The organism is Vibrio sp. C8, from assembly GCF_054051265.1.
Map to the genome: position 1 here is coordinate 173,015 of NZ_JBPAOE010000049.1, position 54,914 is coordinate 227,928.

The window sequence follows — 54,914 nt, forward strand, 5'->3', positions numbered from 1 at the left end:
AACTGTCCTTTCTCTTCAGGCTCCATTAAGTCAACGGCCTGAATCAGAGATTTAAACGAAATACCTAATTTCATTGTCCACCCAGAATTTTTCTGATTTGCTCCTCAGCATTCGTTACGACTCTGAATGATACTCGCCTTGAACGTTTTTCATCTTCTTTACCATCTTCCTTTAAAACCGTCTTTGAAGATGAGTAGCCAACGGCTGCGACATTACTTTTGACCCAACTGTAATGCTCATCGCGAACCTCATTTAAGCTCATCAAATAGCTTAATACTGCTCTTGTTCGTGCTTGAGATAGGCTCATATTGTTAAAGTAAGCTTCATAATCTGATGAATCATGATTCCACTTGCTGGATGTGTGGCCCTCTATTTTTATCTCCTGCAGGGAGGGTTTGAACTCGTTGAGCACACCAAGGTATCTTGGGAAAAAATCATTCAATATTGTTTTAAACTGTTCAGTTAAACTTGCTTTACCATTAGCAAAAAGAACATCAGGCGCAGTAAAGTTTAAACTTAAACTGCTTCTATCGATTTCAGCTCCCCATTTCTCCAAATCATCAGAAAACTCATCCAATAAAGCGATATATATAGCTTCCTGAGTCTTCTCATAAGTCACAGCAACTTCTTTAATTTTGTCTCGTTCGTTCATCGCGTCACGCATCAACGCTACTGATATAAACAGGAATACCATCATGAGACCGGCCATGAGATCAGAGACAGACATCCAATGTTCACCGCCATCCCCAGTACGATGGCGGCTTTTGCCAAAGAATTTTTCCATGACTAAACCGCCACGCGAGCAGAAACAACGTTATTCATTTCACGTACAAGTTTCTGGTAGTCTTTAGTGAACTGTTGAGTAACCGTTGCAAGGGCTTCACCCATTTCACTGACTACACGGTTAATTTCTTGCTGCATCTGATAGTCAAGCACTTCAACTTGCTTTTCGACTCCATTACCAGTTTTGCTTACAGCTTCAGTAATCTGATCTTCTAGGCTGTCAAACGTTCTTCGAACCGCTTGAGCTTGTACTTGAAACACTTCTTCTAAGGTTGTTTCCAGACGGTCGTGTAAGCGAGTAATCGCAGTGACAGTTTCGGTTTGGATATCTTTAGTGCTGTTTAACAATTCACTATTCGCAGCTTTGAGCACATTACCCGTTTCTTTCGCATCATCTTTAATGTCCGCAACCAAAACGCGCAACTGTGCATTAAGCTCAGATATAGAATCTTCGAGGTGCTGGCGAATGCTTTCTGTTGTCGATGTAAGGTGATTTGTAACATTACTTAAACCACCAGTAGCAGTACCGACTTGATCCTGAATTTCAGAAGACGCTTCGGCAAGTTTCCCACTCAAAGAATGCGAGCTTTCGATAAGTTGTTTTGAAACTCTTTCAGCGCCACCTTCGATGTTAACCCGCAGGTTTTCTACGCTTTGATTTGCTGTATCGCTGAAATATTCAATAACTTTCTTCGATTCAACTAACATGGAGTCATAATGACTAGAAGCTGCCTTCACGGAATCGCTTATAACACTAATCGTATTATCAACATGCTCCCGAATTTGAGGCATTGCTTCCACAGCTTTGTCTCTTAGATCCTTAAACGCTTCGAGTCGATGTTCGAGCTCTGTGACTTGACCATGCCCTAGCTCCATAACCTGATGGAGTTTTTCCATAGTGGCTGGTATTGACTCAGCTCTCTCGTTAATACTTGCGACTGATTTTTCAGTTGAAGAGATAGCATCGACACCAAGCTGATATTTCGTAGCCATATCTTCTAATTGATGACGGTAGTTTTCTTGCCAATCAACGAGCTTTTTAACTGAGTCATCTAAACGCTTAAAGTTTTCACCAAACTGCTCCGTCAATTTATCGTTAAACTCAACGATGACTTCTTTCAATGCATTAATAACTTGTTCGGTAGCAGATTTGGATAACAATTCGCCAAACTCATCCATTTTCTTCCACAGGTGACTTTGAAATTGAATATGATTTTCGCTTACTTGTTCTAAGCGTTTATCTATAGCCTTGTTACCATCATTGATATCAACACGCAGGTTTTTAATTTGGGAAGTTAAAGATGAGTCTTCATCTCCCTTAATCGCAGACAACAGCTCGTTGGATGCTTTTAGCTGCTCAGACATAACAGAAAATATCTGCTCTGGCCCCACGGCGATTTCAACTTCTTCATCTCGCTGTGGAATCATCCCTAGAATAGCTTTATAAATGATCGAACTAGCCATACCCACTAAGCTAGTTAAGAAGGCGGTCTTCAAACCGCCTAAAAGAGATTCAATGCTTCCATCAATGTCGGATGGGTTGAATTCCATTAAACCAACAACAATGCCAGCAAATGTACCTAAGATACCTAAAGAGGTAAGTATGTTTGTCGTACTAGCTGTTAACCGAGGAGCCTTACCTTGATATGCGAGTACGGCCGAAACAATAAGAAGTGCCAATATCGAATAAATGAATGCATTCGATATACTTTCAGCACTGAATGAAGCAATGGTAGATGCGAGGAAGTTTGTCATATGAGTTAATTACTTCTGGAAGCAAGTTCAAATAATGAAGCACTATACCCAAGCAACTGAGTGAGTAGTAATTAATAAGCATATGAAATACGGTTTACATTAAAAATGTGTGATCAAGTAAACCATTTGTGTGAATTTTCACTAGTGCTCTCTGCGCCTTTAGAACTACAGTTCATTGAGCATTAGTAAATATTCTTCCTCATGAGTCCCATCAAAATTACCCATACCAGGCTTTGTCAAGATACCCTTACCGTTAGCGATGTAACTTTTAATGACTTTCTTAGGCTGTTGATGCCACGAAATATTAAAAGCAGCTAGTTTTGGAAAGAAATACATGGATGAGTAACCAGGTACATTGTCATGAATCCACCATGCGAGAGCTTTCCAATTACCCGTTCTTTCGTAATACGGAACAAATGAATTAACAACGATACAAGCCGTAGCACCTACACAACCATCACTATCTCGATAATCCCATATATGGCCGGCGTAGTTAGCTTCATTACGTGAGCAGTTATACTGGTTCTTATTTTCTGCTCCTTTTGCATTCACAGCTGGTGACCGATATGCCGAACGGATGGAAATACGGCCGAAATGATTTTGAATTGGCTCTAATACTTGTTCACAAAGTTGAGTTCCTGCTTGAATGGCAATATCTGGGTAATCAGGAATATTTGGAATATCTTCTATTTGAGAAATTTCTGAATAAAGAAAATCACGCATAAAAAAGTTCTTTGATATGAATCGCCACTACTTCAGTAGACGACTTTTAGCCTCATTAAAATACTGACGTTCATACTCTAACGGTGATAGCCCATTATTGGAACTATGCTGTCGTTTCGGGTTGTAAAACATCTCTATATAATTAAACACATCCATCTTTGCGTCGTCCCTGGTCGCATAGATTTTTCGCTTAATTCGTTCACGTTTCAGCAGTTGAAAGAAACTCTCTGCTAATGCGTTATCATGGCAGTTGCCTCGTCGGCTCATGCTACCTTCCAAACCATGAGCGCTTAGAAACTCACTCCAATCATGGCTCGTGTATTGACTTCCTTGATCTGAATGAACCAGCACTTTGCCAGCAGGTTTACGACGCCATACCGCCATTAATAAAGCATCTAACGCAAGCTCTTTGGTAATACGACTGCCCATTGACCAACCAATAATTCGTCTTGAGAACAAGTCCATAACAGCGCCAAGATAGAGCCAGCCTTCATGCGTTTTGATATACGTAATATCCGTTACCCAAGCCGTGTTGGGCGCTAATGGATCGAATTGCCGTTCTAAACGATTTGGCGTAACAACGTGTTGCTCACCACTAGGAGCTCTCGGTTTGCGATAGCCAACTTGCGCTCGCAGTCCTGCTCGCTGCATCAGGCGATGCACACGATTAATACCGCATTGCTCTCCAAGATCACGCAGATCTCTATGGATTTTGCGGTATCCATAGACACCACCAGACTCAAGCCAACATTGTTTGAGTTGGCCTGTAAGTCGTTCATTGTCACGTTGTCGCTTCGACTTTGCGCAGCTCCTCCACGCGTAATACCCGCTCGGATGAACATCAAACAGCTGACACAGCTGTCGCACAGAGTGGCTGTGATGATGCTCTTGGATAAAGGCGTATCTTACTCGGGGTGGCTTGCGAAGTACGCCGCGGCTTTTTTTAACAGGTCACGTTCTTCAGTAACACGCTTAAGCTCTTTTTGTAATCGTCGAACTTCTGCGGACTCAGCAGATTGCTGAAGGTGTTCCTCAGAGTCAGGGCCATAGCGCTTAATCCAGGCGTAAAGACTGTGTGTGGTGGTACCTAAACGCTGAGCAACGTCAGCAACAGAATGGCCGGCAACAGTGACTTGTTTCACTGCTTCGATTTTGAATTGTTCGGGGTAACGTTTATGGCTCATGGACACCTCTTTTTTAGCTAGTTTATCTAACTAAAAGGCGTCTAGGAAATCAGTGGCGATTCAATAGGCTGTTTCATGAAACCACTAATAGAATTGATTTTGAGACACTAGAGAAGCTATGTGTTTATCTAGATTGTGAAGTCAGCGATTTGCTAGAGCTAAAGAAAGATGATCTTTAAGCCCTTTTAAGCTCATATAAGGCCAAACGTTCAAAAGTAACAATCATTGTCATGGTTGGTCTCAGAACGGCCTCAATTTGGTCTCAAACTGAAAAAGAAGAGAAAATTATTAAGTAATATTAGTTTAAATTAGATGGGTAATTTAGATATATTTCGTTATAAATCAGAAAGATACTTACGTTTACTTTAAGTAAAAACTTGGAGCGCGTAGCGAGAATCGAACTCGCAGCTTTAGCTTGGAAGGCTAAGGTATTACCATTATACGATACGCGCGCATCGAAAGGACGCTGTTACTATGCCACAGACTAAGAAAAAGAAAACCGTTTTTTTATAAAAGTCGGTTTATTTGCATAGTAAGTAAGCAATTGAAGTTTAAACGGTTAAATTTACAGCTGCCCGCGTTTTTTAAATTTCATTTAACGTAAAAAAGCCTCCCATCAGGAGGCTTTAACTAGAAATCCGTAAACTTTCTAAAGCTTAGATTTTTGAAGTCTGAACATAGTTAACCAGTTCATCATTAGAAACGGTTGTGATGTATTCATCATTCAAGTAAAACGCTACGCTGTCTTCACCTTTCTCACCACGTAAAACCTTGTGAGAGCCATCTAGATAAGAAATATCCATTTGCATGGTGTTCTCATCGATCTGTTGCATTGTTGCTGACTTAACATCGACATTGTTCGAAAGAGGAACTTCCGTCATTGAAGAGTCTAGATTGTCATTCACTTTCAACATAGCATCTGCTGGTGTATCAACCACGGCTGGTGATTTACCTGAAAGTGGGTTTGTACCTGTCCAGAATTCTACCGCGTTAAAAATAAACAAGTCAGCAAACGAAGCAATTGCGTACACTGGTGATAAAAGTAGGAACATACCTTCACGAGCGTAACGGTTGTCAACGACTTCTAAGTTGAATTTGCCAACCAAACCTGTTGTAGCCATTTGACCCATACAGCCAGTTAAAGAACTCACACCTAATGCTGTTACTACTGCTACTTTAATTGCTTTACTTTTCATCAAGATCACCACTGAGTTGGATAAAAGTTAAGTGTAGTCAATCATTTGCGTATTAGGAAATATCCTAAGCTAATATTGACAAAAACCTTACATAACCCAATGAATTTATTTTGAATTTTCAAATATGAGACAATGTCTCTTATCCTTTTAAACTGAAGAATAAATCGCCTGAATACTCGCTTGAACTTTAGACGCTACGAAATCATCATATGTGGTCTACAATTGTGGTGAGAAACGGTCTCGTGTTATTCACCGTCAATTAGGAGGTGCAAAATGAACATTCGTGAAAGCATTGATGCACTTGAGCAACAAATATACATTGCTTGCTCAGAAGGAGACTACGAAACGGTCAATATGCTTGAAGCGCAGTTGGAAAGATTGCGTGGTAAAGCCGAACACCCTTTCGATGAAGATCCCTACGCCTTAGAAGGTAGAGCTTTTCTAGATGACGACTGGAGTTAAAAAATGGGGGAGCTTATGCTTCCCCCATAACAATATGTAAAAAAGTCAATACGCTTAGAAAAACTTGATAGAACCCCTACCACCTATTTTTTCTTCTTTCTCAGGCTCGACTTCTATTGGTTTTGATTTCGGATTTGAATCAGACTTCTTATTCGCCTTGTTATTCGCTTTAGCTGGCGTAGCTTTTTTCTTTTCCTGTTTCTTATTCTTTGCTTTATCGGCTTGTGGCTTTATCGGTTTTGCTTTTACGTCTTCAACCACGTTTTCTGTTACAGGGGCATCACAAATCACCAAATAAAACTCTTGGTTAAATTCGATCAAATCACCGTCATACAATTTTCGGCGCTTGCGAACTTCAATTTCACCATTAACAGCGACATAACCTTCCGTAATCGCGTACTTCGCTTCACCACCACCACTGACAGCGTCAGCAATTTTTAGAACCTTATAAAGTTCAATAGGTTGATTATCAACTTCTACGCCAATAGCCTCTATCTCGATTTCTTCTTCATCTTGGAAATCGGGCTCAAATTCGTTCATTTCACATATCCAGTAAAATTTTTCTGCAGTTTAGCGTTTTACGCTTTGTTTATAAACCGAAACTCATTTATAAAACTAAACTAAAGGTAAGCGTATTAAAAAGGATGACGATGAATGCGCAAAGTTTGGGTAGCCGTGTTAAGTGGATTAACGTATGTGCCTTGTTGTTATGGTGAAACAATCACGGTTGAAATCCTGACAGATGAATCTTATCCACCATACACCTATGCAGAAGATGGTGAAGCTGTTGGTATTTACCCTGATATCGTTCACGCGATCGATGAAAAGCTGGTAGATTTCGATATATCTATTCGCCCTGTCCCTTGGAAGCGAGGACTGAAACTCATTGAATCAGGGCGCAGTTTCGCTCTAATGCCTCCATATTTTCACCCAGAAAGCCGTGGCTTCATTTCCCCCTATTCTCATCCCATGCTTGATGAGGATGTGGTAATTTTTTGCAGCAATGAAGTTATAAAACAAAACAGCCGAAAGATGTGGCCTGAAGACTTCTATGGTCTAACAATCGGCATAAACTCAGGGTTCAATATCGGCGGACCTGACTTTTGGCAAGCATCAGATGATGGGAAACTCTTTATCTCTGAAGCTAAAGGAAACCAGCTTAATCTCATCAAACTCCGCAGTCGCAGAATTGATTGCTATATAAATGACCGTATTTCTATTCTTTGGGAAACAAAACGCTTACTTGAAGAGGAAGCGTTGGCAAAACCTTTAAACTTTAGCCTTGCAATGCATCTTAATACTGAATCGGGATATATGGCTTATACCAACGTTCATGAAGAGAAATATCCATATAAAGAGAAATTTGTTAGAGAGTTTGATGCTGCACTAATCGAACTTCAAAACTCAGGAGAGATAGAGAAGATTGTTCAATATTACACCGGAGAATAATTCCACCTACAATATTCTCACTTTCCTACTTGGAAACTTCCCTTTTCCACACTTTCTGTAAGAAAAACCCTATAGTGATTCCAAGAGTTAGCACTTAACGAATTAACCGAGGGTACACAACATGACAACGAATACAAAAACTGCACTAATTATCGACAGTTTCCCAATGGTACAACAAGCAATGCAACAGATGCTTCTTACGAACAATGGCTTCGATAAAGTGCTGTTGGCCAGCGATGCTTTTACAGCAGCGTCAGCATTAAGACAGCATGATATTAGCTTAATTATTCTGGATATTCAGTTGGTTGGATTTGATGGGTTAGATTTTCTACGCCGCATGAGAGCAAAACAATTCGCAGGTAAAATATTGTTTGTCTCTAGTAATGAACACAGTATGTATTCCAACGCTGCTAAAAAAATGGGCGCTAATGGTTACGTTCTAAAAACGGAAAGTACTGAGATCATTCAAGACGCTATTTCTAGTGTTCTACGTGGCTACAATGTTTTCAAACACAACAGTGACAACGAGTTCTCTGCGTTATCAAAGCGTGAAACGATTGTATATAACTACCTTGTAAAAGGTTTCACCAACAAACGTATTTCTGAATTGCTATCAATCAGTACAAAAACGGTAAGTACATACAAAAGTCGTATTTTGAACAAATGTAATGTGGATTCAATCATAGAGCTTGTACAGCTGAAAGAAACTGCTTAAGGGATCGAAAACTGCTCGACTTTCTTTTTAACAATATCTGAAAGCAACATGTGCAAGGGATTGCTTCTGTTACTCGCCTTCATCACAGCCACCAGCGAATAATTATCTATCTTTTGGTATACCTCTGGAAGAACACGGAAGCAGAATCTATCATCCGTGACATCAAACAACTGACTCATCGAAAAACCGCCAATTTCATCAATTGTATCCAACATACAAATTAAGTTATCAACATAGGCATACACGTTAAGATCATGCCCAGCCAACGCTGTAATCTCTTGCAGTAGAATTTTGATGTCATGTCGACCACGTGCTGCCATTCCGACAAAAGGTAAGTCTAATACATCTCCATCGCTCAAGTCTGCCATTCGGGAAGGCAGAATAACACCATGTCTTAACGTTTTTATGCGTCCCTGATACATCGATTTGTTTAATGTAGGGTTAAAGTAATTAACACCTAAATCAACGTTGCCATTGGTAATGTCTTGTGTAGTGTGGTTGTCATATGTAAGTAAGGATAGGGATGCTCGTGGGAATATAGCTTTCAACTCCATCAACAACTGCGCACCAAACTGCATATGCATCACTGGAATGATAGCAATATTAATATCACCGTCATAATTGGCACAATCTATGGTGTTTTTTGCAAGTGCCGACTGAATGGTGTTAATTCCGTCGATGATACTTGGAACCACTTCTTCGGTAAAAGCGGTAGGTTCAAGACCTTGACTGTCTCGAACAAAAAGAGGATCGTCAAGCTGCTCACGCAGTTTGGACAAATGCTTACTCACGGCACTTTCCGTTACCCCAAGAGCGCGACCAACCAACTTTAAGTTTCTGTGTTTGTACAATAAAACAAATGTTTGCAGTAAGTTGTAATCTAAGTTATTTGGCATAGCGAATCCAATTCTCTACAACATATATACAAAACAGCGACTAAATGCCTGTTTTGCTAATTCAATTTTCTTTTAGCCTCCAATCTATCATTCTTATAGAGTATTAGCGAATCCAACGAAGAACGGGGTTAGGCTTGTTTATCTTTATACAAATTTTCGTCGGCACGACGAATAGCAGACTCTACAGGTTCATTCTCCATAATTTCAACAACACCTACTGAAACGCCAACGCTTAGTGCATAAGGAGAGAAGGTCGTTTCGCATACACACTCTTTTAGACGTTCTGCTAATCTTGTTGCGTTGTCTTGCTTGCAACCGGGAAGTACCGCAAGAAACTCATCGCCACCAGAACGAATTAAGTAGTCAGTATCTCGAAATACTTCTTTCATGGCTGCAGCAATTTGCTTAATGGCCTCATCACCAACATGGTGACCATAAGTATCGTTGATCGTTTTGAGTTTGTTCCCATCAATAGCAAGAATGCTTGCTCCCTTTTCTTTGACAACACTTTTGAAATCATCACTTTCAAGCGCGTTACGGTTTAACAGACCGGTCATCTGGTCTTGTACAATACTACTTTCCGCTTCGCTGAGTTTGATTTTATTCAGATCCAATTCTTTAAATCTGAACAGAATAAATCCACTCGCTATCCAAATGATGAAAAAGAAAATAACAGTGCTATAAACAATTGATAAAACAGGAACTTTATATACGTACACCGTTGAATTATCAGCCACAAAGTCGATGTTATAAGAGAACTTTCCATCCATCGAACTTTTACCGTAGATGAGCTCGTAGAAAGTCACACCGTTTATGACTTTTTTCTCAACATGTACATCTGAAGCGCCATCAAAACGCGACATAAAGATATCGATATTCACATCACCGACGATCATATCCTGGAAATAAATTGGGCTAGAAACGGTGATAAATACCTCACCGGATTCATTTTTATATGGGTCTGAAATCAAAATGCGATCAGAAAGCCTTCTTTGCGAAGCTTCAAGAGCACAGTTTCGACGACCCAAACATTGCTCAATCTCGATATTGGCATCTTTCTTATCAACGGTTGTCAACGAACTGGTGTACGAGCGGTAATACATCACATCCTGATCCGGCAGAATAGTCGGCATCTCTTTGATAAGTTGATGAAACTCGTTTTCTATGGCGATATCAACATTGGTCAACTCACTGATATCGTTGTAATGATAGAAACCGCTGTCTTGGTATTCTAGTAAGTCTTTATTTCCCTCTTCAATGGCGTCGTACTTACTCACTTCACTCTCAAGAATCTTACTGGTGAAAAAGAGTACTTGGTTGTACTGCGCCATTGTCTTAGAGAATTTTTCGAACTCTAATTCACGTTCATTGATATGCGAATCAACGTAAAAAACCATAGATATTACGTAAAGAATCAAGCTAACCATAAAACTGGTCAGTACGATTTCTTTGATATTTTTTCTCGTTTTCATCGTCATATTTTGTAGCTTTGAGTTAGATAATGTTCTTATTAATGCTCATCAGTTCAACAATCGATTTCACGTTATACTTCTCAAGAATTCGAGATTTGTACGTACTGATTGTTTTCGGACTAAGAGAAAGAATGCTCGCTATCTCTTTGTTACATTTACCATCCACGAGATAAGTAAAGACCACAAGTTCTTGTTTTGAAAGTTGAACATCATTTGAACCACTGTCTTTCATCAGCTTGTAGAAACTATAACCATTTAGAATGCATTCTACCGCATCGTTTAGAATATTAAGATCTTCAGACTTGCAAACATAGCCATCAGCACCAAGTTTGTAGGCTGTTTCAGAGTACAAGCGGCTATCATTTGCAGAAATAAACAAAGACTTACCAATAAAACCGTGAGACTTGATACGACGAAGCAGTTCAAAACCGTCCGACTTCACTAGGTTCACATCTAGGATAAGAAAATCGATTTGTTCTTTTTGAATCAGTTTTTGCGCTTTAATTGGATCTTGTTCAACGATGATGGTTTCGAATCGTCCGCCTTTATCCAAAAGTTGTTTGATTGCAGCACATACTAGTGGGTGATCGTCGACTACAAGACAAGTTAAAGAATTATTTGTTTGAATCATTACAGTCAGCCTCGTTAAGCCATTAATTTATATTCAATTGGTTGGGGTCTGCCAGTGAAATAACCTTGGCAAAGGTCTATCCCCATACTTTGTAAATGCGCCCAAGTCTCATTGTCTTCGACTCCCTCAGCGACAAGACGCATGTCCAGTTGCTTCGCCATTGAAACAACCAGAGAAAGAATCGCGTTTTTCCTTTTATCGCGATGACAAGACGTAATAAGTGCCCTGTCGATTTTCATTTCGGTGAAAGGTAAATCCGCTAACTTTATTAACGAAGAATAACCGGAACCAAAATCGTCAATAGCCAGCTCAACATCGTTAAGACGTAAGCGAGCGAAATTCTCAAACATGGTTGGATTGTGTTTATACACTTCCATTTCCGTCATTTCGATAATCAAGTTTTGAGGTGAAAAGTCATGACGTTCACAGCACTCCAGTACCTGAAAAGCAAAGTTTGAATCACCAAAATTGGCCAAAGCCGCATTCACTGAAATAGAACCCGACAACTTCCCACTGCTGTGGTCTTTTAATGCTTGTTCCAATACGTAGAAAAACAAGCGTACATGCCATTGCTCTTTATCGATAATCGGCAAAAACGTGTTTGGGCTTAGATAGCCATACTCTGGATGATCCCAGCGAATAAGGACTTCATTACCGCTTTGCGTATCATTAGTAAAACGACATTGAGGTTGATAGAAATTGACCAGCCTATTTGAGTCAAAAGCGTTATCCAGATCTGAACGCAAGAACTCGATCACGTTGTCACTCACCTTAGGGCAAGGCACCGTCTGAGCAACTGAATTCAGTACTGACGCTAAATCCGTATTTGAAATAGGTTTCGTTTGTGACGAAATCACATTTAAGCCAAGTTGGCGACACATCATTTCAGCCAAAGCAATAATGCTTTTGTCATGGCCGCTCAGTAGGCATAGTTGCCCTTGGTAGTTCTGCTTTTTAAGCGAGTTTAGAAACGTTAAGCCATCTTCTTCTGGCATAGACAAATCACAAAACACAAGGTCAAATTCTTGATTTTCACAAATTGCCAAACCTTGTTTGCTACTTTGTGCAACACGTACTTCATCACTACCAAAGGTCTGCAATTGAATTTTCAGCGTAATACACTGAATCGGATCATCGTCAACGATGAGCACGCGCTGAATGCTATACGACATATTTGTTTATCCACGCTTTTGTTTGTTCAATACTGGTAGTGATGTCACCTACCAAATGTTCGAATAATTGGTCGATGTTACCTTCAGAGTTCTGCATTCCATTTTCTAAATCCATTGCACGTTGCTGAACTGCGGTTTCACCTACTGTTCCAGCTCCACCCTTAATACGGTGAGCAATTTCCTTGATCAACTTTCGGTCGCCTTTGCTTTCAAGTAGCAAAGACAAGTCTTTTTCCATCGTTTCTACATACACTTGTGACAGAATTTGAGCATCTTCAGCGTCATATTTCGCCAACCAAATCTCAGCGACTGGTTCGTCAGAAAAAAGATATTGTGCAAGCAATTTATGTAGTCGACTAATGCCATAAGGCTTGTACAACATCGTGTCGAAGCCTGTGTTCATTGCTTTCTCATTAGCGACTCGTGAGTCTTCCGCAGTACAGCCAATCAAAGTGATATGACTAAGTTCTGGTTGCTTGCGTATACGGGTCACTAACTCATATCCGTCCATCACTGGCATGTGACAATCCGTTATTAGAAGGTCATACTCCATTGGCTTAGCTTGCAGTAACTCGAGTGCTATCAAACCGTTGTCGACGATATCCACATCGATACCAAGTTCAGCTAATTGTTGCTTAAACACCAACTGGTTTATTGGGTTATCTTCAGCCACTAGCACTTTACCGTTCAATGGAGCGCGCATATCTTCTTCATCAGATACTGTCATTTTTTCATTACCAACTACTGCATCGAACAATAAATCAGGGAAGAAAGGCGTAGAGTTCAAGTACACACAACACCCATTTCGGCTGCGGAAAACATCTAGGTCTTTCTTAATCACGATACTGTGTTGATGTTCGCAACAACTATCATCGAAATTTTCTTGGTCATAAATGTCGATATTTTTTAGTGAACACGAACTGTTCTTGTTGCTCGTCCATATATCGATCCAGCTCGACATCAAAGGATCAGTACCGTGATAAGTCGCACAAACAACTTTCTGAGACTGCCCATAGGTACGAACCAACTCGTGAGGAATAGTAAACGATACGGTTGTTCCCAAATTTGGCTCACTATCAATGCTAATTCTTCCACCCATCACTGTGACCAAATTGTGTACAATCGCCATACCTAAGCCGGTTCCACCAAATCGACGAGCAATCGTTGAATCCGCCTGATAAAACGGGTTGAATACACCTTTGATGACATTTTTACTCATGCCAACGCCGGTATCAGTTACTGAAAGAGACACACATTTCTCGTCCAATGTAATATCTACAGTGATTCTGCCGGAGTCAGTGAACTTTATTGCATTCGACAGTAAGTTGTTGATAATTTGGCTAAAACGCAAAACATCAATCTTAACTACTTTGACTGTAGTCGGAGTCCAGTTCACTTCAAACTGCAAGCCTTTCTTTTGAGCTGAGACACAGTGGACACGCAACAATTCGCCCGTTTCTCTCAACAAATGGCATTCACCTAAATCAAGCTCAAGCTGTTGTGCTTCAAGCTTTGAGAAATCCAAAATGTCATTCACCAATAGATGCAGATGGCGAGTTGAAGAAATGATGTTATTGATCATCATCAGCGTGTCTTCATCATCAGTGCGAATTTTCAGCATTTCTAGTAAGCCGGCCATACCCGCGATTGGGGTACGAAGTTCATGACTCATACTCGCTAAGAAACGTTCTCGTGCTTGCACTGCATGCTGAGCCGTTTCATTCGCCGCGCGTAATGCACGCTCTTGCTCTTTCTGAGCAGTCACATCATGCACAACAGTTAAAACTAACTCTTCAGCATCGGCAGGCCCGTTGATGCGAGTCCTGAAGTAATCAATAGTCTGTAAACCCGCATTGCAAGTTTGAACATCAACGTCACGTTGAATGGTTTCCCCCACTTTTAACACGCGTGACAGTTCTTCATTGTTTTCAATCACCTTGTGCTCTGGGCGATCTTTCTGAGCAAGGCTGCAACTTTTACACTTACCGCTTTCTACGCCACTACAGTTACTTAGCAGCAACTTATGCTTAGTATCGTGAATAAAAATCTGGTTAGGTAAGCTGTTAATAATGTTCTGTAGGAAACGTAAGTTATTTTGCGTTCTTTGCGCTTCTTTCTCATTCAGAGAGACTTGCAACTGAAAGTTTTTCTTCCACAGATAAAAGATAAACACGCTCATGACAATAATGCCGGCGAGAATCGACAAGCCTACGATGACTAAGTTTTTATCGAAGCCATAAACAATGTTGAATTGGGTATATCCGTTTTGCAGACGGTGGATTTCCTTTGGGCTAATCGTCGATGCGACGCCATCAATTAGGTCACTGATCTGACGGTCGTCTCCCCTTACGGTGATCGCTACATCAATCTCTTTGTAAGAGTGACGTTTAATAACAAGCTTATCGTCATCATCATTTGCGACCAGATAATCGAGTATGTCCTCACGAACATAGGCTTGACGTAACTTGCCATTTCTTAGGTCATCAACAAGTTGCTTAATGCTAATGTAGGTAATTGTATTTTCGCCAAATATTCGATTCTTAATGCTTTGATACGCCGGAGTGTTGGCAAACAAAACACCTTCATTCGCATTCTTCTTATATGCCAGCCCTTTATAACTGACCGCATAATATTTAATCGTTGCTAAGGGGTTAGATACCGCTGTCCAGTCAAGATCATGGGAATCCATTAACACCGCAGGAACAAAATCTATTGCTTTTTGTTTTAACAACCCTAATGGCGTTTCACCATCATGCAAAGGTACATACTGGAATCGCATTGATGTACGGATTTCAATTAGCTTGAGTAGTTCTGGAAGAAACCCAGCGATCTCGCCACTAGTATCGCGATAAAACAGAGGATAGGAGTCATCCCAAATTGTATAACGAATCGTTGGATTAACTTCGTTCGACACCGCATTTCGTGCAACATCTATTTGATGGTAGATATTGTCCGAATGGACACCCGATAGATTTGATTCTTGATTCAACACTAAATTGATATTTTGCATCAACAGTTGGCTATTCTTAGGCGCTGCAATACGAATGTTCTCAGTATCAAACCAGTCAGGAATTTCTATACGACCAATGGTTTGAGTAGATGAATTCACACACGCCAACAATGATACATAGCTATCTAGCACTGCATCCGCCTGACCAGAGTTAACCTGGTTGATGGCGTCAGAAAAACTCTCTGCTTCATAAATATTTGGCAGACCACGTGAATCCAACTTTTTGCAATAAATAGAACCTTTGACACATACCCATTTCATAGAACTAGGCGAAACATGCATTAGGCTTTTATTTCGGTACCAAATAGCAATCGAGCTCTGATATAAAGTTTCACTATAGATATAATTTGAATCGCTTGTATCAGAAAGTCCTACGGCTAAGTCCGCTTCTTTTTTATCAATAGCTTGATGTAATGAATACACTGTCGGATAAACAATATATTCAACATCGATATTGAGACTTTTTGACAAGCTATCAACCAAATCAGTCTCGATATCATAAGTAGGGTCATGATATGCATAATTATCAAGCGTACGAGAAAGCAATGCCACTTTAATTTTATTCGGCATTGTATTCGATCTGTCACTTGGTGCTGACAAAGCGTAAGTATTAAAAACCATACACATGGCAGAAATAAATAATAGGAATAAACGGTTCACAATTTACTCATACACATCAAAAATAGAATGTAAGAATAAAAAAAATGGGATAGAAGTCAAATAGAAAACAAATATAGTTATTTACTAAGTGCATGTATATTAATGGGTTTTAATAAATTTGTAGGCGCTATCCGACAATATTATCAGATGTAATCCAACAGATTGGGATGTGATTTATAGGTAGAAGGTATGAATATTCTTATGAATAATTACAATAAGGTCTAAAGAGAGTGTTATCTAGGACTTAGCCTCCCTTTAATTATTCCGAACACATATTACTCAGTTTCATTCGGCTAAAAGAAAAATAATAAGGAGGCTAATATTAGTTACTTATGAAATTTATTGAAATGCAGGGCGTTGGGATAATTCATCAAACCAACGCGCAATATTGGGGTACTGATTTAGAACGTCAATTTGTAGGGCTTTTTCCGCAAATCCTACAAATATAAAACCGGTAATATCAGCAATAGTGAGTGCTTCTGTAACAATGAATGGGTTACCTGTTAGCTGTTGTTCCAATTGAGGAAGGAAACTTTCAACGCGGCGTTTACTTTCAATACCCCACTCTTCGACACACGTTTCGCGATCTTTATAAATACCTGAGATATTTCGGAATGCTTGGAAGCCTGCATACAAGCCTTGGAACTCCACCACTCGGTTCCACATTTCAACTTGAGCTGTTTCTAAATGCGTTTCACCAAAGAGGTTTTTTCTGTTGGGAGTCGCTTCATGGAAGTAGCGACAAATGGCAACACTCTCACAGATGGTGACACCACATTCTAACTCCAGCATAGGAACTTTGCCATTTATGCTTTTTTGCTTGAAATCATCCACTAGGTTCTCTCCCTCACGCACATTGACTTGAACGCGTTCAATATCAACACCTAGCTCTTTGAGGAAAATGGAAACTCGGCGACAACTTGGAGTCGGGGCAAATTCGTATAGTTTCATTGTTGTTCCTTGTATTCTGGCTTTAACTAACCGATCGTTTAGGTTATACTTTATTCGTTTTCTAAACGATCAGTCAAGAATTAATTATTGCAGATGAGGCCAGCGATATGGCGAGAAAAAGTAACTTTGATAGAGATGAAAAGCTTGTTCAAGCGATGGAGCTATTCTGGCAAAAAGGCTATGCCAACACTGCGATCTCTGACCTGATTGATTCATTACAAATCAACCGGTTTAGCCTCTATAACTCTTTCGGTGATAAGAGAAACTTGTATTACGAAGCGTTGGAGAAGTACCTATCAAGTGTTTCTATTCCCACGCTGTCGTCATTGGAAAACCAAGATGCTTCACTTGAAGAGCTGGAACAATTTCTTAAGCAATTTGCACAAATGCAAAGGCTGAACAACCGTGGTTGTTTTATGCAAAACGCCCTTGTGGAACATGCAGGAACCGATGACACCGTATTACAGAAAGGCCATTTTCTGTTTGACCATTTGATAGAGATAATTTCAAGAGCGATTAGCAACGCACAACGCCAGAACAAGCTGCGCGCATCTCATGATCCACGCGGCTTGGCTCAACTTGTCCTAACACAGATGCAAGGCATGCGGGTGCTCGGAAAAGCCAAGCGCAATGACGATTTAGAGATGGCTTTGACCACTTTGCTTATGTTGATCAAAGCCTGACCAAGAATCAAAACGTAGACAGGTTCACCAGCTCCTGAGTATATGGATGTGAAGGCTTATTAAACAAAGCTTGGGTTTCACCCTGCTCTACGATTTTTCCTTGCTTCATTACAATGGTGTAATGACATAGAGACTTCACTACGTTGAGGTCGTGACTGATAAACAAATAGGTTAAGCCATACTTCTCTTGAAGGGATTTGAGCAAATCCAACACCTGTGCCTGTACCGTCCGATCTAGCGAAGAAGTCGGCTCATCAAGCAATATAAACTCAGGCTTTAACACTAGTGCCCTGGCGATAGCAATGCGTTGCCTTTGTCCGCCGGAAAACTCGTTTGGGTAACGATGGCGAGTTTCAGGGTCGAGATCGACCTCTTTCATTACTTCACAAATAAGCTGATCGATGGTTTCCTCATCATGTTCAAAATGCACTCGCAAACCTTCGCCAATGACTTGAGCGACAGACATACGAGGATTTAACGCCGAAAAGGGGTCTTGGAAAACCACCTGCATTCGACTGCGGTAAGGCAGCATGCTTTTTCTGTCTAGCCCTTGCAGCTCGTTTCCTTGGTAGCGAATAGAACCTTCGGATTCCACGAGCTTTAATATCGCCATCCCTGTGGTTGATTTCCCCGAGCCACTTTCGCCCACCAAGCCAATCGAATGCCCTTTTTTCAGGTCAAACTTCATATCAGTGACCGCTTTGACATGGGCAATGGTTTTTCTTAACAGACCGCCTCTAATCGGGAACCACACTTTTAACTGCTCAGTGGTCAGCAAACTTGGACTGTTTATGTCGGCGTTAACGGGAACACCGCGTGGATCGGATTCGATTAGCAACTTGGTATATGGATGTTTTGGTGCGGAGAAAAGCGTTTTACACGCTTCGATTTCCACCAGCTTGCCGTGCTGCATAACCGCAACACGATCAGCAATCCGTCTGACAATACTTAAGTCATGAGTAATGAACAGCATTGCCATTCCCAGCTCTTGTTGTAACGCTTTCAGCAAGTCGAGAATCTGCGCCTGTACAGAGACATCAAGTGCAGTGGTTGGCTCATCAGCAATTAATAACTCGGGCTCGTTAATCAACGCCATCGCTATCATTACTCTTTGCCGCTCACCTCCAGAAAGCTCGTGAGGGTAAGCATTGATCTTTTGTTCGGGATGACGAATACCGACTTTCGCTAACCAGCCAATTGCCTGCTCTTCGGCTTTTTTCTGCCTCACGCCACGGTGAATCGCCAGTGTTTCCACCAACTGCTTGCCAATCTTATGCAGAGGATTCAACGAGACCATAGGCTCTTGGAATATCATACCAATGCGCCCACCACGAATGCCTCTCAGTTGTCGTTCAGAACAGCTAAGCGTATCTAAGCCTGAAAACTGGATATTACCCTCAAGATAGTGAGCAGAACCCTTCGGTAATAACTTTAATATTGCATTGGCAGTGACCGATTTCCCGGAGCCACTCTCTCCCACCAGCGCCAGTGTTTCACCTTTGTTGATGGAGAAAGAAACTTGCTCCGTGACTTTCTCGATAGACTCACCACGACCAAAACCCACAGAGAGGTTTTCGATTTTAAGCAGGCTTTCGATTTTTAACGAATGTTCGCTCATCTATCCTCTCCTTTGCATATTTGGATCGAAGGCGTCACGCACAGCTTCGCCAATAAAAACAAGTAAAGTCAGCATCATCGAAAGCACGACAAACGCAGAAATACCGAGCCAAGGAGCTTGTAGGTTAGCTTTGCCCTGCGCAAGTAACTCACCGAGAGAAGGCGAACCCGCTGGAAGGCCAAAACCTAAGAAATCTAAAGAAGTTAATGTCGTTACTGAGCCAGAAAGAATAAACGGCATCATAGTCAGCGAAGCCACCATAGCGTTTGGCAACATATGACGCAGCATAATACGCGAGTCACTCACTCCCATCGCTTGCGCCGCGCGAACATAATCGAAATTTCTGCAACGCAAAAACTCCGCACGAACAACACCAACCAAACTCATCCAGCTAAACAGCACCATGATCCCCAGTAACCACCAGAAATTCGGTTCCACAAAGCTGGATAAAATGATGAGCAAAAACAGTGTTGGCAAACCAGACCACACTTCAATAAAGCGCTGCCCTAGCAAATCTAACCAGCCGCCGTAATATCCCTGCGTTGCACCAACAACCACACCAACGAACGAAGAGACAACCGTTAATACAAATCCAAACAAAACGGAAATGCGAAAACCATAAATGATGCGAGCAAGTACGTCTCTTCCTTTGTCATCCGTGCCTAACCAGTTCACAGCATCAGGAGCAGATGGCACCGAACCTTGAATATTGAAGTTAATCGTGTCGTAACTAAAGCGGATGACAGGCCAAATGATATAACCTTTCTCTTCAATCAACTCGATGACATACGGGTCGGTATAGTCTGCTTCAGTTTCAAACTCGCCGCCGAAACGTGTCTCAGCATAAGCATTAGACACAGGGAAGAACCACTGATTATCGTAAGAAATAAACAGTGGCTTGTCGCTCGCAATCACTTCCGCAAATAGGCTGACAATAAACAAAAGTGAAAACAACCACAGTGACCAGAAACCGCGGCGATTGGCTTTAAATCTCTGCCAACGCGCGACGGTAAGTGGATTTGCTGTTGCGTTTTTTCGTAGCGCCCCATTTTTTACTACCACAATCAGCGCGCCTCAAAATCAATGCGCGGATCAACCCATGTATAAGTTAAATCCGAAATAATACCGAGCAATAGCCCAAGCAAAGTCATGATATACAGTGAACTAAACACCACCGGATAATCCCTTTGAATGGTAGATTCGAAACCTAATAAGCCAATCCCTTCCAGCGAAAACATCACTTCAATCAACATAGAGCCCGTAAAGAAAATACTGATAAAAGCGCTTGGGAAACCAGCAATGATGATCAGCATGGCATTACGGAACACATGCTTATACAGAATACTGCCCTCATCCAGCCCTTTTGCACGAGCGGTTACGACATACTGTTTGTTGATCTCATCCAGAAACGAGTTCTTGGTTAACATGCTCAATGTTGCGAATCCACCAATCACCATAGCGCAGGTTGGCAATGCCAAATGCCAGAAATAGTCGATGACCTGTTGGTACCAAGTGAGACTGTCGAAGTTATCCGATACCAGTCCGCGCAAAGGGAACCAACTAAAGTAGTTACCACTGGCGAACAAGATGATCAGAATGATAGCAAACAGAAATCCGGGAATGGCGTAGCCGACAATCACTAGCGCGCTCGACCAAATATCAAAGCGAGAACCATGATGTATCGCCTTCATAATTCCTAACGGGATGGAAATCAGGTAGATGATTAAGGTACTCCATAATCCCAGAGATATGGAGACAGGCAGACGATCGACAATCAAATCAATCACGTTACCGCCACGGAACAGGCTTTCACCAAAGTTAAACGTGACGTAGTTCTTCAGCATATCGAAGTAACGCACATGTAAAGGTTTATCAAACCCAAACTGACGTTTTATCGCTTCTACCACCTCAGGGTCTAAGCCGCGAGAACCTTTGTATCCGCTGCCATTACTGTTATCTGCACTCGACAAATCAACTTCCTGACCACCACCAGAAAAGCGCTCCATGACACCGGATGTTTGTCCTTCTAGCTGAGCGATAGCTTGCTCTACAGGGCCACCCGGTGCAATTTGGATGATAAAAAAGTTGATAGTGATGATTGCCCATAATGTGGGGATAACCAGCAACAGGCGACGAAAAATATAGGCAGCCATATAACCTCTTATCGACGTTTTTGAGGCAATTTTTCGGCTTTCTCTTTCGAGATCCACCAAGTATCTAAACCTAAATCGTATTTTGGCATCACACTTGGTCGCTCAAACTTATCCCACATCGCCACACGATAAAGGCTCGAATGCCACTGAGGAATGATGTAGAAGTTCCACTGTAGAATTCGGTCAAGCGCACGTCCCAAACTTAACAGCTTTTTCGGTTGTTCCTGATTTTTTGAAATCTGAAACGTAAGGTCATCAATGACAGGGTCCATCACTCCAGCAGTATTGTAGGTTGAATCTATGTAGTTTGAGTTCCACACAATCATCAGGTTAGAACTTGGGAAAGGGTTAGCAAAATAAGATGACGAGACCATATCGAAATCGCGGTCACGCAGACGCTTGATATATTGCGTATTATCAACGGTGCGAATTTTCATCTCAATCCCCATAAGTTTGAGATTTTTTTGCAACGGTATCGCGATACGCTCAGTGGTCGGGTTGTAGATAAGCAGTTCAAAAGTCATTGGTTCGCCAGTTTTAGCGTTCACCATCACTTTATCTTTCAGCTCCCAGCCTGCGCTTTTTAACAAGGCAAATGCGGTTCTCATTTGGGTGCGGATACGGCCACTGCCGTCCGTCACTGGAGGTTGATACTCTTCAGTAAAGACTCTTGGGGGAATCGCTTGTTTAACTGGGTTGAGAATAGCCAACTCGTCTTCGCTGGGTAAACCTTTCGCTTCATAGTCGGTGTTTTGGAAATAGCTGCGAGTGCGAGAGTATTGGCTATAGAACATGTTCTTGTTCATCCACTCAAAATCCATCGCATAGTTCAGAGCTTCACGAACTCGCACATCTTGGAATACTGGTCTTTGCGTGTTGAACACAAAACCTTGCGTACTGGCGGGCGCATTGTGCTCAATTTCTTCTTTCTTAATAAAGCCATTATCGAAGTTAACGCCAGTGTAAGATGTCGCCCAGAATTTAGCTTGGCTTTCCTGACGTAAATCAAATTCACCTGCCTTGAACGCTTCCAGCATCACCGTATCATCTCGGTAATAGTCATATTGAACTTGCTTGAAGTTGTTGCGCCCAACATTGACGGGGAGATCCTTAGCCCAGTAGTTGTCATCCAGCTTATACGTCACGCTCTGACCCATTTTGTAGTCCGAGATTTTGTATGGGCCGCTACCTACTGGCGGCTCATTTAAAGGCTCTGCGAAGTTTTTGTCTTTCCAGAAATGTTCGGGTAACACTCGAGTTCCCTGAGCAAAGCTAAACAACTTTTCTCTATTGGGTTCCGACATTTCAATACGCACGGTCAGTGGTGCTATCGCCTTAACGGATTTGATCTCTTTGTAATAGACGCGGTACTGAGGTACGCCTTCAGTCATGAACTTGTTGAAGGTGAATTCAACATCGGCTGCGGTAATTGGCTCACCATCCTGAAAACGGGCTTTAGGATTAATGTCTAACTCAAGCCAGGTGTAGTCATCGGAATAGCGCACTTTTTCAGTGATAAGGGGATAATAGGAGTCAATTTCATCGGTTGGTGAATACATTAGGCTGTCATAAAGCTCACCGGTATATATAGCTGGCACACCACGTGAAGCATAACGGTTAAAATTATCGTAAGTACCGACCTGTCCATAAGTGATTTTTCCGTACTTGGGAGCATCAGGATTGACGTAATCAAAATGAGTAAAGTCTTGCGGATACTTTGCTTCACCAAAGCCAACCAATCGAGTGGTTTCGATAACGTCCGCCAAAGCAAAGTGGCTAATTGCAGTAAGCACAATCCCTAAAACAAGTGGTTTGGCATTTCCCATTCCGCGAATCCTTCTATTTATCAAAATGACACTGAGTTACCCGTCGCCATATTACATAGCTCATATCTGGATAATGCAGGATACTATTAATAATTCAGTCACTTGGATAAGTATAGAGAAGTTTCCAAAGAACGAAACCGCCAAAGCGTCAGCAAGTTGCAACAAATCTACATTTCAGCGGTTTCTTATGTTCATGTCTCACGCTTTAGAGATATCAGAGCATTTCTTGAGCAATCAAACGCAGCAAATAGGTTTCGCGCTCGATACTCATACCCTTTTTCGGGCTTTCTAGAATGGTTTTTTCGTTGTGAGCTATCGCTTGGTGAATATTAATCCAACGAGGCTCCATGCCATTGCGTATTTCGTAATCTTCAAATTTGGTATTGCCCAGTTCACGATCAATCTTGCAGGTGTAGCAATACGAGATCATATGCATCACATCAAAATCATTTTTGTACCAAGGTCGAAACTCCTCGTAGATACCGTAAGGCTTAATGGAATGGATATTCTTCGCCCCAGTTTCTTCCTCCAGCTCACGTACCAAACCTGCAAGCACATCTTCCCCGTCATCTAAGCCGCCCCCCGGAAGCGTGTAGTCATGATATCGCTCCGTATACAGCATTAAGATATCTTCGCCATCAATCACAATCGCTCTTGTTGCTTTACGTTGTAGCACTGTGTACTGGCTTAAACGTTCGACATCAGGATGAACGGCAGTTTGTAAATGTCTCATGGTTGTTCCCTTAAATTTCTCGGCGCGAATTCTAACATAAAAAAGCCCCGTTAAACGGGGCATAAGTCACCTGGAACAAGCCTTGATTTCAACCATCTGCGGTAATTCGCTTAATTAACTCTTGCTCAACTTTCGGTGCGAGATCAACATCGATCTGACAAGTTCCCGCGGCGTGGTGACCACCGCCTCCATATTCAAGCATTAGCTCGCCCACATTGGTTTTTGAGCTGCGATCAAAAATGGATTTACCTGTGGCAAACACGATGTTTTGCTTTTGGAAACCCCACATTTTATGAATTGAAATATTACACTGCGGGAAAAGGGCATAAATGATGAAACGGTTGCCAGCGTAAATCACCTCTTCTTCGGTTAGATCTAGCACCACCAAATTCTTATATACGGTGCCGCACTTCATAATTTGCTCTTTAAACTTGTTTTCATGCTCTCGATACAACTCTATCCGCTCTCTCACATCAGGCAGATCGAGAATTTGCTCAATGGTGTGGTTACCGCAGTAATCAATCAGATCCATCATCAGGTTATAGTTTGAAATTCTGAAATCGCGAAACCGCCCCAAGCCAGTTCTCGCATCCATCAAAAAGTTAAGCAGGTTCCAACCCGTAGAATCCAGAACTTCATCACGGGTAAACTGTGCAGAATCGCCTTTGTCCACCGCATCCATCATTTCCAACCACGCTTCAGGAAAAACATCCAACCCACCGTAGTAGTCCCATACCACTCGTGCCGCAGAAGGCGCATTTGGATCAATAATGTGATTAAGTCTGGGTTCTGTATTGCGAATGGTTTCAGAAAGGTGGTGGTCAAATATCAGAAAGGCGTTTTCAACATAAGGTAAGTTGGTGGTGATATCGTTTTCTGTTATCGCTATCTTGCCGTCTTGCATATCTTTGGGATGCACAAACTTAATGTCGTCAATTAAGTTAAGTTTTTTGAGCAACACTGCGCAAACCAATCCGTCAAAGTCACTTCGGGTGACAAGCCGATACTTGTGCTCCGCCATTAGTTAATCCCCTAAATTTTTATACTCATCATTCTTCCCCTCATGCTTTCACCACTATTGATGCTCAACTCAAGAAAGCACTATTCCTTAATTTTAGACAGCATGATTTTTTTAACAAACTTAAGACAATGGTTTTTAAAAAAATATTCTACAATTTCCATATGACGTTCTAATAAGCCCATGGAGAAACCCAATGATAAAACACAGTATTGTGATTTCAGCGTTAATAAGTAGCGCCCTGCTTGCTGGTTGCTCATCAAGTGAACCGGATGAATATGATGTGAAGGAATATGAAGCCACCACGAGCCCAGCTTCACTCTATTGTGTACAACAAGGCGGGAATCTTGAAATGGTTAGCGAAGATAAAAAGCGCGTAACCTATTGTGTGCTCTCTGAAGACGAGAAATATGAACAATGGGAATACTACGAAAACCGACAAGAAAAAGATAAGCAATAAGTACGCAGCTATTCATTCAGTTAGCGGTTAACAAAGGCAGCAGATGCTGCCTTTGTTTTATTGTCCAACAGAACAAATCAATTCATCATGTGTGTTGGCTAGCTCATATCAGGCGTAAACAAACCACGCTTCATGTAAAACTTCACCCAAAGCGCACCAATGATACTAATAAGTAACAAAATACCACCCGCAACGCTGTACACCGTTTGGGTCATTTCCTCAGATGGCGAGTTATGCAAAGCCACATAAGCCATAGCAACGATTCCGAGAATCTGTGGGATTGGGAAAAACGGAGTTTTATATGGACGCTTGTGATTTGGCAGTTTCTTACGCAATACAATCACATCAATATGGGCCACCATGTAAGCCAATAGCCAACTGGTAGTGGCAGCAATCACTAACACAATCAGTGAATCAATATCAACAAGCATGAAGGCTACCGCTGTACATGCTGCAATCATCACCACACCAGCCCACGGCACATCGTAACGGTTTTTCGCTTTAAGCTGCGGGAACGCTTGTCCTTGCATTGCCATACCGTGCAACATTCTCGGGATTGAAGCCAGAATAGTATTGATGGTGCTGCACGTAGCCGTCAGAGCCATGACAGTGGCAATCATCAAACCGCTTTGACCAAACACACCGTTTGCGTAATCCAGGTAAGGAATGGGTGACGTGACCAACGTTTCGGCGTCCAAATACAGTGTTGCACCGTACGCGAAAGCGAGGAAAATGGCGAATATCATCGTCAATGACCAGTGCATTGCTCGCGGTACATTCTTGGTTGGGTTTTCAACCTCATTAATCATTGGGCAAATAAACTCGACGCCAACCATCAGCCACATAGCCAATGCAATTAGACCAACGAAACTTCCATCCAATACGCCACCAAAGCTCCAGTCGACACTATCACCAACCAGTACTGGATGAGGTTCATTGATTCCCGTAATCGCAAACATACCAATCAAAATCAAAGCGCTTACCAACACAAATGCTAGTACATTTTGCACTTTGGCAAACACATCGGCTCCTATCAGGTTGGTCACACTAAGAATAAGTAATATGGCTAACGGTACGAATTTTTCAGGAAATAACCCCGGTAGCAGCTCAGCGAGCATTGCATCGACTAAGAACATTTCAACAGGTAATGCCAGAATCGCCACCACCACGTAGCCTGAAAAGACAGACACAATCGCAGGGAAATGCCCTATTGCTTTTTGTGTATAAGTTGCCAAAGTGCCTTCTTGAGGAAACATTAGAGACAGTTCAGCAAAGCTCATTGCGTTAAATTGCGCCAGTATGTATGCGCAAATCATCGCAGCGATGAAGGCCATTCCGCCAATACCGATACCTTGAGTGGCGGAAATCATAGCACCTTGTACAATAACCAACCCGATGCAAATTGCCATCATGGTTGGTAATCCCATTTTTTTGACTGCGGATTTTGCTACTGACCCTTCAGCAACCGCAATTTTGCTTAAGTATGATGTATCGCTCATATCCAAATTCCTTTTGTAAATAGAGTCTTATGACTTAAACCAAAGTATCAATCACAGTCTGTCAAACCGGTACGGTGACGGATCTATGATTGGGTTCATACCACTAACTAAATCTGCGGCTAACTGCCCTGCCGCAGGTCCTGTACCAAAACCATGCCCTGAAAAACCGGTCGCGATGGTTAATCCCGGAATATCCTTTATCCGATCAATAACAGGGTTTGAGTCTGGTGTTACATCGATTTGCCCAGCCCACGCCTCTTCAATTTGAGCACTGTCAAAAGCAGGCCATGCTTTACGTAAATTGGTCAATGCCTCCTGATTTAATCCACCGTTGTGTAAAGGATCAATGGTTCTAATTTTCTCAAAAGGAGAGTGCCTATCTTTAGCCCAACGCCTTGAGAGGGTTAAATCGCTTAAGAAGTATTTGCCAAGTGAAATACGTAAGTAACTGCGCTGGTGTTTTAACTGACTCAAATATCGGTGCCCAATCAACAAGTGGTCCAGACATAATGGCGCATCCAGAGCCCCCCGCTGAGTAATGATGAATCCACCGTCTTGATGTTTTCGGAACGAGAAATTTGATGCTCCGACGGCTATATCTGTTGGACCTTCCATTGGTTTGGTGCGTATCACCGAACAGATCAACGGCAGTGTTGGAAGCGAGATACCTTCATTGTCTAGGAAACGACGTGACCAAGATCCACCTGCAAGCAGGACTTGTTCGCATCGAATCTCACCTTGTTCAGTGACTACACCTGTCACTTTGCCTGCTGAACGTGAAAGCCCTCTCACCGCACAGTTTTGAATGAGTGTCGCCCCTTTGTTCGCAGCAGCTTGTGCCATTGCACTGGTTGCAATTGCCGGTTCTGCACGACCGTCTGACGGAGTGTAAATACCACCCAACCATTTTCCTTTACCGCCTTGAACCATAGAGTCAACTTGGGCAGGCGATAACATACGAGAATCCAGCTGCAACGACTTGACCGACTCCAACCAGCTTTCATGCATTGACAGTTGTTCTTCTGAATCGGATAAAAACATGATGCCAGCTTGTTTATAACCAACATCACGTCCGACTCTTTGTGACATCTGAGCCCAAAGTTTATCTGCCGCTAGTGCCAAAGGTACATCATCAAAATGTCGATTTGTCTTACGAATCCAACCAAGGTTTCTTGAAGACTGTTCTCCGGCTATATGTCCTTTTTCAAGCAGCACGACCGGAATATTTCTTTCTGCTAATGTCAGTGCGGCACTCACACCAACAATTCCACCACCGATGATCACCACACTGGTCGATTTTGGCACCACATCGGTAGTCTGAATTCGCTCAAGGGTTTTAGTCATAATCCTTTATTCCTAAAAGGATGAGGCAAAGCCCCATCCATGTTCCGTTACGCTATAACGATTTGTTTGGTTTCTAAACCTGAAGCGCCTCGAAAAGCTGTGAGTTCCAATTCAACTTTGTAAATAGTTGAACCAAGCGGTGGGCACGTAACCGTTGTTGCTGGGTTTATCCCTCTGAACTTAGCACCGATGAGTTCCATCACAATCGACACATCTTCAGGGTTCTGAATAAACACTCGCGACATCACTACGTCGTTGAGTGAGCTATCCAAAGCTTTGAGTGCCCTTTCGATGTTGTTGAACACTTGCTCAGTCTGTTCAATTACGCTGTCGCTAATCAACTGAGTTTCGGGATTACGCCCCGCTGTGTTGGAGACATAAATCCAGTTGTCGATGGCAACCGCTCTGGAATAGCTGCCCATCTCTTCAAACTTTGAACCGGTTTTAACTTTGACGATCTGCGTCATGTTGATTTCCTAAATGAAAGTGAAACACCAATATATTTTGACTAGCAAAGCTCTGGTTCATCCCAAAGATTCAGTTTCACGCCAATACCTTGTTCAATCGCGTTACGATAAACCACAGTGCCCCAAGCTACATCTTCAACCGGTAAACCACCTACCGACAAGATGATGATCTCATCATCGTTTTGACGACCAACGGCATCTCCAGCCACTATTTTGCCTAGATCTTCAAACTGCTCTTTATTCATCAAACCTTCTGCAATCATGTCCATAAAACGAACGCCAATGATTGGAATGTATTGGTGAGCCGGTTTTGGTACTTCCTCAAACCATGCGTCATAAAGGCCAGGGTTATCCGCTACTTTTCGTACATCTTCTTTTTCAAGATCGGAATCTAAACGGCAGTAGGCAGGCATTGAGAGGAATGCTCCCGGTTTTACCCACTCGCGTCTTACTTCTGGATAGCTGGACACATCACCAGTCTCACCGGAGTTGCAGTAAGTAACGATGTCAGCATCACGGACAACATCTTCAATGGTATCAACTACTTTTACTGAGGTAATTTGTGGGTAGTTAACGTGAACCCAGGTAATAAAATCATCAAGACTCTTCTTACCGCGCCCTTTAACTTTGAGCGTATCGATTAGCGGGCATGCAGCCATGAAAGCCGCTACCGATGTCTTACCCATTACACCCGGACCTAATAAACCAATCACTTTTGAATCTTTACGTGCAAGGTAACGAGCACCAACCCCCGGAACAGCGCCAGTGCGGTATGCGGAAAGCAGGTTAGCGGACATATGAGCCAACGGAGCGCCAGTGTCAGCGTCGTTAAGCGTGAACATCAAGATCGAACGTGGTAGACCTTTTTCTCGGTTGGCGATATTAGAGCCATACCATTTCACGCCACAGGTTTGGAAACTACCGCCTAAGTACGCTGGCATCGCCATCAAACGGCGGTCTGGAGAGTGTTTTGGCATGGTTGCAAATTCAGGCTCCTCCGGGAAAGTGATCATTGCACCATGAGAGTCGTTGTTTGCTCCCGCCATACGGTAATCTCCGCGATATAGCAGTGCGAACATCTCTTCCATCGTGTCCACACATTGAGGCATGTTGGTTACGCCTGCTTCGATCATGTCCTTTTCAGAGAGATAGATAAAATCAATTTTCGTGTTTGCTGACATACATTCACCTGTATCCATAGGGTTAATTGTTAGTCCTCTCTCGTAGCCTTCCCATCACACAAAAGTTCAAACCTTAGCGTGATTTTTGTGACTCTTCCTTGAGTGGATAACTCGATACTAGTGAACGACTTTTTGTGCGTATTGTATTTTTGCGACACAGATAAAAATCTTTTCCGCCATTTTTAAATTCTGATTTTTGGCACACTTGCTGCTAATCAAGAAAACACTAGGGAAACAAAATCGTTACGATTTTTTAATATTTAAAGCAGACGGAAAGGCAAGAAATCATGTTAAGTTCATCTCACTCCTATCAGGTGTCGAACATACACTCCAAACAACCTTGGTTTGTTCTCAGCGCCGAAAAATATGCCACGAACTTAACGACGGAGAATCCCATTATTTCTCATTTCTACAGCTTTGAAGTGGGTAAATCTCAAGCCCCAACGACAGCCATTCCAGACGGTTGTGTTGACCTACTTTTTGATTGTGACTCCGACAGCCCTATGGGTTTGGTCTGCGGTACAACTTTGGAAGCGACCGAAGTTGCTTTTAACCAAAACCATCGCTATTTCGGAATGCGTTTTGTACCGGGCTTCATCCCTAACTTTATTGAAATTTCAGCCCCAGAACTGACTAATAAACAGTGCAATATTGTTGATGTGGTAATGAATTCTCAGGATCTGGTTGAACAAATTGTTAGTGCTAGCTCTTTTCAAGAGCAGGTACAAATTGCCAAACAATTTATGCGGGGAAAACAAGGTAGAAAGCCTACCAACTTAACCCATCAAGTCGCCGCCAAAATTCGACATGAGAAGGGGAATATTCAGGTTCAGGATCTCGAAGCATTTACGGGCTATTGCAGCCGGACTCTACAACGCCAGTTTCGCGCAGATCTAGGGCTTACACCCAAAGCATTTTGTCGTGCAATTCGCTGCCAATCTGCCATTTATGATATAAACCATCTCGATAAAATCGCTTTCTCTGACCTCGCTTTTAACTTAGGTTTTAGCGATCAATCCCACTTTCTCCGTGAGTTCAAAAAGCTGGTTAGTGCAACTCCGCTCGAGTATCAAAACCGCGTAAAACAGACGACTTACCTTGAACGAATTCAATGTTATTGAACTTATTTGGGGCAATAACACTCAACTTACGCACAAAATGTGTGCTTCTATTTCTAGAACAACCTCGAAATCTTGATGTAAACTTTTGTAAATGACAATTATTATCATTGATAAGCTAAATTTTTGCGGCTAAAGTAACGTCGCAATCAATAAGAAAATGACGATATTGTTACCAGTACGAAAGAAGTTACTATGCAGAAAAATCAAAATAAAAGAAGCGCTTACCCGTTAACGGTTATTGACGCTGAAAAAATTTCACCCAGCATTCAAAGAATTACATTACAAGGTGATGCTATAGCTCACTTTGGAAAACAAAACGAAGGCGACTACATTAAACTTCTGTTCTCAGCAGAAGGTTCAACTCAACTTTCAGATTTAGAAGAAGACGCAAGACCGATCATGCGCACTTATACCATCCGCGAGTTTGATGGACAAAAAAACAGCATTGTGGTCGATTTTGTCCGCCATATTACTCATGACCCATCGTCTGGATTCGCTGCCCGTTGGGCAATGAATGCAAAAGTAGGCGACACCATTTCGATTGCAGGGCCGGGCCAAGGCCAATCCACGAATCCAAATGCAGATTGGGTATTCCTTGTTGCTGACATGACTTCACTACCAGCACTGGTGGTAACACTGGCAAACCTAGATGAAAATGCACGTGGCTACGCGGTTATTGAGGTTAACGAACATGAAGATGTGCAAACACTTGAAGCGCCACAAGGCGTAAAAGTGATTTGGGCCGTTGCTGAGTACGGCGATAAATTGGTTGATATGGTCAAAGCTCAGGTTTGGCTAGAAGGACAATGTGCCGTTTGGTGCGCGTGCGAGTTCGATTCGATGAAAGCACTACGCCAATACTTCCGTAACGAAAAAGAAATAGACAGAGATTTCATCTATATCAGCAGTTACTGGAAAAATGGCGTGAGCGAAGATGGTCACAAAGTGATTAAACGCCAAGACGCAGAAGAGCAACACTAGTTTTGGAACCGCGAGAACAGACAGATAAAAATAGCCTGCTAATGCAGGCTATTTTCTTTCTTAGGATTATTTATCTGGTGAGTTGAGCGACTGATTCGATACTGATAGCGTCATGGCGCCAGTACTCTATGTCACAACATATTGCGCCACCATTGGCATCATAATTCACTCTTTCAACCACCATGGTTGGCGTACCATCGGTTGCTCGCAGTGCTTGTGCAGTTTCACCCAGCAGTGAGCTTGTCGAAATGCGGTAGCGGACCGACAGGTATTGCGTCGAGTAGTGTTCTTTATATAGTTCGGTTAATGACTGTGACATGTCGTGAGACAAAAGATCAGGGAACAGCTCAGGGCGAATATAGTGAGTCACAAATACCACAGGACGAGCATCAAGGTATCGCACTCTGTCCACTCGATAGATATCCGAGAAGGGTTTTAATCCAAGCAGTGCTGATGCTTGTTTGTTGGCGATCATCGCTTTCGCTGCAATCAGCTCAGTTTTAGGCACACGGTTTTGCGCCTCAGCCATCTTATTGAAATTAAGCGTTTGAGTAGGGTCATATCGGAGTGGATCTGGGGAGATAAACCAGCCACGTCGGTCTTCACGGAATACACGCCCTTCAGCTTCAAGTAGCGATAACGCCTCACGCAGTGTTACGCGAGTAGTATCGAATGACTCTGCCAATTTGCGCTCAGAAGGTAGCTTCTGTCTTGGAGATAACATGCCAGCGTCGATTTGTTCAACGATGGCATCTTTAATTTTCACGTATTGCACAGTATTCCTTTCACCTACATCTTGTGAGCACACCCATTTTTGTGGATGAGAATTACGCTAACAGAATACTACGCAACTCATGCAAGGATTGCACTTCATAATGCGCATTAATCCCTTCGGGTCTTTCATGTTGATGCACGTTCAACCAACAGGTTTCGATACCGAAGTTTAAGCCACCAAGAATATCTGAATGAGGATTATCCCCCACCATCAGGACTCGCTCTTTGCTCGGGTTACCCATTTTCTCCATCGCATGCTGGAATATACCTGCATCAGGCTTAGCGACGCCCACTTCTTCTGATATCACAACATGATCAAAGTATTGAGTCATGCCTGTTCTTTCCAAACGAATAGCCTGAAGTTCTGTAAAACCATTGGTGATAATACCCAGTTTCGCTTTGCCGTTTAATGCATCCATCAACTCTTTCGCGCCCGGCAGAAGAGTGCAGATATCAGCCATTGCTTCTAAGAATGCACTGTTCAATTCCGCAGTGGTCGTCTCAAGTTTCTCTGCCCAAGCTTTAAAGCGGATATGCTTAAGTTCTTCGGCAGTAATGGTTCCGTTTTGATAATCGACCCAAAGTGGCTTATTAACCTGCTGATAATGATGAAAATCTTGTTCTGTAAAATTCACGCCTTTGCGTTCAAACATTAACTGCATGCCTTTCAAAGCATCAAAATGGAACAAGGTTTCATCAGCATCAAATAATATCCAGTCGTACTTCATATCTGTCTCCTCAAAAACGGTGTGCCTAGTGTAGATTGTTTTCCATAAAATGATAATCTCTAGCAACGGAAACTTGTTGTTAATTTAGAGGCAACAATAATCATGGACAATACTTTCTCTACCATCCCTATTTTCGTGGCTGTCGTCGAATGCGGAAGCTTTTCGCTAGCAGCCGAAAAACTGGGAGTAACGAAATCGGCTGTCAGTAAACGGGTTACCCAGTTGGAAGATGAACTCGGCATACGTCTGCTCAATCGAACCACACGAAAACTGAGCCTGACTGAAGCAGGAAAACGATACTACGACCATGTTTCTCAAGCCCTAGCATTGGCACAACAAGGGATGGATGCCGTTACCGAGTTGCAAGGTGAACCAAAAGGTAAACTTAAGATCACCGCCCCAATGTCTTTTGGCGTGCTTTACATCGCCCCTATCATTGCCGAATTTCTTGAGCAGTTTCCAAAAGTCACTATCGACCTACAACTAGAAGATCAAATGGTCGACTTAATCGAAGGAGAGTTCGACCTCGCCATTCGTATTGGCAACCTACCTATCTCAAATCTGGTGGCAAAGCGGCTGGTTAATTGCAAAAGCGTTTTGTGCGCATCACCTGAATACATAAAACGCAATGGCTCACCGCAAAAGCCCTCTGATCTAATTGACCACAACTGTCTTGTTTACTCCTATTTCAGAGGCGGCAGTGAATGGACATTCGAGCAACAACACAACGAGTTTAAAGTAATTCCCAAAGGGAACTTTATTGTGAACAACAGTGAGGCGATCCGCCGCGCGCTCATCGAAGGTTTAGGTGTTGGTCAGTTGCCTACCTTTCTGGTGAGCAAAGACATCTTGTCTGGAAAATTGCTGCCCATAATGACGCCCTATTCTTTGCCCGAACACGCTATTTATGCCGTGTTTCCTGAACGTAAGCATCTTCCACATAAAGTAAGGGCATTTATGGAGTTCGTTGCGGACAAATTGGGCAGAGACAAACCGGTTTGGGACCAAGGTATATTCTGAGTCACAACAATAAAAGTCGAAAGCGGGAAAAGGCCTGTTCACTGATTTAGCACAATAAACATCGGCGATTAACAACATATAAAACCTGTTAACCACTGTTTAGAGATCAATTGGATTAGCTATGAAACACTTCTTGCCTTCATCTGTAATGCTTGTTCCGTTTGTTATGAAACATTACCCAGATAGTGATACAGAATCCCAAAGTGAAAGTGAACAAAATTCGAGCTGTGATCTGTGCGACGCTCCAGTATCGGATCCTCAACTAGACTTATCTACCGATAACCAATTGAAAGCGAAGAAAGGTCGCAAGGTTAGATAAACTCCTGATAAACACAAGGAATAAGTCGATGAAAAAAGTAGCCGTTATTTTAAGTGGCTGTGGTGTCTTCGATGGCTCAGAAATTCATGAAGCTGTCTTAGCGCTCCATGCCATTGAGAAGCAAGGGGCAAGCTGGCACTGCTTTGCGCCTAATATCGAACAACTGCATGTTATTAATCACCTGACCGGTGAAGTGATGACAGAAAAGCGCAATGTTCTGGTAGAGGCCGCTCGGCTTGTTCGAGGCAAGATAGACGATGTAGAAAAACTTAAAGCCGACGACTACGATGCGTTACTCCTTCCTGGAGGATTTGGCGCGGCCAAAAACTTAACTGACTTTGCAGTTAAAGGTACTGAGTGCACCATTAATGCTCATGTTGCGTCTGCGTGTCGAGCGTTTGCTCAATCTGGTAAACCAGCCGCGTATCTGTGTATCGCTCCAACCATTATTCCCATGATTTATGAGCACGGCGTTCAAGGTACGATTGGAAATGACAAAGATACCGCCATCGCTTTCAATCACATGGGAGGTGACCACATCAACTGCCCAGTCGATGACTTCGTCTATGACCATGAACACAACGTTCTTTCTACTCCAGCTTATATGTTGGCAGGCAGTATTTCAGAAGCGGCATCAGGTATCGAACGTCTGGTTGAAAAGCTAATAGAGCTGGCATAAATAGCTCGACGCTATAGAATGACAACAGCAAGGTGATCATCTCGGTCACCTTGCTGCTTTATAAAGGTTGTTAATCATTTCCAGTGAGTGAATATTATCCGAGAGTTGACACAAATCAGCATAATTTTGAAAATAACCGCAATCGAACAATCCTCTCACAAAAACACTTTACATCGATTTATTTCTAGATAACATGCCACCGCAAACGTTTGCTCAACTAAATACCATCACCTTCTGAGGATTTTATGCTATCAGACATCGACATTTGCCGCTCTACCCCATTGACTCACATTGATGCCGTTGCTGACAAAGCAGGATTACTTGCTGAAGAGTACGAAAGTCACGGCCATTACAAAGCAAAAGTCTCATTAAAATGTTTAGAACGATTGCATGAAAAACCTGTAGGCAAGTTTGTATTGGTAACAGCGATCACTCCTACTCCACTTGGTGAAGGAAAGACCGTTACGACGATCGGTTTAGCTCAAGGCTTAGCAAAATTAAACCAGTCGGTCTTTGCCTGTATACGCCAACCTTCTATGGGGCCAATCTTTGGTGTTAAGGGTGGTGCTGCAGGTGGTGGTTATTCTCAGGTTGCGCCAATGGAAGAGCTAAACCTGCACTTAACTGGTGATATTCACGCGGTGACCGCTGCCCATAACCTAGCCTCAGCCGCTATTGACGCTCGTATCTACCATGAGCAGCGAAACGGCTATGAAGATTTCGAACGCCGAACACAGCTTAAAGCGCTACGAATCGATCCACACCAAGTGGTATGGAAACGTGTTGTTGACCATAACGATCGTGCATTACGCATGGTAACGGTTGGCCAAAACGAAATGGGCAAAACCATCAATGGTTATGAACGAACTGACGGTTTCGATATTTCCGCAGCATCTGAACTAATGGCAATTCTTGCCTTGGCTTCTGACCTTAAAGATCTACGTCAACGTATCGGCAAAATTGTGGTTGGCTACAGTTTTGATGGCCACCCTGTTACTACAGAAGATTTGCAAGTCGCTGGCGCGATGACGGTCAGTATGAAAGAAGCGATCAAACCAACCTTAATGCAGACTTTAGAAGGTGTACCAACCCTTATCCATGCAGGGCCTTTCGCCAATATTGCACACGGCAATTCATCAATCATTGCCGATGATATCGCTACACGCTTAGCCGAATACACAGTCACAGAAGGCGGCTTCGGTTCTGACATGGGTTTTGAAAAAGCCTGCAACATCAAAGCAAAAGCATCGGGTAAAACCCCAGACTGCGCTGTTATTGTGGCAACCTTACGCGGTCTGAAAGCAAACTCAAGCCAATTCGATTTACGTCCAGGTCAAGCTATCCCCGACTCATTGTTCGCACCAGATCGAGATGCTTTAGTCGCAGGCTTTGAAAACTTAAAGTGGCATATTAACAACGTTAATAAATACGGCATTCCTGCTGTTGTCGCGATTAACCGTTTCCCGCAAGATACTGACGAAGAGCTACAGCAGCTTATTGAACTTATCGAGGCTTTACCTAACGATGTTGAAGTATCGATTTCTGAGGGTTTTGTTAAAGGTGGTGAAGGCACTAAAGCACTTGCAGAAAAAGTGATTAAGCAGTGCGAGAAAGAATGCTTATTTGAACCTCTATACAAAGCTGAAGATGCGCTCATGACCAAGATCACCAGTGTTGTCACCAAAGGCTACGGAGCAGGTTCATTTATGCTGAGTTATAAAGCTCAAATGAAATTAAAGCAGTTGAACGAACAAGGCTTTGAAAACCTGTCAGTCTGTTTTGCAAAAACGCCACTCTCCATCACCACAAATTCTTCAATCAAAGGTGCACCAAGTGGATTTGAAGTGATGATTCGTGAACTCAAACTCTGCGCTGGCGCTGGCTTTGTGTATGCGCTGTGCGACAACGTGATGACCATGCCCGGCCTACCAGACAAGCCCGCCTTTATGTCGTTAGACATCGACGAACACGGGCAGATTATTGGTTTGAGTTAACCCACCCAATCAAATTCGACAAGGCAGCACTTCAATTTAAGCTGCCTTTTCTTTATCGAAAGATTTATTTCTTTCGTAAACAGTTTGAAATTTTTCACTTCGTGTGCCGTTCTTTTCTTATATCGATAATAAAAACGGGTAAGAAAAGTCATGAAACGCTCAACAGCACTATTACTACTCTTCGCTGCAATACCTTTATCAATTTTTTCGTTCAGTCATGCCACCAGCGAAATGACATCGACTCACTCTGATCAAATGAAATCAGGCCAAACGGAAGTTACTACCTTGGCGGGTGGTTGTTTCTGGTGTACAGAATCAGATTTGGAAAAACTTCCGGGTGTCGTTGATGTCGTCTCTGGTTACGCTGGAGGAAATGTTGATAACCCTAATTACAAGCAAGTCTCGTCAGGTAAAACCGGACACATTGAAGTGGTTCAGGTGACGTACGATCCAAAACAAGTGACTTACGAACAAGTACTAGACCAATTCTTTAGACATATCGACCCAACCGATAACCAAGGATCTTTTGTCGACCGAGGGAACCAATACCGCCCTGCGATTTTCTATCACAATGATGAGCAAAAGCAGATTGCTGCGAATTTCATGAAAGAAATCGAGCAAACAGGCATTTTCAAAAAGCCATTAAAAACTGAGCTGATTAAATACACCAAGTTTTGGCGTGCGGAAGAGTATCACCAAGACTATTACAAAAATAACTCGCTACGTTATAAGTACTATCGTTACGCTTCGGGACGTGACCAGTACCTCGACGAGATCTTCGGTAAAGACAGAGTCGAAAAGCCGGTAACGTTACGAGAAATAATCGACAAGACAAAAGCTCTCAACAGTGTCAAAGCATACACTCGCCCGTCTGATGAAGAGATCAAAGCAAAACTGACCGACCTACAGTATTACGTTACTCAAGAGGAAGGAACCGAACGTGCTTTCCAAAATGAATACTGGGACAACAAGCAAGAAGGGATCTATGTGGATATCGTTTCTGGAGAGCCGCTGTTTTCTTCCACCGATAAATACAAATCAGGAACAGGGTGGCCAAGTTTCACTAAGCCCATCAGTTCGGCATACATTCTCACTCACGATGACAACAAGCTGTTTTATACCCGAACCGAAGTTCGCAGCCGCTTTGCAGACTCTCATCTCGGTCACGTATTCGATGATGGTCCCGCTCCTACAGGGTTGAGATACTGCATGAATTCAGCTGCGATGCGCTTTGTTCCTGTCGATAAAATGCAGCAGGAAGGCTATGGAGAATGGCTGACGCTTTTTAATCATTGAACAAGCGGGTTTCAATCCGCTTCAGCGAACAAAATGTTTAACCACGCTTACGATCTGATATTTAGACGCCCGCTCTCTGGTTTGACTGGGCGTTTCAGCAAATAGCAACTTGTAGTAGTGGTTAAATGTGCCTAAATGATAGAAGCCGTAACGCAGTGCGATATCGCAGATCGCCCTTTGTTCGGACATGTTGAGTAGATCTCTTCTAACAGCGTTTAGCCGACAATCACGAAGAAATGTGTTTGGACTAATGCCCAACTCCTGTTCAAAGCAGTAATGCAAGGTTCTCTGACTGACACAAGCAATCGAACACATTTCATTGATCGTTAATGGGTAGATGCCTGTCTGTTCAATATGGTTGTTGATGCGTTTTAACGCCTGACGACGTGTTGAAAAACCACGTGAGTGTTCAGGAGTCCCTCCGACTTGATACAGTCCTAACCTCGCGATAGCTGATTGCTCAATCAGATTAACTAACCGAGAGTGGAGCTCCATCTGATTCGGGTCAGACAGTTCAAGTAACTTGCGTCCTAATATGGAGTTGCAGTTAAGAGACTGCTTAATCAAGTCCACCAGCGCCCAACAACTGTGTTCCGCATGAGAATTCTCAATTAAACATGTGCTTTCCCACCGCTCTAACTCCTCTGAACCAATGCCAGTTGCAAGTAACTCTCTATCAATCACAATACCAAAGATGTTGAAATCGTCAGGAGTGGTGAGCTCAAAGTGTTCGTGAGCAGGCCGAATCATAAGCTGATGTTTTTCTGCTGTCCTGCCATTTACTTTTGGGCGCTGTGTATCTAGGGAAAATCCAATCCAGAGTGCATCAGGGTTAACACAGCATTCTTGATGAATGGTTTGGCTGGTGTATTCCTCAAAAAGGTGCAGCTTTGGCAACCTTAACTCATCCAAATAACCGTTAAACTGCCCTGAACCATGTTGAGTATATCTTTGTTCCCAAGCACTTAGTGTTTGTGCCTGCTGATTGACATCAAAACTATACTGTTTGCACCTCACTGGTGCGCATGAATTATCTTCATCACGCGATTGAACTAAATTCATATTCCTACCTTGCACCACAACCAAACAGTAGTTACCTCAACCTTATGTTTTTAAATAAATTTTCAACTTTGCACATTTCCGTCATAGCAACGGAACGAAATTAGCAAACTGAACAATCAACTTAAATGCAAAGTTCACACCCAGTTTGAGAGGTATTATGGGTTCAAACTATCGATATCAATTGGGTTGCCAAACCTACCAGTTTGCATCGCTAAAAGAAGTGATGGCAAAAGCGTCCCCGCTGCGCTCCGGAGATCAACTGGCAGGTGTTGCTGCCTCTTCAGCAGAGGAAAGAGTAATCGCACAGATGGTGATAGCCGACTTGCCATTGAAAACCTTCCTGCAAGACTTACTGATCCCGTATGAGCAAGACGAGATCACACGACTCATTATTGATGAACACGACGCACAGGCTTTTCTCGAAATCGCTCATTTAACCGTTGGTGATTTTCGAAACTGGCTTTTGTTAGAGTCGACAACCTCGGTTGAAATTTCTCGTGTCAGTAAAGGCATCACGCCTGAAATGGCTGCGGCTGTTAGCAAAATAATGCGCAACCAAGACCTCATATTGGTTGCAAAAAAATGCCAAGTAATTACGGCATTTCGTAACACTATTGGCTTACCGGGCCGTCTTTCTACTCGTTTACAACCGAACCACCCAACCGATGATGTCAGCGGCATAGCGGCATCAATGTTCGATGGTTTAATGTACGGTAATGGTGATGCTGTTATTGGTATCAACCCAGCCACAGACAGTGTTAGCCAAGCCACAAAGCTAATGAAGCTCATGGATGAAGTCATCCAACACTACGATATTCCAACCCAAAGCTGTGTACTCACCCATGTGACCAACACCATAGAGTGCATTGAAAAAGGCGCTCCAGTAGACTTGGTTTTCCAGTCTATAGGTGGCACAGAAGCAACCAACCAGGGTTTTGGTGTCAATATCAATGTACTTGCAGAAGCGTACGATGCAGCGCTGAGTCTTAAACGCGGCACTATCGGTAATAACGTCATGTACTTTGAAACTGGTCAAGGTAGCGCCCTCTCAGCGAATGGTCATCACAACGTCGATCAGCAAACCTGTGAAGTGCGCGCCTATGCACTCGCCCGCAAATTTAATCCGTTACTCGTGAACACTGTGGTCGGATTTATAGGCCCAGAGTATTTGTTTGATGGCAAACAGATCACACGCGCAGGACTTGAAGACCACTTCTGCGGAAAATTGCTGGGATTACCGATGGGCTGTGATATTTGCTACACCAACCACGCCTACGCCGATCAAAACGATATGGATAACCTACTGACACTCCTCGGAGTGGCAGAATGCTCATTCATCATGGGAATTCCTGGCTCTGATGACATTATGCTTAACTACCAAACCACCTCTTTCCATGACGCTTTGTATGCTCGCCAAGCGTTAGGTTTGAAGCCAGCACCAGAATTTGAAGCTTGGCTAAAGCACATGGAAATTTTCAGTCAAGATAATCAGTCCCAGTTGACGAATCATCTTTCTCCGCACTTCCAAACACCACTCGGTTTAGTTAAGGAGCTACGATGAGTAACGTCGTTGAACTGAATCAACTGGTTCATAAGGATCCATGGAACAAATTGCGCCAATTCACACAAGCTCGCGTTGGTATTGGCCGTGTCGGGACGAGTATCCCTACCGAAGAACTACTGCGTTTTCAGCTCTCACACGCGCAAGCTATTGATGCGGTGCATGTGCCACTAGACGAACAAAAACTGTTATCCGACCTTAGTGCCAATGCTTCGTTATCCAAGTGCTTACCAGCTATCTCTTTACATAGCCAAGCCACAGACAGACTGACGTATCTGCAACGACCAGACTTAGGTCGTAAGTTAGATGATACATCCATTGATGCGCTCAAAAAGCACAGCGACCAAACACCAACACCTTATGACTTAGCGATTGTGATTGCCGATGGCCTGTCATCCTATGCCATCAACCACCACGCCGCTCCATTCTTAGATGCATTGGTGTCGCAACTCGCAATGGATATCAAACATAAATGGAATATCGCGCCTTTATGCATCGTCCACCAAGGACGAGTCGCTGCAGGTGACGATGTTGGCGAATCGATTAATGCCAAGGAAGTATTGGTGTTGGTCGGAGAAAGACCGGGACTAAGTTCACCGGACAGCTTAGGGCTGTATCTGACATGGAATCCACATCGAGGGAAAGAAGACTCACTTAGGAACTGCATTTCAAATGTGCGCCCTGAAGGTTTGCCATACCAAGCAGCAGCTCATAAGTGTTTCTATCTATTGTCTGAATCTCGTCAACTCAAATTGACAGGCGTGGAATTGAAAGATCGTTCTGACGATTCCCTGCTTGAACAAAAATCAAACGCACAGATTTTTTCACTAACCACTTTTAAATAAACATTTTTACTCACCAAGGATTTTTAGGGATTGCTGTATGGAAAACAACAAAACAGGTCTAAAACGGACTTTAGGAAAATTTCAGTTATGGGGCATTGCTGTTGGCCTCGTGATTTCGGGCGAATATTTCGGCTGGAGCTACGGATGGGCACAGGCGGGAACACTAGGTTTCCTCATTACTACCATTATCATTGCCACCATGTATACGGCATTTATTTTTAGCTTTACTGAACTATCCACGTCGATACCGCACGCAGGTGGACCATTCGCCTATGCTTATCGTGCTTTTGGTCCTGTGGGTGGATACATTGCAGGTTTCGCAACCTTAGTTGAGTTTGTCTTCGCCCCACCAGCCATTGCTATGGCGATAGGTGCTTACTTAAATGTTCAGTTCCCCACTCTCGATCCCAAACTGGTCGCAGTGGTGGCTTACATCATCTTCATGGGGCTCAATCTGATTGGCGTTAGCATTGCTGCTACTTTTGAATTGTGTGTCACCATTCTTGCTATCGTAGAACTTCTCGTCTTCATGGGTGTAGTGTCTCCTGGCTTCTCGTTTGCAAACTTTGCAGCAAATGGTTGGGCTGGCAGTGATGTATTCTCTGGTGAAGCGATGTCAGGCATTTTTGCAGCCATTCCTTTTGCAATTTGGTTCTTCCTTGCAATTGAAGGCGCTTCAATGGCAGCAGAAGAAGCGAAAGATCCGCAACGTACCATTCCAATCGCATTTGTTTCAGGCATTCTAACTCTGGTGGTTCTCGCGGTTGGCGTTATGTTCTTTGCAGGTGGCGCAGGTGACTGGCGTGAACTTTCAAACATCAACGATCCATTACCTCAAGCAATGAAGATGATTGTCGGTGAATCCAGTGGTTGGCTACATATGCTGGTGTGGCTAGGTCTGTTTGGACTGATCGCATCTTTCCACGGCATCATCATGGGTTACTCGCGTCAGATTTTTGCCCTCTCACGCGCAGGTTTCTTACCTAAGTCACTATCTCAAGTAAACCAACGTTTCCAAACCCCACACTGGGCAATCATTTCTGGTGGTGTTGTCGGTATCGCGGCGATTTTCTCAGACAATCTGATTGTGATTGGCGGTCAGCCGCTAACAGCAAACATAGTGACGATGGCTGTATTTGGTGCGATTGTGATGTACATTATTTCAATGCTTGCTCTGTTCAAACTGCGTGCAACTGAACCAACGTTAGAACGTCCGTTCCGAGCACCGTTTTACCCGTATGCGCCAGCAGTAGCACTTGTTTTAGCCGTAGTCGCACTGGTTGCGATGGTTTACTACAATGCCCTACTATCACTGATTTTCGTGGGTTTGTTTGCCCTCGGCTTTGTTTATTTCAAAGCAACACATCAACAAGACGCCGTCAAAGAAGGTAGCGACGCCCTATTGATTGCTCAAGTTGGTGAATCGATATAAGTCTGCGGTTATCCGAAGTCAAAAAAGGGCATCCACTATGGATGCCCTTTTTATATTCTTTACGCGGCATTCAACAACCGCTACTCAACGTAAACCGTGAAGAAATTCAGCGCGTGTTGCAGGGTTGGATTTGAAAATACCGCCGAGCGCAGTGGTTGTGGTTACGCTGGTTGCGTCCATCACACCACGAGATTTCACACAGTAGTGGGTAGCATCGATTGTGACTGCTACATCGTCTGACTCTAGTAGAGCTTGCAGAGCAACCAGAATTTGCTGTGTCATACGCTCTTGAACCTGAGGACGCTGAGCAAAAAAGCGGACAATGCGGTTGATCTTAGACAGACCAATAATTTTGCCACGAGGAATATAAGCGACAGCCGCTTTACCATCAATCGTCACTAAGTGATGTTCACAAGTGCTGGTTACTGTGATGTCTTTCACCTTCACCATTTCACTCACATTCATCTTGTTTTCAATCACAGTGATTTTAGGGAAGTTGCTATAGTCCAGCCCTGAAAAAATCTCATCCACATACATTTTTGCAATACGATGCGGCGTTTCTTCTAGGCTATCATCGGTCAGATCAAGACCAAGTAAATTGAGGATTTCACGCATGTGACTCTCAATCTTTTCTTTCTTCTCTTCACGACTCACCGTATTTGGCTGCATTGGCGTTTCCAAACCACGGCGCTCTAGCGCATCTTTAACTAACTTTGCTGATTCGCTAAGACCTGATGACATTCACATTCCTCTTACTTTACCCCTTTCGGATGGCTGACAAGGATACTCGGATTCTTACATAATTACACCCCTATTTTATAGGTGGAAATACTGCTCCTATCTGCGAAAGCAAGGTATGTCCCTGTCAGTAAAAAGGGCATATGCAAATAGCTCTACTATGTTAGAGTATCTCCCAACAAAAAAGACTACAGGAATAACGAATGGGCTGTTGTGACGCTCCGGGCTTAATGCCTCTTGAAGAAGCTTTAGAAAAAATGCTGGCTGGCATTAAACCAATTCAATCGACACTTCAACTTCCACTCGCAGACGCCATCGGCTATGTACTTGCAGAAGACATTCTTTCACCTATCAACGTACCACCATTCGATAACTCTGCGATGGATGGATACGCGGTTAGAATCAGCGAACTAGCGCAAGACCGACCTCTGCCTGTAGCAGGCAAATCATTTGCTGGCCAACCTTTTGAAGGTGAATGGTCACCTATGACCTGTGTACGTATCATGACTGGCGCGCAAATTCCTCAAGGTTGTGATGCGGTGATCATGCAAGAACAAGCGACGGTCACCGAAGACGGCGTTACTTTTTGCCAAACTCAGGTTAAACCAAACAACAATATCCGCCCTGTTGGCGACGACATTCGTCAAGGCGATATCGTTCTCAACAAAGGTGCTCGTCTGACCGCTCGCGATATTCCGATGATCGCGACCTTAGGTGTTAGCCACGTCACTGTCTTCAGAAAACCGAAAGTCGCCTTTTTCTCTACTGGTGACGAGCTAAAACCATTAGGCACTGAGCTTAAAGCTGGCGAAATATATGATAGCAACCGTTACGGCATCAAACCGCTGATCATTAACTTCGGTTGTGAATCTATTGACCTAGGCATTATTCCTGACTGCCCTAAAACCCTTAAAGAGACATTTGAAAAAGCACAAAGCCTTGCTGACGTGGTTGTAACCTCAGGTGGCGTCAGCGTTGGTGAAGCGGATTTTACCAAAGACATCTTAGATGAAGTAGGTCAAATCGGCTTTTGGAAACTGGCGATTAAACCGGGTAAACCTTTTGCTTTCGGTTCTCTGGGTGATGCTTGGTTCTGTGGTCTTCCGGGCAATCCTGTTTCTGCAGTACTGACTATGTATGTGCTGGTTCAGCCTATGTTGGCTAAGCTTGGTGGTCATTCGCAGTGGAAAGCACCCGAATCGATTCCGGCGATTACTCGCACTGCTTTCAAAAAATCACCGGGCAGAACGGATTACCAACGCGGCATTTACACTATCGAAAATGGTCAGTTCGTCGTAGAAACGACGGGGAATCAGAGTTCAGGCGCCTTCCGATCTATGAGCTTAGCCAACTGTTTTGTGGTACTTGAGCGTGAACGCGGCAGTGTCGAAGTGGGTGAAACCGTCAACATTCAACTGTTTAATTCAACGTTATATTAGGCTCGAATATGGAAATCCTAAGCGACGCAGAAATACTGCGTTACAACCGCCAGATCATCCTTAAAGCATTTGATTTTGAAGGACAGGAAGCACTGAAACAGTCTTCGATTCTTATCCTCGGTGCTGGTGGCTTGGGATGTGCATCTAGCCAATATCTTGCAACTGCTGGTATAGGCAAACTGACGCTGATTGATGACGATAAAGTGGAGTTGTCGAACTTGCAGCGTCAGGTTCTTCACCATGATGCGGATATCGGAAAGCTTAAAGTTGATTCAGCAGCGCAAGCTTTAAAAGAACTTAATCCAGAGCTTGAAATTGTTACCGTAGCGAAAAGACTTAATGATGAAGCCCTGTTAAGTCTAGTTCAGGACCATGATTTGGTGTTGGATGCCAGCGACAACGTAGATACGCGTAATCAGCTTAATCGCCTTTGTTACCAGACCAAAACACCGTTGGTTTCCGGCGCTGCCATTCGCATGGAAGGGCAAGTGAGCGTGTTTACTTATCAAGATGAGAGCGAACCTTGCTACCAGTGTTTAAGCGCACTGTTTGGAAGTAATGCGCTTTCTTGTGTTGAAGCGGGCGTCATGGCGCCTGTGGTTGGTATTATCGGCGCAGTTCAGGCAATGGAAGCGATTAAGGTCATTGCAGGTTTGGGTAAGCCAATCCAAGGCAAGATTCTGATGCTTGATGCTATGACCATGTCTTGGCGCGAAATGAAGCTGATGAAGCAACCTCACTGCCCTACTTGTAGCAGTTAAAAGTGACTGTGTATGTCTTCAGCTAAGAAACTGACCATACTGCTGTTGCTGCTCACCTTATTACTGGTCGCCATGCTTGCATTGCGGCCAGAGCGTACTCAAATCGAACTCCAAGTTCATCTTATCGATAATACACTTACACAATCACTGGATGGTCAGAGACGTTATTTCCTCGTTGAGTCAAAGGAAACAGGAAAGCAGCTCATCAATGTGCCACCCACCACGGATTGCCAAGTTGGTGATGTGATCACTGTAGAGAAAGTATTAACCGAGCAGCAAGATATCTATTACCGTTTTATTTCTTGCCCTTAATTGAGTACCTTAATGGACTAAGTTTTACGTGAACCCAACTAAGGATTTGTTGAATGTCACCACTTGTTTCACCCGAATGGCTTGTCGAGCGTTTGGACGATCCTCGCCTAGTTATCCTAGATAGTAGCCTAGAGTTTCAGATCCCTTCTGAATCAGAGAAAGACTGGGTAAATAAAATCCCTAATGCACGTCGATTCGATTACGACAAAGAGTTTTGCGATATTGAATCATCACTTCCGCATATGATGCCAAGTGAAGAACGCTTCAACCATCTTGCTCAAGAGCTCGGAATCAATAATGATTCCATCATCGTTGTTTATGACAACAGTGGCACCTTTGCCTCCCCTAGAGCGTGGTGGATGTTCAAAGCCTTCGGTCATTCGCAGGTTTACATCCTTAATGGTGGCTTAACCGAATGGAAAGCACAAGGTTACAATGTCACTCAGGAGTATCTCACGGACACCCCGAAAGGCGACTTTAACGGCACGTTGCAATCAAATTATTTCGTTGATGCTGAATACGTAAAAGCGAAAATTGACGACGAAGCAAGCTTAACTGTCGATGCTCGCTCTCGTGCTCGCTTTCTTTCCCAAGTAGCCGAACCAAGAGCTGGTCTACGTAGTGGACATATTCCCAACTCCTGCAATCTGCCTTTTGCTGAACTAATGGATGGGCATAAACTCAAGACAGCCAATGACCTGGCTGCGATATTGAAATCAACTCTGACCAAAGACGCCGATGAATACGTGTTCAGTTGTGGTTCAGGTGTTACTGCTTGTATCGTTTTGTTAGCCGCATTAGTGTGTGGTTACGAGAATCTTTCTGTTTATGATGGCTCATGGACCGAATGGGGAGCTTCATCAGATTTACCTATTGAAACCAATCAGAAAAATGAAAACTAGATATTCTACACTAATTGGTATTGGTGTATTGGGTTTATCAAGCGTTGGTTATTTGGGTTATTACTCTTACCAAGCATTAACTTTCGGCAGTGAAGCGTTAAACTGGATGTGGGTTGAAAGCCCTTTACTACGTTACGATACTACCGCGACACAAAGCACGAGAACGAGTGACACCAAACAACTGATTTATCGAAAAGTAGACTTAAAGCAACAGCTCGCAGTGTCATTAAACACTACGAACAATCGCTACTTTATGTTTACTTTCATTAAGTCCATGCACTGTGATGAACAAACTAAATACAGCGTTTCTCTTTATGTGAATAACCAAACACTAGATAGAGCGCAGTTTACTTGTTTAACTCCCGATACAGCAATTTTTAGAATAGCTAGACCTTATTTTGAGCAACTGATATTACGAGGAAATAATCTTAAATTTGAACTTGATATCAATCAGTGGGATTTCAATTCATTAAAGAAAGATGATTATATGCAGCATAACTATAAGTTCTTTCGCCAACACAGCTCTGAGCCCATCGAACAATGGTCTAGAGATTAAAAAACCGTATAAAAATGTACAAAAGCTTAGTTCGCATTTAAAGACTAACTAGAATTGTTATAAACTCACACACAATCAATCTAAGTTGTTTTAAGGTATAAAAATGAATCCAATTATTGCACTGTTGAAAGAGAACAATGTAAGCAACGACAAAATCCAAGAGCTATTCCAAGCGTTAACGCAGAATCCTCTTGCTGCAATGGCGATTGTCGGCCAACTCGGTTTACCTCAAGAACAATTACAACTACTGATGGGTCAGGTAATGCAGAACCCAGTTCTAATCAAAGAAGCCGTTGAAGAACTAGGCTTGGATTTTTCTAAAGTAGAAGAAGCAAAAGCGAAGCTGCAACAATAAGCTTGGTTTGAAGAGAAGATTGCCAGAAACGAAAAGCACGATTAACTGAATATAAGGCCGCCATTTTGACGGCCTTATTATTTAACTAAAAAGCATTCTAAACTTGCGAAAGCTCTCTGTTCTGTTGTCGATAGTTCATCAGACAGATAACCACGATAACACCAAGGGCAATCAAACGATTTACATCAGATAAGAACAATACCCCTAGAGCCATACATAGTAATGCCGCTCGTTGCCACATCAGTAAAGGCACAAACAAACGCCCTTCTATCCCGCCAGCGAAGGCTATAAACAAACTGATGGTTGCTATGATAGCTATCGCGAAATGAAGATGCTCACCTTCAACCCAAATCAATCCTGAAAATGCCATCATTGCGGGAATTAAGAAGAATCCCTGCGCCAGTTTAAATGCCTGAACGGCTGAGCGCATTGGTGACGCATTGGCTATCCCTGCTCCAGCAAATGCTGCAAGTGCAATTGGTGGAGTTACGTTAGACGTTTGGGATAACCAGAACACAATCATATGTGCAGCCAGGAGGGTAACTCCGAAGTCCATTAATGCCGGAACCGCCATGATCGACAACACGATATAGGCTGCAGTAACCGGAAGCCCCATACCTAAAATAACTGCCGCCAACGCAATAAGAGCCAGCGCGGACCATAAATAACCGCCAGACATTGCGATCAAAAATTGGGTAAATTGTAAACCAATGCCGGTTTGACCAACCACACCAACTACGATACCAGCAGTAGCACAAGCAACCGATATGGGCAGAGCAAGAAGCGCACCTTCTTTTAATCCTTCCAAGAAAAGCTTCACAGTAATACGGCTGTGTTTGCGCGTCATAGCGGCTAAAAGAATTGAGGCACAACCAATCACACCCACCAATACTGGCGAATAACTCATCATCAATAGTACGGTAATAAGAATAAGTGGTACCAGATAATGCCAACCACTGCGCAACACTGTGGCGATTTTTTCGGTTTGAGTCATCCCTTGAAGATCTAACTTACACGCCATGAGGTGTACATAAAGTAACGTACAAGCGAAATACAAAATGGCTGGGGCAATCGAAACAATTAAGATTTCGCTATAAGGAATACCAGTAAACTGCGCCATAACGAACGCACCAGCACCCATTACTGGAGGCATAATCTGCCCGCCTGTTGATGCGGCCGCTTCAATCCCCGCAGCTTGTTCAGACTTATATCCCAGTTTTTTCATCATGGGGATAGTCAAAGCGCCCGTTGTTACTGTGTTGGCAATCGCTGAACCGGAAATTGAACCCAATGCAGCAGAAGCGATAACACTCGCCTTAGCAGGTCCACCGCGATATTTACCTGCAACAGAAAACGCCATATCGATAAAGAACTGACCCGCTCCTGTTACTTGTAAAAAAGCGCCAAATAGAACAAACATAAACACCACGCCCGCGGCAATCGCCAGCGGCGCACCGTAAACACCATTGGTGGAATAAATGTGGAAACGGATGATCTCTTCAACACTAAAACCTTTGCTCGCAATATTGTCTGGAAGCACATCTCCGAATATGGCGTACACCAGAAACAGCACCGCGATGAACACCATCACCAAACCTACCGTTCTTCGCGTTGCTTCGAGTAACAGCAGAATGAGAACAATTCCCGCAGCCTGATCAAGCGACTGTAAACCGTCCAGCAAGAAGCTGATGTCGTCATAATCAAATAATGCAATCTGTGTTGATGCCCAGCACGTGAGCGCCACACACGCTAAGTCGATAATTCGTCCCAACAAGTAAATAACAAACGGCTTTCGGTCACTAAACAGAGGGTAAACTAAGAATACAAGTGCCAATACCCAACTGACGTGTATCGGCCGAAAAACAGGGGCTGACAGATTGGCCAGAATGCCCTGCCAAATCTGAAAAACAGAAAGAGCGATAGCCGCAATCGCGGCTATCGTAACAATGACATTGGTAATTTTTTGGTTACGAGGATGAATTTCACTCATCACTTACTCCATGTAACATTACTTATCGTCCATTTGGTTTGAAGGAAGTCCAACTGTTCGCAGCCAGGACTTCCCACCAAACATTACAACGCTTACTTCATTTGTTCTTTGCGATACTTTTCTGCACCAGGGTGAAGAGCGATACCTTGCAGCTTAGTCATATTCTCAATCGTAGTGAATTTAGTTACATCAATCACTTGGCGAATTTTGTCGATATTTTCAAACGCCACTTTTGTCATGTTGTACGCCATGTCTTCACTCATATTGTTGTTAACAACCAATACGTTCCATACCGCTGGCGCTTTAAAGGCAGGCACTTTGTTGTAAGAATCCGCAGGAACATCAATTTGAATGTATGACGGATAATCTTGAGTGATTTTTGCCAGTTCCTCTTCACTGAAACTTAAGATGCGAATATCACGAGTCAAAGCGAGTTCGGTAATTGCCCCTACACCGACACTGCCTACAACCACACCCGCATCAATTTGATTATTCGCCAGCGCACTGGTTGTCGCGGTGTAGTTCAGTGATTGAGCTTTGATGTCATCTTCAGTGATACCCAAAGTATTAAGGATGTTTACCGCACTAACGCGAGTACCTGAACCCGGCGCACCCAGTGAAATACGTTTGCCTTTTAAGTCCGCAATCGAGTTGATATCAGATTTAGCCGGAACGATAAATTGCACCACGTTTGGATATAGAGCAAAGAGAACAGATACATCCAGTTTTTTAGGAAAAGGTTTAACACCACTCGCTGCTTGAAGCACCACGTTGCCTTGTGCAATACCTACCAGTTGTTTGTCTGTAGAGACCTTAATGGTGTTTTCAACCGAAGCCGCTGTTACTTCTGCGCGCATATTAAAGTCTGGTAAGTTTTCGCTCCAAATCTTAGCCAGCATACCGCCCAATGGATAATAAGTACCACTTTGACTACCCGTACCAATAGTGTAGTTTTCTGCCATCGCAGGCAGAGAAAATGCCATCGCTACAGCTAATAAACCCGTCCTTAGTTTTTGATACATAAGTGCTCCTTCAAAATGTGATTCTAGGGTTGTATATGTTTAATGTTTCTATATTGTTATGAAATGGATAATGAGAAATAGCAATACGGCTTACGGCGAAATGAGAGTTTGATATGCAAATATGCCGCTGTTTAAAAAACAGTCGTGATATTGACCTCACTCTCAAAAAGCAGTGATGAAGAGTTATATTTCAATCAACCAGATTTGTTCTGATATGAAAAAAGGAGGCCATGGCCTCCTTTCGAACTGATCTAAGACTCATTTTATCTCTACGAACGAGAGATACTGCTCATCTGCTCGTCCAAGTTCAAAACGGTCAACGCATTACTGACACTGGTCGCAATCACATCAATCGCACCAGTACGCAAAGCCCCTAATAGCGCAAGTGGCTTACTGTTTTCTGCTGCGATGGCGACGACTTCTGAAACCAAACGGAATTCATCAATACTCAAACCAATTACTCGGTCATTCATTACCGTATTGGCAATCTCGCCCTGAACATTGAAGAAATCATGACCAGCAAAGTCGCCGACAACACCCTGTTGTAAACGTGATTGAACCACCTCTTCCGCGCTAAACCAGCCAAGGTCGACCATGTAACTGTTCTCGCTCATATCACCGATACCAATCAGTGCCATATCGGCTTTTCTTGCCAGATCAAGTGTTTGCTTAACGGTCGCATTTTGCATGAACGCCAATTTTTGGTCTCGGTTCTCAGCATAAGCCGGTGCATATAAGGTTTCAGAAGAACCGCCGTATTTTTTTGCTAGCTGACGACAGATATGGTCGGCGTTAAACATACCACCGCGAGGGTGGATACCACCGATGCCACAAACAAACTTACAATCACGCGGGGTAATTACACCTATGTGATGAGCGACAGCGGAAACATTACGACCTTGGCCGACACTGACTACCATGCCATTTTTTAAGCTATTTGTTAGATAGTGAGAGACTAATCCAGCCACTTGCTGACGCTGTTGTTCTTCGTTAGGTTGGTCCAAGGCGATCAGCGCACGCTTAACGCCAAAGCGCTCAATTAAACGTTGCTCAATCTTGGCACTGAATACTGGATGGTATTTAACCGTAATTTCAACAATACCTTCATCTCGCGCTTGTTTTAGTAAACGCCCCACTTTTGCGCGAGAAATTGCAAATTTCTTAGAAATCTCTTCCTGAGTCGCTCCATCTTGGTAGTAAGCGACTGACACTTCAGTCAATAAATCTGTACTTTCTAGCGAAATCTCTGGGGTTGGATTGTTCATCATCGGCTCTTATCTGTGAAATTATGCTCATTGTATTTAAAGCTGAGCATCCGCTCATTGACCTAGCATATGTTACACCCAAGCAAACATGCAACATTTGCTCAGTGATATTACATATTCTCACTTATTTTTTGAGACATTGAGCATGCTAAGAACGTTTAACAAGGCTTACGCAATCGTTTTGTCTTATTTACCCTTTGCACACAAGTAAATTAATGTTGATTTAGGTCACTAGAAATGAGAAATCACAATTGACATTCACCGCAGATCAGATAAATATGAGCACATCATTTACTCATAGGTTGAACATATGTTCGTTACAAATGTTCGAGCTGTGAAAAACATTATGTTTATGTGAATTGAACAGTGTTGTTGAACTTATATGTAGCGTTAAAGTAGCTACAATGTTTTCTTAACCTGTTTGCAATGCCAAGCCACTATCTTGTCGTGCTAAGTGACACTTTTGTCTTGTTAAAGGACATTGTCTTGCTCTGTGACAGGCATATAAAATGGCAGGTACAGCCCAACGAGAAACGAGAAATAGGATGATCGAAATGAGCAACAAATTAGAGCAACTTCGTAAACTGACTACCGTTGTAGCAGACACCGGTGAAATTGAAGCAATCAAAAAATACCAACCAGAAGACGCAACAACTAACCCTTCTCTAATTCTTAAAGCGGCTCAAATTGCAGAGTATGCGCCACTTATCGATCAAGCTATCGAATATGCGAAAACTCAAAGCAGTGACAAGGCTCAACAAGTTCAAGATACTTGTGACATGCTTGCAGTAAACATCGGTAAAGAAATCCTAAAAACGATCCCAGGTCGTATCTCTACTGAAGTAGATGCTCGTCTTTCTTATGACACTGAAGGCAGCATTGCTAAAGCTCGTCAACTTATCAAAATGTACAACGATGCTGGCATTTCTAACGATCGTATCCTGATTAAACTGGCTTCTACCTGGGAAGGCATTCGTGCTGCAGAAGTTCTAGAAAAAGAAGGCATCAACTGTAACCTGACTCTACTATTCTCATTTGCTCAAGCTCGTGCGTGTGCTGAAGCAGGCGTATACCTAATTTCTCCATTCGTTGGCCGTATCATGGACTGGTACAAAGCAAAAGAAGGTCGTGACTTCGCAGCTCAAGAAGATCCAGGTGTTGTTTCTGTTTCTACCATTTACAACTACTACAAAGAGCACGGCTACAAAACTGTTGTTATGGGCGCAAGCTTCCGTAATATCGGCGAGATCCTAGAGCTAGCTGGCTGTGATCGTCTAACAATTGCTCCTTCACTTCTTGCTGAGCTAGAAGCAGCGGAAGGTGAAGTTGTAGCGAAACTTGTTGACTCTAAAGGCAATAAAGAGCGTCCAGTAGCGATGACTCACGCTGAATTCCTATGGGACCACAACCAAGATCCAATGGCAGTAGAGAAACTTGCAGAAGGTATCCGCAACTTCGCTATCGACCAAGGCAAACTTGAAGCGATGATCGAAGCTAAGCTTTAATTCAAATTTAAGAAGCGAGTGAAAACTCGCTTCGCTTTTTATACTTGTTTCAAATTGAGCAGAGTTTAAAATTCTGCTCTCAATATTATTCAAACTTAACTGAGTGACGACTATGAATCGCAAACAATTGGCTAACGCTATCCGTGCTCTGAGCATGGACGGTGTTCAAAAAGCTAACTCTGGCCACCCGGGTGCCCCTATGGGTATGGCGGATAT

The 54,914-nt window shown here is 43.0% G+C and carries 54 protein-coding genes and 1 tRNA gene (1 of these 55 cut by a window edge); 24 read left to right on the plus strand and 31 right to left on the minus strand.

Annotated elements, in window-relative coordinates:
• The 5 genes from ACRQQK_RS17360 to ACRQQK_RS17380 form a co-directional block, all read right to left on the minus strand.
• Positions 1 to 74, minus strand: partial view of an HNH endonuclease gene (locus ACRQQK_RS17360; RefSeq protein WP_457513486.1) — the 5' portion only. It extends 1,063 nt beyond the left edge of the window; only the first 74 of its 1,137 coding nucleotides appear in the window; the start codon lies at positions 72 to 74; its stop codon lies beyond the left edge, outside the window.
• Positions 71 to 784, minus strand: a complete 714-nt coding sequence (locus tag ACRQQK_RS17365; RefSeq protein ID WP_238856053.1) for an OmpA/MotB family protein — start codon at positions 782 to 784, stop codon at positions 71 to 73. The genes ACRQQK_RS17360 and ACRQQK_RS17365 overlap by 4 nt, the downstream gene beginning before the upstream one ends.
• A gap of 2 nt (positions 785 to 786) precedes the next feature.
• Positions 787 to 2,538: a hypothetical protein gene (locus ACRQQK_RS17370; protein WP_457513487.1), complete on the minus strand. Its 1,752-nt coding sequence runs from the start codon at positions 2,536 to 2,538 to the stop codon at positions 787 to 789.
• Between the two features lie 165 nt (positions 2,539 to 2,703).
• Positions 2,704 to 3,261, minus strand: coding sequence for a peptidase M15 (locus ACRQQK_RS17375; RefSeq protein ID WP_457513489.1), 558 nt, complete (start codon positions 3,259 to 3,261; stop codon positions 2,704 to 2,706).
• 27 nt (positions 3,262 to 3,288) lie between these two features.
• A protein-coding gene (locus ACRQQK_RS17380; protein WP_457513490.1) for an IS3 family transposase occupies positions 3,289 to 4,445 on the minus strand; the annotation gives its coding sequence in 2 pieces (ribosomal slippage) (positions 3,289 to 4,208 and positions 4,208 to 4,445; 1,158 coding nt in all).
• A gap of 68 nt (positions 4,446 to 4,513) precedes the next feature.
• Here ACRQQK_RS17380 and ACRQQK_RS17385 point away from each other — a divergent pair.
• Positions 4,514 to 4,624, plus strand: coding sequence for a helix-turn-helix domain-containing protein (locus ACRQQK_RS17385; protein WP_457513570.1), 111 nt, complete (start codon positions 4,514 to 4,516; stop codon positions 4,622 to 4,624).
• Positions 4,625 to 4,823: 199 nt separating this feature from the next.
• Here the strand turns inward: ACRQQK_RS17385 and ACRQQK_RS17390 are convergent.
• Positions 4,824 to 4,897, minus strand: a tRNA-Gly gene (locus ACRQQK_RS17390).
• A 204-nt stretch (positions 4,898 to 5,101) separates the two neighbouring features.
• A complete protein-coding gene (locus ACRQQK_RS17395; protein WP_457513492.1) occupies positions 5,102 to 5,641 on the minus strand; it encodes a DUF3332 domain-containing protein in 540 nt (179 codons plus the stop codon).
• 273 nt (positions 5,642 to 5,914) lie between these two features.
• Here ACRQQK_RS17395 and ACRQQK_RS17400 point away from each other — a divergent pair, with 273 nt between their 5' ends.
• Entirely contained in the window at positions 5,915 to 6,103 is a 189-nt protein-coding gene (locus ACRQQK_RS17400; RefSeq protein ID WP_102941332.1) for a hypothetical protein, read from the plus strand.
• 54 nt (positions 6,104 to 6,157) lie between these two features.
• On the opposite strand, the gene ACRQQK_RS17405 is transcribed toward ACRQQK_RS17400, so the two are convergent.
• A complete protein-coding gene (locus ACRQQK_RS17405) occupies positions 6,158 to 6,643 on the minus strand; it encodes an RNA-binding S4 domain-containing protein (protein ID WP_457513494.1) in 486 nt (161 codons plus the stop codon).
• Positions 6,644 to 6,757: 114 nt separating this feature from the next.
• Between ACRQQK_RS17405 and ACRQQK_RS17410 the strand changes: the two genes are divergently transcribed.
• Together ACRQQK_RS17410 and ACRQQK_RS17415 are read left to right on the plus strand one after the other, a co-directional pair.
• Positions 6,758 to 7,552 carry a substrate-binding periplasmic protein gene (locus tag ACRQQK_RS17410; RefSeq protein WP_457513496.1) on the plus strand — a complete coding sequence of 265 codons (795 nt, stop codon included), beginning with the start codon at positions 6,758 to 6,760 and terminating at the stop codon, positions 7,550 to 7,552.
• A gap of 121 nt (positions 7,553 to 7,673) precedes the next feature.
• Positions 7,674 to 8,267, plus strand: coding sequence for a response regulator (locus ACRQQK_RS17415; RefSeq protein WP_457513498.1), 594 nt, complete (start codon positions 7,674 to 7,676; stop codon positions 8,265 to 8,267).
• Here ACRQQK_RS17415 and ACRQQK_RS17420 read toward each other — a convergent pair.
• The 6 genes from ACRQQK_RS17420 to ACRQQK_RS17445 all read right to left on the minus strand — a co-directional run bounded on the left by ACRQQK_RS17420 (position 8,264) and on the right by ACRQQK_RS17445 (position 17,059).
• Positions 8,264 to 9,163 (minus strand): LysR family transcriptional regulator, encoded by a 900-nt coding sequence (locus ACRQQK_RS17420; RefSeq protein ID WP_457513499.1) that lies wholly within the window; start codon positions 9,161 to 9,163, stop codon positions 8,264 to 8,266. The genes ACRQQK_RS17415 and ACRQQK_RS17420 overlap by 4 nt on opposite strands.
• A 128-nt stretch (positions 9,164 to 9,291) precedes the next feature.
• Entirely contained in the window at positions 9,292 to 10,641 is a 1,350-nt protein-coding gene (locus tag ACRQQK_RS17425) for a GGDEF domain-containing protein (RefSeq protein WP_457513501.1), read from the minus strand.
• Positions 10,642 to 10,657: 16 nt separating this feature from the next.
• Entirely contained in the window at positions 10,658 to 11,266 is a 609-nt protein-coding gene (locus ACRQQK_RS17430; protein ID WP_457513503.1) for a response regulator, read from the minus strand.
• Positions 11,267 to 11,280: 14 nt separating this feature from the next.
• Entirely contained in the window at positions 11,281 to 12,438 is a 1,158-nt protein-coding gene (locus ACRQQK_RS17435; RefSeq protein ID WP_457513505.1) for an EAL domain-containing response regulator, read from the minus strand.
• A complete protein-coding gene (locus ACRQQK_RS17440; protein WP_457513506.1) occupies positions 12,428 to 16,018 on the minus strand; it encodes an ATP-binding protein in 3,591 nt (1,196 codons plus the stop codon). Before ACRQQK_RS17440 ends, ACRQQK_RS17435 begins: the two co-directional genes overlap by 11 nt.
• Positions 16,019 to 16,447: 429 nt before the next feature.
• Positions 16,448 to 17,059: a glutathione S-transferase family protein gene (locus ACRQQK_RS17445; RefSeq protein ID WP_457513507.1), complete on the minus strand. Its 612-nt coding sequence runs from the start codon at positions 17,057 to 17,059 to the stop codon at positions 16,448 to 16,450.
• 107 nt (positions 17,060 to 17,166) lie between these two features.
• Between ACRQQK_RS17445 and ACRQQK_RS17450 the strand changes: the two genes are divergently transcribed.
• Positions 17,167 to 17,742: a TetR/AcrR family transcriptional regulator gene (locus ACRQQK_RS17450; protein WP_457513508.1), complete on the plus strand. Its 576-nt coding sequence runs from the start codon at positions 17,167 to 17,169 to the stop codon at positions 17,740 to 17,742.
• A 7-nt stretch (positions 17,743 to 17,749) separates the two neighbouring features.
• On the opposite strand, the gene ACRQQK_RS17455 is transcribed toward ACRQQK_RS17450, so the two are convergent.
• From ACRQQK_RS17455 to ACRQQK_RS17480, 6 genes are all read right to left on the minus strand, one after another.
• Positions 17,750 to 19,360 (minus strand): ABC transporter ATP-binding protein, encoded by a 1,611-nt coding sequence (locus ACRQQK_RS17455; RefSeq protein ID WP_457513510.1) that lies wholly within the window; start codon positions 19,358 to 19,360, stop codon positions 17,750 to 17,752.
• Positions 19,361 to 20,422, minus strand: coding sequence for an ABC transporter permease (locus ACRQQK_RS17460; protein WP_457513512.1), 1,062 nt, complete (start codon positions 20,420 to 20,422; stop codon positions 19,361 to 19,363).
• Positions 20,423 to 20,424: 2 nt separating this feature from the next.
• Entirely contained in the window at positions 20,425 to 21,513 is a 1,089-nt protein-coding gene (locus ACRQQK_RS17465; RefSeq protein WP_102955462.1) for a microcin C ABC transporter permease YejB, read from the minus strand.
• A gap of 8 nt (positions 21,514 to 21,521) precedes the next feature.
• Positions 21,522 to 23,339, minus strand: a complete 1,818-nt coding sequence (locus tag ACRQQK_RS17470; RefSeq protein ID WP_457513514.1) for an extracellular solute-binding protein — start codon at positions 23,337 to 23,339, stop codon at positions 21,522 to 21,524.
• Between the two features lie 214 nt (positions 23,340 to 23,553).
• Complete coding sequence (locus ACRQQK_RS17475) at positions 23,554 to 24,072, minus strand: NUDIX hydrolase (protein WP_042483205.1); 519 nt, start codon at positions 24,070 to 24,072, stop codon at positions 23,554 to 23,556.
• An 88-nt stretch (positions 24,073 to 24,160) separates the two neighbouring features.
• On the minus strand, positions 24,161 to 25,093 hold the full coding sequence (locus tag ACRQQK_RS17480; protein ID WP_457513516.1) for an exopolyphosphatase: 933 nt from the start codon (positions 25,091 to 25,093) through the stop codon (positions 24,161 to 24,163).
• 196 nt (positions 25,094 to 25,289) lie between these two features.
• Here ACRQQK_RS17480 and ACRQQK_RS17485 point away from each other — a divergent pair, with 196 nt between their 5' ends.
• Positions 25,290 to 25,550 carry a putative hemolysin gene (locus tag ACRQQK_RS17485; RefSeq protein WP_457513572.1) on the plus strand — a complete coding sequence of 87 codons (261 nt, stop codon included), beginning with the start codon at positions 25,290 to 25,292 and terminating at the stop codon, positions 25,548 to 25,550.
• A 98-nt stretch (positions 25,551 to 25,648) separates the two neighbouring features.
• On the opposite strand, the gene ACRQQK_RS17490 is transcribed toward ACRQQK_RS17485, so the two are convergent.
• Genes ACRQQK_RS17490 through ACRQQK_RS17505 form a run of 4 tightly spaced genes read right to left on the minus strand, consistent with a single transcriptional unit; the run spans position 25,649 to position 30,041 of the window.
• Positions 25,649 to 27,049, minus strand: coding sequence for an APC family permease (locus ACRQQK_RS17490; protein ID WP_457513518.1), 1,401 nt, complete (start codon positions 27,047 to 27,049; stop codon positions 25,649 to 25,651).
• A 51-nt stretch (positions 27,050 to 27,100) separates the two neighbouring features.
• Positions 27,101 to 28,393, minus strand: coding sequence for an NAD(P)/FAD-dependent oxidoreductase (locus ACRQQK_RS17495; RefSeq protein WP_457513520.1), 1,293 nt, complete (start codon positions 28,391 to 28,393; stop codon positions 27,101 to 27,103).
• Between the two features lie 47 nt (positions 28,394 to 28,440).
• Positions 28,441 to 28,860 (minus strand): RidA family protein, encoded by a 420-nt coding sequence (locus ACRQQK_RS17500; RefSeq protein WP_457513521.1) that lies wholly within the window; start codon positions 28,858 to 28,860, stop codon positions 28,441 to 28,443.
• A gap of 41 nt (positions 28,861 to 28,901) precedes the next feature.
• Positions 28,902 to 30,041, minus strand: a complete 1,140-nt coding sequence (locus tag ACRQQK_RS17505) for a tyramine oxidase subunit B (protein WP_457513522.1) — start codon at positions 30,039 to 30,041, stop codon at positions 28,902 to 28,904.
• 287 nt (positions 30,042 to 30,328) lie between these two features.
• Between ACRQQK_RS17505 and ACRQQK_RS17510 the strand changes: the two genes are divergently transcribed.
• Together ACRQQK_RS17510 and ACRQQK_RS17515 are read left to right on the plus strand one after the other, a co-directional pair.
• Positions 30,329 to 31,162, plus strand: a complete 834-nt coding sequence (locus ACRQQK_RS17510; RefSeq protein ID WP_457513524.1) for a helix-turn-helix domain-containing protein — start codon at positions 30,329 to 30,331, stop codon at positions 31,160 to 31,162.
• A 192-nt stretch (positions 31,163 to 31,354) separates the two neighbouring features.
• Complete coding sequence (locus ACRQQK_RS17515; RefSeq protein ID WP_457513526.1) at positions 31,355 to 32,143, plus strand: siderophore-interacting protein; 789 nt, start codon at positions 31,355 to 31,357, stop codon at positions 32,141 to 32,143.
• Positions 32,144 to 32,213: 70 nt separating this feature from the next.
• Here ACRQQK_RS17515 and phnR read toward each other — a convergent pair whose 3' ends face one another.
• Together phnR and yjjG are read right to left on the minus strand one after the other, a co-directional pair.
• A complete protein-coding gene (gene phnR / locus ACRQQK_RS17520) occupies positions 32,214 to 32,918 on the minus strand; it encodes a phosphonate utilization transcriptional regulator PhnR (RefSeq protein WP_457513527.1) in 705 nt (234 codons plus the stop codon).
• A 52-nt stretch (positions 32,919 to 32,970) separates the two neighbouring features.
• Complete coding sequence (yjjG, locus tag ACRQQK_RS17525) at positions 32,971 to 33,645, minus strand: pyrimidine 5'-nucleotidase (RefSeq protein WP_269349707.1); 675 nt, start codon at positions 33,643 to 33,645, stop codon at positions 32,971 to 32,973.
• Between the two features lie 102 nt (positions 33,646 to 33,747).
• Here yjjG and ACRQQK_RS17530 point away from each other — a divergent pair, with 102 nt between their 5' ends.
• From ACRQQK_RS17530 to msrB, 5 genes are all read left to right on the plus strand, one after another.
• Positions 33,748 to 34,665 (plus strand): LysR family transcriptional regulator, encoded by a 918-nt coding sequence (locus ACRQQK_RS17530; protein WP_457513529.1) that lies wholly within the window; start codon positions 33,748 to 33,750, stop codon positions 34,663 to 34,665.
• Between the two features lie 121 nt (positions 34,666 to 34,786).
• Positions 34,787 to 34,984, plus strand: a complete 198-nt coding sequence (locus ACRQQK_RS17535; protein ID WP_457513531.1) for a hypothetical protein — start codon at positions 34,787 to 34,789, stop codon at positions 34,982 to 34,984.
• A 28-nt stretch (positions 34,985 to 35,012) separates the two neighbouring features.
• Positions 35,013 to 35,663 carry an isoprenoid biosynthesis glyoxalase ElbB gene (gene elbB / locus ACRQQK_RS17540; protein ID WP_042483166.1) on the plus strand — a complete coding sequence of 217 codons (651 nt, stop codon included), beginning with the start codon at positions 35,013 to 35,015 and terminating at the stop codon, positions 35,661 to 35,663.
• 245 nt (positions 35,664 to 35,908) lie between these two features.
• Complete coding sequence (locus ACRQQK_RS17545; protein WP_457513533.1) at positions 35,909 to 37,657, plus strand: formate--tetrahydrofolate ligase; 1,749 nt, start codon at positions 35,909 to 35,911, stop codon at positions 37,655 to 37,657.
• A 150-nt stretch (positions 37,658 to 37,807) separates the two neighbouring features.
• Positions 37,808 to 38,953, plus strand: coding sequence for a peptide-methionine (R)-S-oxide reductase MsrB (gene msrB / locus ACRQQK_RS17550; RefSeq protein ID WP_457513535.1), 1,146 nt, complete (start codon positions 37,808 to 37,810; stop codon positions 38,951 to 38,953).
• A gap of 21 nt (positions 38,954 to 38,974) precedes the next feature.
• On the opposite strand, the gene ACRQQK_RS17555 is transcribed toward msrB, so the two are convergent.
• Complete coding sequence (locus ACRQQK_RS17555; RefSeq protein ID WP_457513537.1) at positions 38,975 to 40,015, minus strand: helix-turn-helix domain-containing protein; 1,041 nt, start codon at positions 40,013 to 40,015, stop codon at positions 38,975 to 38,977.
• Between the two features lie 157 nt (positions 40,016 to 40,172).
• Between ACRQQK_RS17555 and ACRQQK_RS17560 the strand changes: the two genes are divergently transcribed.
• From ACRQQK_RS17560 to eat, 3 genes are read left to right on the plus strand one after another with little or no spacing between them, the layout of a single operon-like run.
• Complete coding sequence (locus tag ACRQQK_RS17560; protein WP_457513539.1) at positions 40,173 to 41,576, plus strand: ethanolamine ammonia-lyase subunit EutB; 1,404 nt, start codon at positions 40,173 to 40,175, stop codon at positions 41,574 to 41,576.
• Complete coding sequence (eutC, locus tag ACRQQK_RS17565; protein WP_457513541.1) at positions 41,573 to 42,421, plus strand: ethanolamine ammonia-lyase subunit EutC; 849 nt, start codon at positions 41,573 to 41,575, stop codon at positions 42,419 to 42,421. Before ACRQQK_RS17560 ends, eutC begins: the two co-directional genes overlap by 4 nt.
• A 37-nt stretch (positions 42,422 to 42,458) precedes the next feature.
• Entirely contained in the window at positions 42,459 to 43,853 is a 1,395-nt protein-coding gene (gene eat / locus ACRQQK_RS17570; RefSeq protein WP_457513543.1) for an ethanolamine permease, read from the plus strand.
• A gap of 84 nt (positions 43,854 to 43,937) precedes the next feature.
• Here the strand turns inward: eat and folE are convergent, their stop codons facing one another.
• Positions 43,938 to 44,594, minus strand: coding sequence for a GTP cyclohydrolase I FolE (gene folE / locus ACRQQK_RS17575; protein ID WP_102955449.1), 657 nt, complete (start codon positions 44,592 to 44,594; stop codon positions 43,938 to 43,940).
• 200 nt (positions 44,595 to 44,794) lie between these two features.
• On the opposite strand from folE, the gene moeA reads away from it, so the two are divergent.
• The 6 genes from moeA to ACRQQK_RS17605 all read left to right on the plus strand — a co-directional run bounded on the left by moeA (position 44,795) and on the right by ACRQQK_RS17605 (position 48,916).
• Entirely contained in the window at positions 44,795 to 46,030 is a 1,236-nt protein-coding gene (gene moeA, locus ACRQQK_RS17580; RefSeq protein WP_457513545.1) for a molybdopterin molybdotransferase MoeA, read from the plus strand.
• 8 nt (positions 46,031 to 46,038) lie between these two features.
• Positions 46,039 to 46,791 (plus strand): molybdopterin-synthase adenylyltransferase MoeB, encoded by a 753-nt coding sequence (moeB, locus tag ACRQQK_RS17585; RefSeq protein WP_457513547.1) that lies wholly within the window; start codon positions 46,039 to 46,041, stop codon positions 46,789 to 46,791.
• A 12-nt stretch (positions 46,792 to 46,803) separates the two neighbouring features.
• The gene (locus tag ACRQQK_RS17590; protein WP_457513549.1) at positions 46,804 to 47,103 is read left to right on the plus strand and encodes a hypothetical protein; all 300 of its coding nucleotides are present in this window, start codon (positions 46,804 to 46,806) and stop codon (positions 47,101 to 47,103) included.
• Positions 47,104 to 47,156: 53 nt separating this feature from the next.
• The gene (locus tag ACRQQK_RS17595; RefSeq protein WP_457513551.1) at positions 47,157 to 48,005 is read left to right on the plus strand and encodes a sulfurtransferase; all 849 of its coding nucleotides are present in this window, start codon (positions 47,157 to 47,159) and stop codon (positions 48,003 to 48,005) included.
• Positions 47,995 to 48,561 (plus strand): hypothetical protein, encoded by a 567-nt coding sequence (locus tag ACRQQK_RS17600; RefSeq protein WP_457513553.1) that lies wholly within the window; start codon positions 47,995 to 47,997, stop codon positions 48,559 to 48,561. Before ACRQQK_RS17595 ends, ACRQQK_RS17600 begins: the two co-directional genes overlap by 11 nt.
• A 103-nt stretch (positions 48,562 to 48,664) precedes the next feature.
• On the plus strand, positions 48,665 to 48,916 hold the full coding sequence (locus ACRQQK_RS17605) for a DUF2999 family protein (RefSeq protein ID WP_457513555.1): 252 nt from the start codon (positions 48,665 to 48,667) through the stop codon (positions 48,914 to 48,916).
• Positions 48,917 to 49,013: 97 nt separating this feature from the next.
• On the opposite strand, the gene ACRQQK_RS17610 is transcribed toward ACRQQK_RS17605, so the two are convergent.
• The 3 genes from ACRQQK_RS17610 to ACRQQK_RS17620 form a co-directional block, all read right to left on the minus strand.
• Positions 49,014 to 50,906, minus strand: coding sequence for a TRAP transporter permease (locus ACRQQK_RS17610; RefSeq protein WP_457513557.1), 1,893 nt, complete (start codon positions 50,904 to 50,906; stop codon positions 49,014 to 49,016).
• 92 nt (positions 50,907 to 50,998) lie between these two features.
• Entirely contained in the window at positions 50,999 to 51,928 is a 930-nt protein-coding gene (locus ACRQQK_RS17615; RefSeq protein WP_102942623.1) for a TAXI family TRAP transporter solute-binding subunit, read from the minus strand.
• Positions 51,929 to 52,197: 269 nt separating this feature from the next.
• On the minus strand, positions 52,198 to 53,193 hold the full coding sequence (locus ACRQQK_RS17620) for a sugar-binding transcriptional regulator (RefSeq protein WP_457513560.1): 996 nt from the start codon (positions 53,191 to 53,193) through the stop codon (positions 52,198 to 52,200).
• Between the two features lie 554 nt (positions 53,194 to 53,747).
• On the opposite strand from ACRQQK_RS17620, the gene tal reads away from it, so the two are divergent.
• Positions 53,748 to 54,698, plus strand: coding sequence for a transaldolase (gene tal / locus ACRQQK_RS17625; RefSeq protein ID WP_457513562.1), 951 nt, complete (start codon positions 53,748 to 53,750; stop codon positions 54,696 to 54,698).
• A 112-nt stretch (positions 54,699 to 54,810) separates the two neighbouring features.
• A partial coding sequence (locus ACRQQK_RS17630) for a hypothetical protein (RefSeq protein ID WP_139804732.1) occupies positions 54,811 to 54,914 on the plus strand: 104 nt, incomplete at its 3' end.

Bases quoted from the DNA above. Each gene is read 5' to 3' on its own strand.
- ACRQQK_RS17400 (WP_102941332.1), top strand. From the start codon at position 5,915: ATGAACATTCGTGAAAGCATTGATGCACTTGAGCAACAAATATACATT.
- ACRQQK_RS17415 (WP_457513498.1), top strand. From the start codon at position 7,674: ATGACAACGAATACAAAAACTGCACTAATTATCGACAGTTTCCCAATG.
- ACRQQK_RS17445 (WP_457513507.1), bottom strand. From the start codon at position 17,059: ATGAAACTATACGAATTTGCCCCGACTCCAAGTTGTCGCCGAGTTTCC.
- ACRQQK_RS17405 (WP_457513494.1), bottom strand. From the start codon at position 6,643: ATGAACGAATTTGAGCCCGATTTCCAAGATGAAGAAGAAATCGAGATA.
- ACRQQK_RS17515 (WP_457513526.1), top strand. From the start codon at position 31,355: ATGCAGAAAAATCAAAATAAAAGAAGCGCTTACCCGTTAACGGTTATT.
- yjjG (WP_269349707.1), bottom strand. From the start codon at position 33,645: ATGAAGTACGACTGGATATTATTTGATGCTGATGAAACCTTGTTCCAT.
- ACRQQK_RS17560 (WP_457513539.1), top strand. From the start codon at position 40,173: ATGGGTTCAAACTATCGATATCAATTGGGTTGCCAAACCTACCAGTTT.
- ACRQQK_RS17590 (WP_457513549.1), top strand. From the start codon at position 46,804: ATGTCTTCAGCTAAGAAACTGACCATACTGCTGTTGCTGCTCACCTTA.
- ACRQQK_RS17435 (WP_457513505.1), bottom strand. From the start codon at position 12,438: ATGTCGTATAGCATTCAGCGCGTGCTCATCGTTGACGATGATCCGATT.
- ACRQQK_RS17375 (WP_457513489.1), bottom strand. From the start codon at position 3,261: ATGCGTGATTTTCTTTATTCAGAAATTTCTCAAATAGAAGATATTCCA.
- ACRQQK_RS17440 (WP_457513506.1), bottom strand. From the start codon at position 16,018: ATGCCGAATAAAATTAAAGTGGCATTGCTTTCTCGTACGCTTGATAAT.
- ACRQQK_RS17500 (WP_457513521.1), bottom strand. From the start codon at position 28,860: ATGACGCAGATCGTCAAAGTTAAAACCGGTTCAAAGTTTGAAGAGATG.
- ACRQQK_RS17370 (WP_457513487.1), bottom strand. From the start codon at position 2,538: ATGACAAACTTCCTCGCATCTACCATTGCTTCATTCAGTGCTGAAAGT.
- ACRQQK_RS17425 (WP_457513501.1), bottom strand. From the start codon at position 10,641: ATGACGATGAAAACGAGAAAAAATATCAAAGAAATCGTACTGACCAGT.
- ACRQQK_RS17600 (WP_457513553.1), top strand. From the start codon at position 47,995: ATGAAAACTAGATATTCTACACTAATTGGTATTGGTGTATTGGGTTTA.
- elbB (WP_042483166.1), top strand. From the start codon at position 35,013: ATGAAAAAAGTAGCCGTTATTTTAAGTGGCTGTGGTGTCTTCGATGGC.
- ACRQQK_RS17490 (WP_457513518.1), bottom strand. From the start codon at position 27,049: ATGAGCGATACATCATACTTAAGCAAAATTGCGGTTGCTGAAGGGTCA.
- ACRQQK_RS17475 (WP_042483205.1), bottom strand. From the start codon at position 24,072: ATGAGACATTTACAAACTGCCGTTCATCCTGATGTCGAACGTTTAAGC.
- ACRQQK_RS17505 (WP_457513522.1), bottom strand. From the start codon at position 30,041: ATGTCAGCAAACACGAAAATTGATTTTATCTATCTCTCTGAAAAGGAC.
- folE (WP_102955449.1), bottom strand. From the start codon at position 44,594: ATGTCATCAGGTCTTAGCGAATCAGCAAAGTTAGTTAAAGATGCGCTA.
- moeB (WP_457513547.1), top strand. From the start codon at position 46,039: ATGGAAATCCTAAGCGACGCAGAAATACTGCGTTACAACCGCCAGATC.
- msrB (WP_457513535.1), top strand. From the start codon at position 37,808: ATGAAACGCTCAACAGCACTATTACTACTCTTCGCTGCAATACCTTTA.
- ACRQQK_RS17420 (WP_457513499.1), bottom strand. From the start codon at position 9,163: ATGCCAAATAACTTAGATTACAACTTACTGCAAACATTTGTTTTATTG.
- ACRQQK_RS17410 (WP_457513496.1), top strand. From the start codon at position 6,758: ATGCGCAAAGTTTGGGTAGCCGTGTTAAGTGGATTAACGTATGTGCCT.
- ACRQQK_RS17455 (WP_457513510.1), bottom strand. From the start codon at position 19,360: ATGAGCGAACATTCGTTAAAAATCGAAAGCCTGCTTAAAATCGAAAAC.
- ACRQQK_RS17450 (WP_457513508.1), top strand. From the start codon at position 17,167: ATGGCGAGAAAAAGTAACTTTGATAGAGATGAAAAGCTTGTTCAAGCG.
- ACRQQK_RS17365 (WP_238856053.1), bottom strand. From the start codon at position 784: ATGGAAAAATTCTTTGGCAAAAGCCGCCATCGTACTGGGGATGGCGGT.
- ACRQQK_RS17395 (WP_457513492.1), bottom strand. From the start codon at position 5,641: ATGAAAAGTAAAGCAATTAAAGTAGCAGTAGTAACAGCATTAGGTGTG.
- eat (WP_457513543.1), top strand. From the start codon at position 42,459: ATGGAAAACAACAAAACAGGTCTAAAACGGACTTTAGGAAAATTTCAG.
- ACRQQK_RS17595 (WP_457513551.1), top strand. From the start codon at position 47,157: ATGTCACCACTTGTTTCACCCGAATGGCTTGTCGAGCGTTTGGACGAT.
- tal (WP_457513562.1), top strand. From the start codon at position 53,748: ATGAGCAACAAATTAGAGCAACTTCGTAAACTGACTACCGTTGTAGCA.
- ACRQQK_RS17470 (WP_457513514.1), bottom strand. From the start codon at position 23,339: ATGGGAAATGCCAAACCACTTGTTTTAGGGATTGTGCTTACTGCAATT.
- ACRQQK_RS17495 (WP_457513520.1), bottom strand. From the start codon at position 28,393: ATGACTAAAACCCTTGAGCGAATTCAGACTACCGATGTGGTGCCAAAA.
- ACRQQK_RS17465 (WP_102955462.1), bottom strand. From the start codon at position 21,513: ATGGCTGCCTATATTTTTCGTCGCCTGTTGCTGGTTATCCCCACATTA.
- moeA (WP_457513545.1), top strand. From the start codon at position 44,795: ATGGGCTGTTGTGACGCTCCGGGCTTAATGCCTCTTGAAGAAGCTTTA.
- ACRQQK_RS17610 (WP_457513557.1), bottom strand. From the start codon at position 50,906: ATGAGTGAAATTCATCCTCGTAACCAAAAAATTACCAATGTCATTGTT.
- ACRQQK_RS17480 (WP_457513516.1), bottom strand. From the start codon at position 25,093: ATGGCGGAGCACAAGTATCGGCTTGTCACCCGAAGTGACTTTGACGGA.
- ACRQQK_RS17615 (WP_102942623.1), bottom strand. From the start codon at position 51,928: ATGTATCAAAAACTAAGGACGGGTTTATTAGCTGTAGCGATGGCATTT.
- ACRQQK_RS17430 (WP_457513503.1), bottom strand. From the start codon at position 11,266: ATGATTCAAACAAATAATTCTTTAACTTGTCTTGTAGTCGACGATCAC.
- ACRQQK_RS17535 (WP_457513531.1), top strand. From the start codon at position 34,787: ATGAAACACTTCTTGCCTTCATCTGTAATGCTTGTTCCGTTTGTTATG.
- ACRQQK_RS17620 (WP_457513560.1), bottom strand. From the start codon at position 53,193: ATGAACAATCCAACCCCAGAGATTTCGCTAGAAAGTACAGATTTATTG.
- ACRQQK_RS17530 (WP_457513529.1), top strand. From the start codon at position 33,748: ATGGACAATACTTTCTCTACCATCCCTATTTTCGTGGCTGTCGTCGAA.
- ACRQQK_RS17605 (WP_457513555.1), top strand. From the start codon at position 48,665: ATGAATCCAATTATTGCACTGTTGAAAGAGAACAATGTAAGCAACGAC.
- ACRQQK_RS17545 (WP_457513533.1), top strand. From the start codon at position 35,909: ATGCTATCAGACATCGACATTTGCCGCTCTACCCCATTGACTCACATT.
- eutC (WP_457513541.1), top strand. From the start codon at position 41,573: ATGAGTAACGTCGTTGAACTGAATCAACTGGTTCATAAGGATCCATGG.
- ACRQQK_RS17510 (WP_457513524.1), top strand. From the start codon at position 30,329: ATGTTAAGTTCATCTCACTCCTATCAGGTGTCGAACATACACTCCAAA.
- ACRQQK_RS17555 (WP_457513537.1), bottom strand. From the start codon at position 40,015: ATGAATTTAGTTCAATCGCGTGATGAAGATAATTCATGCGCACCAGTG.